Source organism: Flavobacterium sp. 9 (genome assembly GCF_002754195.1).
In the GTDB taxonomy this organism is placed as follows: domain Bacteria; phylum Bacteroidota; class Bacteroidia; order Flavobacteriales; family Flavobacteriaceae; genus Flavobacterium.
Map to the genome: position 1 here is coordinate 1,557,130 of NZ_PEEU01000001.1, position 57,671 is coordinate 1,614,800.

The following is a 57,671-nucleotide window of genomic DNA, read 5'->3' on the forward strand; positions in this document are numbered from 1 at the left end:
TTTTATTCTCAAAAATTGAAATCATTAATAAATACAAATATGGATCAAACAACAAAAAAACACATTGATTTGCTTCATCCTTCGGTCAGGGAAGAAGTTACCAAAATTATTGAGGAATGTGATCTTACCTTAACCGGAAAGGCTAAAGTGAGAATTACGCAAGGACTCAGGTCTTTTCAGGAACAGGAAGATCTTTATGCTTTTGGACGAACTAAACCCGGAAAAAAAGTGACGAATGCTAAGGGCGGACAATCTGTTCATAATTATGGTTTTGCTGTAGACATTTGTCTAATTATAGATGGCAAAACTGCTTCCTGGGATACTGCTAAAGATTGGGATAACGATAAAATTTCTGATTGGCAGGAATGTGTCAAAATTTTCGCCAAATACAACTGGAACTGGGGCGGAGACTGGAAAACGTTTAAAGATCTTCCGCATTTTGATAAAAAAGGATATAGCGACTGGAAAGTTCTAAGTAAGCTAAAACGCGACAGAAAAAACTATGTAATCTTATACAAATAAACAGATGAAGATTTCAAAATTAAACCTTGCATCATTTTTAATCATTCTTTCGTTTACAATTACTTCTTGTATTTCGACAAAAACCGCGCTTTACGATCATTACTCTTATCAAAAAACTACGGAACTAAAAGTAGAAACAATAAAATTGATGAATGCCGCAACTCAGCCTTATACTACTCATAAAGAAGAAGTTGAAAATTTATTACTTGATCTTGATAAATTGGCCGAATATGAAAAAAACAAACCAAATAACGAAATCACATTTGCGATGTGCAAGGTTTTGAGCGATAAAGAAAAAAATCTTTTGGCCGGTTTTTTCAAACGTTGGGAAGCAAAAGGAATTCTGTCTAAGGCTTTTCTGGAGGAATCCAAAAAACAGGTTTCAGATGCTTTGGATTTACTTATTCAATATGAAATTAAAAAAGACAAAGAATCAAAAGATGAACTTTTAAACTTAATCAACCTAAATGCATAATAACCAATGGATAACGATAAATTTATAGGTGAGTTAAAAAGCAAACTAAAAACGATTATAACAAATAGTTATAAAGATCTCAAACCTGAATTAGAAAAAGACTTAAATGCTTTTTTGGAAACATCAAGAGAAAAACTCGAACGCTGGTTTACGCTTTCGGCTTCTGGAGACATTACCGAAGAAGAATTAGAATGGCTCATAAAAAGTCAGCTTGATTTAGTGACTTTACAAACGCTTCAAACTGCCGGAATATCAAAAATCAGATTGAATACTCTTAAAAATAATATTGCAAAAATAATCTTCAAAGTTATTATTGAGCTAATTATTCCAGTGGTTTAAAAACATTGTTTTCATCTTCAAAAACAAGAGAAAAATACAGAATAAAACACTCATTACCAGTGAATTAAAAATTAATTTTCATTTACTGAAACTACTGATTTACAAGCTTCAAAATCTTGGTTAAAGAGTAAGCATGGCGTATTTTTACAGTATCAAATAAAACAACATCTTTTGGATATGGCGCGCAAATTCAAAGGAAAAATTAATTAATAAAACAACAAATAATAACGACATATGAAAGATTTTATCGTAGATGAAGACTTGTTAATTACAGGGGATGATTCTGGCAATGGAGACTTCGCTATTAAAGAAGCCGATCAGCAAAACATCGAACATTTACTGCTAAGTCAAAAAGGAAGTTATAAAGAGTTTCCGATACTTGGAGTAGGAATTAAAAAATACATTAACAGTCCGGATGCAACTTCCAGGCTAAGACTAGAAAACGAAATAGACAAACAATTATCGTATGACAAATTTTATGTAAAAACACTAGATGTCAACGATTTACAAAACATTAAAATCGATGGAAACTATTAAACCACAGGAAAACCAAAACATTTTTGATCTCTCTTTGCAAGAATATGGAAGCATAGAAAAAGTATTCGATCTTCTTGAAGACAATGATCAATTTAATATTACAGAGGATATTTCTGTATATCAGGATTTAAAAATTGGAAGAGAAGCTTTTAAAAAGGATATTGTCGAATATTACAATTCCAGAAACTTAAAGCCTGCAACGGCGCTTACTGAGGAAGAAGAGTTTTTACTGGACAATTTCTCCGGAATTGATTATATGATTATTGAAGATGATTTTATCATTTATTAATAAAAATTCCTTCACTGCAATTTCTTAAAATATCAGTTTTAAATTCTTAAAAAGACTGAAATTTTACTTTTAAAATCTGCTCTTTTAGAATTCTCTAAAAAGAAAACTACATCTCAGTAGTATTTACAAAAAAACATCAAACAATTATCTATAAGCATATTACACATGTCTTACAGGCTAATCTATATTAAAAAATTAAAATATGGCACGTACAATTGCTGAAATACAGAAGGAAATTCTGGACGAAAAGGGGAAACAACCTTCCTTGGAAAAGTTAAATAATGACTCTAAAACCGCCATTTGGAAACTTTGGATCAATATCGTAGCAACCGCTATTTGGGTTCACGAAAAAATAGTAGAAAAAAATGCCATGATTTCAAGACCTCACACCTTGAATTGGTACAGAGAACAGGCTTTGAATTTTCATTATGGAGTGTCTTTAGATCCGGATTCCAGCAACGAAATGTCTTTGGTCTGGAGAGATGGATCATATCAATTTGATACTACAGGACTTACAGACTCAGAAATTGAAGATTCTAAAATAATCAAACATTGCGCTGTAAGCGAAATCGACTTAGAAACGGTGCTTAATCCAGATTCTAAGCCAAAGGAAATCTTATCAGATTATTTTCATAATAAAGTTGGAGTTGTTTTTATAAAAGTTGCCACAGTAAAAGATGAAAAAATTTCGAGAATCGATGTTCCAAATCAGCTTTTTGCTTTCAAAGAATATATTGCAAAAATCAAAGATGCAGGAAATCAAGTTTATATAAGTTCTGATCAGGGTGATATTCTAAAATTGAGTCTGAATGTTTATGTCGATCCTTTGAGTATTTACATCAATCCAAAAGATCTTGAATATTATCAGTCAAAAATCTCAACTCCGGATTCTGTTTTAGGTTTAATTGAAGCGAATGAAAGTAATCCTAAAGATGATTTAGATCCATCAAACGGTTCATTGATTTCGGATAGCGATGTATTTCCTGTATTAGATGCTATCAAGGATCATTTGAAAAACATCGAATTTAATGGCGCTTTTGTCAAAACATATTTGGTTGATGCCGTTCAAAAAGCGCAAGGAATTAAGATTCCGATTTTGACAAAAGTTCAAACTGACGCTGCAACAAATCCAAGTGACGAGCCAAATACTTCACCGACAGATGTGACTAAAATAGAATATTTCATTCCAAGAGCAGGCTATTTTGATCTGGAAAATCTTGAGGTTGAGGTAAATTATATTCCGTATACATTTTACAGAGATAAACAATAGTCTAATACATAAACAATGAATAAATACACCATTTTAAAATGGGAAAAGCTATTATTATGGCTCATCCCTCCTATTCTTAGGAAAAAAACACATGCAGATTGGCTCAATGTTTTACTCTCGCCTATTCGTTCTATTTATGAAGAAACTCTTTATAAAATGCAGCATACGGGTCAGGTAATTTATCTGGAAAAAATTCTGAATGAAACTTTTAATCCAACCAAAACTTACGATCCAAATGCAAGTATAGATCAAAAACGAGTAGACGAGTTAATTTATATAGACGAATCTGTCAAGCCTACTTTGCAATATGTATATCTGCACAAAGAGTATTATGAGCCGGATTATTATTTAGAAGATGGTATCACAAGAGTAAAAGGCGAATTACTGATTCCGCAACTTAAAATATATAAGCACTCGGAATATAAATACAAAAAAAATAAACCTGTTTATCTCGCTCATCTCAAAGATTACACATCAGTCGCTTATGCCAATTTCAGAGTATTTATTCCTGAAATTTTAACTAAAAACGGAACATTCATTATTCAGCCAAATAATGACAATTCAACAGCGGCAGCTATTAAAATAGCAAATATTGAATTTCATAATCTTCTTAACTTCTATAAACTAGCCGGAAAAAGTTATGAAACCTATGCTTATTCGCCAGAAGTTTTAGAAAAATAATATATAAAATAACAGACATTTAAATCCATAAAAATGAAACAAGTAAATTTTACTCACGAAGGAGGATTTCCTCTCGAGCAAGAAACTTTAGAAAGACTTCAAACAGCTTACAGATCTGAGTTGTACGAAGCTTTAAAAAGACATTTTAGTATCGATCTCGAAACCGATTATATTGTAGCTCACGCAACAGACAACCAAAAAGGCTGGGCAATTATCCACCAGCAAGATCCGGCAAACCCAAATAATCCAGTGGGAATTTTATATCCTATTGCTATTGGAGCCCAAACACCTTATTTAAAAACCACAAGAACAGATAAAAACTTAATCTACGGAACGGGAGCATCTCAAACTGCTTACCATGATTATGAAGCAGAATATAGTCAGGCAAAATATAAGGATGAGGTTATTGTTTTAGAAAATAGCGATGTGCAAACGATTCGTTATTATGATGTAAGCAGTTTGACACTTATTACAGATATTAAAACAATCGATGAAATTCTGGCGGAGACAAAGACCAAAATTGATGCAATTCAAGCCAATATAAATGTAATCGAAGGAAACATAAATGCTATCGAGTCAAACATTGATGTAATCGAAGGAAACATTGGTACTATCCAAACCAATATCAGTACAATTCAAGGAAATATCAATGCTATCGAAGAAAACATTGATACAATTGAAGGCGATGTTACAAATATAAATGGTTATTTAGCAAAAGCTTTGGTTGACACCAGTATTCCTGGAACGACAAATCTTACTCTAAATTATCAGTCAAACTGGACAAACACTCATGTAGGTGGAAAAGTTTATTTAGACAATACCAATACAAGCACTGACGATTTTATCCTTGCTGAGACATCACCACATTCTTTATTGATAACTGATAGTGCAAATCAAGTCTTTAAAAGCAATAATCTGCTCGATTCATTACTTAAGCGAATTACTGCATTAGAAACACAATCTGCCTCGTCCATACCTGTTGGTATGATAGCTATTTGGGGAAAAACCGATCCTATCCCTAGAGGTTGGGAAGAATATATCCCGTTGAAAGGAAGAATGCCAGTAGGACAACAGACTTTTACTGCTGAAGAGAAAAGTGATGCAATAGATGGAGACGGAGGTAATGGTATTAGCTATTACAGAGATATTTATGGCTCTATAATTTTCCCTTTTGAATCATTAGAAAGTGCCGGAGGACGAATTGGTAAAACATTACGTATTGAAGAAATGCCAAGTCATAAACACGGAGTTGGACGTTTTTCTGGTACGGGTAATAGTGCCGAACTTATATCAGAACCTTGGGAAGGCAATTATGGAGCTGGAGATTTTACCGATTCTCAAGGTGGTAGTCAACCATTTTCAATATTAAACCCTTACAGAGTAGTTAGATTTATCGTATATATAGGACTTTCTGCTGATATAACAGCACCAACAAAACCAACCTTATCGTTTTCAAATGTTGGTAATTCGACTTTACGTTTAAACTGGACACCTGCAAGCGACGAGTTTGGTGTAACAAAATATTTGATTTATAAAAATGGTAATTATTTAGGAGAAACGGCAAGTAATGTTTTTACTTATTATGTAAGTTCTTTAACTGCCGGAACACAATATAATTTCTATGTGATTGCAAGAGATGCCGCAGGAAATCTATCACCTCGCAGTGATAATGGAGATATAACAACAACAGCAATAATCGCTCCTACAATACCACAAAATATACAAGCTAACTCAGAAGGTCAAGGTCAAATACTTGTAGAGTGGGATCCTTCGACAGATGATAGTGGTATTGTCCAGTATGAATTATATCGAAAAACGGCTGGCGGAACTTACACTGCTTTTCAGATGGATTCTAACACTTATCGTATGGATTCGGGTTTATCACCAAATACAACCTATTATTATAAAGTACAAGCTTTAGATGCTCAATTCAATCCATCTGGCTTTAATGGTGAAGCTCATGCAACTACAGATCCTGCAACCGGTGGCGGTGGTGGCGGTGGATGTTTTGATATAGAATCATTGGTAACAATGGCATCGGGACAATCCAAAAAATTGAAGAATATTGAAATTGGTGACAAACTTCAAGGATTTTCTTTCCCGAATGAAATCGATGAATCTGATGGAGATTACATGGTCTGGAACGGAAAACTAAATGAAGGTGTTAAAGCAGAAGTAACTGTAGTAGGCAAAAAAGCAAGTTTACAACCTAATTATTTCGAAATTAAAACGGCAGAAACAACTATTAAAGCTACTGGGCAGCACCCATTATTGGTAACTGAAGACGGTGAAAATGTTAAATGGGTTTGTGTAAAAAATGTGTCACAAAACATGTTTTTAATTGACAAAACAGGAAAAACAAAAGCTATCGAATCAATCGTCTTTAAAGAAGAACCTTTAGATGTAATACTTCTGGATGTTGAAGACGTAGATAATTATGTTATTTCCGGAATTGTTGCTCACAACAATAAACAACCAATAGAACCATAAATAACAATCTGTAATAATCTTTTGGGGTTTTATGCCCCAAAAGATTATTTATTCTTAAATCATTAATCATAAAAGACTATACATGAAAATTGTGAAATTTATTTTTACAGCTTTAGCATTGCTATGGCTTTCAATTACAATCTTGGCAATGATACCCTTAACTATTTTACTTCTACCAACTCTTTTTATTTCGAAAAAACATTATACAGAATGGACCCTTTTTTTGTTTGCATTGATTTGTTCTTTAGGCATCTACCCTATTTGCTTTGTATATTCCATTACAAAATGGAAAGGCTTTTTAAGCTATCTAAGAAAACTTAGTTTATCTATTGACATTACCGGAAATATTGTAGGCGGTGCATTATTAAATGACAATTTTATCATCGCTTCTTCTACAAATCAATTTGGAGTTATCCGGGAAACCATAAGCGACAACTTGGGTGAAAATGAAAGAGACGATACGTTATCCGATTTCGGAAAAAGATTTACCAATTTACTGGGAGTAATTGATTTTGATCATGCCAAAAAATCTATAATAGAAGACTAAACCCCAAAAAAACCTATGATGCATAAAATCTCAGAATATTCAAATGAACTAAAATTATTGCTTTATGGAGTCTTTATGTACTTAGAAATGGATGTAGAGATTGTCAAAGTTCTGTTTTACTTAATGGTAATGGATACTTTTCTGGGTATAATCAAAACCATTGTCTTAAATAATGCCTTTAGCTTTAAAAAGTTAGCCTTGGGATTTGTATCAAAATTAGCCGTATTGCTAATACCAACAGCTTTGGCATTGATGAGTAAAGGACTTAATTACAACTTTAAATGGTTCGTAACCATAGTAATGGATTTACTTATTGTTAGCGACGGAATTTCCATTATCAGCAATATAATTGCCATAAAAACAAAGAAAGAAGTCGAAAATTTCGACGCAATGACCTTGATTCTTAAATCAATAAGAGAACGTTTGATACAATTATTCAAACGCCTTTTGATTACAATTGACCCTAAATACCATATCGAAAAATAAACCAATAACTCAACACAAAATAATACCTGCAATAATCCATGCAAGTATAAAAAATATAAAACTACTTTCTTTTTCTTCCGAATCTAAATTCCTGCCTCTAAACTAACCAACCAATTTGAAAGTAGAAACTAAAAATGCGCCTTACCAATTAGAACGAATATTTAAGATTAGAAGAATAAAAAACACAATAGATCTCAGCGAATCCTTTTCTGTTGTGAACAAAAAAGCATCTGCATCATTCTTTGACGCAGAAATTTACAAAGTAACCTTTAGCGCCATAATACAAACAAAACTAAAAACCTATGATCTGTTCTTATCCGGCAATGAATTGATTTGTGACGAGGAAATAGAAAACTTAAAAAAATCCCTCGACATAATCATTGCCGGAGACGGATCACAATTTGAAATATTGGACTACAAAACAGATTTTACCATTCAGTTTGATCTCGAAAACAGTTCTTTTCTTGAATCTGATGAGGTTAGAAATGGTTTGGTCGTTTTTAAGAAATAAAACAACATCGACAGTTTCAATTGAAATACAAAAATATAAAAAACAAAATACAACATGACAAAAAACAATATTAACAAGGCTCCTGAAGAGGAAGAATCTTCACAGGTCCAGATTATTAGCAAGCCACTAAAATTAGAGACTGTTAATGAAGGAAATAACGAAGATGATGTACTTGTGCGAGGTGCTGATAACACTGTAAAATATGTTCCGCAAAGCTCTTTAGGTGGCTCAACTATTTCTGTGACTAAATCAGAATTAGATAATTTGATAAATAATAATTCTTTAATTCCTGGCGCTAATTATAAAATAAGTGGAGTTCATCCAAGTTTGTATGATGATGGAACTTCGAGTGGAACTACAATATTTTTACAAGCTTTAACAGAAAACACTTTATCTAAAGAAGGACATGGAGAATTTTGGAATCCTAAATATGATCAGAGTGTTGATGGTTTTGGAATTTGGAATAATAATCAGATAACTGTTGAAGGAAAATTTGAAAGAACAAATGTTTATGCTCAACCAGTATCTATAAATGGAAATATTATTCAAGACTCTAATACTAATAATATTTATACTTATGGATATAATCAAACAAATGCTCAATGGGAAATTAATGTCGTCTACCCAACATTACCTCAAGGAACAGTTGAAACTTATATATCTTCTATTGAATTTGCAGATGTAAGAGATATGTCAATAGATTCGCAAGGTAATTTATATTTAACTAAACCTGTCGATAAAACAATATTGAAAATTGAAAATACTACAAAAACAATGTCTGTTTTATGCACGTTAGATCAATCTTTTCATTCAATATATATAGATTCAAATGATAATATTTATATTTTTAATCCTTCTTCTTCAAATTTATTCGCAAAAGAAATTAGACATGTAAGTTTAGATGGATTAAACGTATCTAGTGTATTAGCTCATAATGTTATTAATGAAACAACTTATATACGAAAAAATTCATTAGGCGAATTATTAGTTTTTTCAGTTTTTTCTACTTCTATTAGGAAAGTGTATCAAGTTATTAATCCTTCAGCTGTGACTGAAGTATGTTCTATTAAAGTAGTTGGTGGTGCTACTACTTGGGATTTAGATAGTTTAAATAATATTTACATTGCGGATGTCGCAGGTGGTAAAGTTTTTAAATATGAAATTAGCACTTCTACGACATCAACGTTTTGGCAAAAACCCTCAGGCCCATTAGATTATAATCCTCGAGCAATCAAAATTGATTCTAATGATAATGTTTATATTTCAACAATATATCCTAATAGCTTAATAAAACTTAACTCTTCTTCTACTGAAGAAATGTTAACAATTATTAGTGATGAGCTTCGAGATTTTGGAAGTGAATTGATGTTCATTGATTTTGAAGATAATATATTTTTCAAATATTTCAATTATTTTTTAAAATTTTATCCGAATCAATTGTTTAATGAAAAGGAGAGAATTTATGATTATAATATCTCAAAAATTAGTGGAGATTTAATTTCTGATATGAACAATTATTCACCAAATTTAATAAGCTTTGAAACAAGAGGTAATGATTGGACAGGAGTTTTAGCTGTAAATGGAGACGTTTCTGGTTCATTTAGTCAGATTAAAAATATAACACTAGCATCTCCTTATTCTATTGGGGAAAAAGTTATTTGGGGAGGATATTCCTGGACAAACAATTCAGGAGCAAAAGGACAAAATTACGATCAATTCACATTGTCTTACGATTGGACAAAAGATCAATATAATGAAGATGATTATAATCAGGAATTAGACATTATTGAATATGATTATCCTAATGATTGGATCTCTCGCAGATACGAAATTGAATCAGGATGCGATGTAATTTATACTAAATCTGATTATGATAATTTTGGTAGAGAATCCGCAATAAAAGTATTTCAATTTGGTAATTCCTTTAATTCTAAGCTTTATAAAGGACTTTCAAATATTACAGTTTCTCACTCTTATTTTGAAAACATCAATTTTACCGGAAGTTATCAAAGATCGATAATTTTAGATTCTGCAGAGCAATCAAATTGCATATTCGGACCAAATAGTTATCAGGAATATTTAACTTTTTCCGCAGGATCTAGTCAACAAGGTGTTGAATTCAAAAATAATTCAGGACAAATTCAATGCACCTTTAAAGAAGGTTCTAGCTCAGGAGACTATCTAATACAATCAAATTATACAATGTCAAATTTAAGTTTGCTTAAAAATTCAAGCATTTATAATATTTCACCTAACGAGGATTCATTGCTTTTAAATCCCTCAATTTTAAAAGAAATATACAATAGACCTGATGGTACAACTAAAATCCGTTATTACGACAACGACGATAATTTAGTTATAAGCGACATTAATGACTAATTTAAAAACACAAGAAAATGACTAAGAAAAAATACGGAATTAGAACAGTAAACGGCAATGAACCTGATCCGGAAACAGGAAATGTTGAGGTATCAACTGGAGGTTCTCAGGATTTGCAATCTGTTCTAGATCAAGGAACTTCAGCTGTATTAACAAATACAGCACTAACTATTATCGATGGCAATACCTCTGAAAACATGTCATTATTTGGAAGCAGAATATTTGGAGTTGAGCCTGCTACCGGCAACTATATTCAACTAAACGTGAATGGCTTAACAATTGCTGATAATCAAACAAATCATCAATTATCATTAATAAAAAATGGATTACAATACAGTAATCCTGACGCTAATTATACGAAAGTTACTTTTAACGAACCTTTACCTAGTGGAAATACAACTATAAAATTTCCTTCAAAACCAACAGCAGGCGAATATACCTTAGCAACACTAGATGACATAACTACCAATTCTCCCGTATCAGGCACAACAGTCGGTATTGTAGATAACACACCATTACAAGAATTAGGCGGTGTAGATAAAACAATCAATGGAATAAGAATAGGTAAAGGTAACGGGACTACTACTGAAAATATATTACTTGGTAGTGCAAATACATTTGGTTTAAATACTACAGGAGACTATAATACAGCTGTTGGCTATGATTCTATGATAGCCAATACAACAGGCGAAAACAATTCAGCTTTTGGAGAATGGGCATTACGAAGTAATACAACAGGAAGTAGTAATACGGCTATTGGAGTTAATGCATTGAATGCAAATACAACTGGAACTTGGAATGTCTCTATTGGTGTAAACTCCATGAATTCGAGCGTAAATGGTTATAGTAATGTAGCTGTAGGTGGTGAAGCATTAAAAAAAAATGTTGGAGGAACAAATAATGTCGCTGTTGGTATTTCTTCTTTAAGAGACAATGTTGGAATTGCTGCCAGTAGTACCAACGGATGTCACAATACAGCTTTAGGCAATTCAACTTTAATCTATAATGTATCTGGTGCTGCAAATACAGCCATAGGATCAGCTGCATTAGCAAGAGTGATGAGTGGTGAGCATAATATTGGTATTGGGTATCAAGGAGGTTCTGGCATAACAGGAAGCCGAAATGTTGTAATAGCCACAAGTGGTTGGGTAGTTGGAGGCGGCGGTATCACAACTGGTAATAACAATATGGTACTCGCGCCTAATAATGGAGACAATACCGGAATAACTACAGGAAGTGGCAACGTAGTTTTAGGAAAAGTTACTGGTTTAAGCGCTTCAGCATCAAATACTATTACAATATCTGATGGAGTTGGTAATATAGCTATAACAAAAAGCACAACAGGTGAATTAAAAACACCTAATCTAACACAAGCTCTTATCATTTCTGGCGGAGCTACTTCTTTAGTCACGAAAGGTTATATAGACAATACTGGTGCCGTAGATAACGTAACAACTACAGCATTGTCAAGTACTACTCTAACAACGACATATCCAAATGCATTATCAGGTTTTAGAGTTAGATGTTTAAATATTACAAACGGAGCTTTAACCTATGAAAAAACTGTCTCAGGTTGGATTCAATATGCTATCACGATAACCCAATAAACCAGCGTAATTGACAAAAATCAATCTTTTGCAAAATACCGAAAAAAGAAAACACAACATGATAAAAGATAATATTAACAAGACTCTTGAAAAAGAATCTTCACAAGTACATATTATTAGCAAACCTCTAAAATTAGAAACTGTTAATGAAGGTACTAAAGAAGATGATATATTGGTAAGAGGCAGCGACAATACAGTAAAATTTGTTCCACAAAGTTCTTTAGGCGGTGGCTCAACTATTTCTGTGACTAAATCAGAATTGGATAATTTAATAAATAATAATTCTTTGATTCCAGGCGCTTATTATAAAATAAGCGGGGTTCATTCCGCTTTGTATGATGATGGAACCTCAAGCGGAACAACGATTTATTTAAGAGCAGCAACAAATAACAAACTAGAAAAAAATGGTCATGGAGAATTTTGGAATCCTAGATATGATCAAAGTGTAGATGGTTTTGGAGTTTGGGGAACTAAGATTGAATCTTCACCTTCCTTTTCGAAGACACCAATATTTGCCAGAGGTTTACAAACGAATGGGATGTGGTGCCGATCTTTTGGAAAAGATTCTAATGGAGTTTATTATCAAACGGGGCAAGATGGAATTATTAAAAAAATAACTCCATCAGGAATTATTTCCAATTTTGTAAGTATTTCAGGCGCACAAATGAGTTTTGTCTTATTACCAAATGACGATATAATTGCTTTAGACCACGCCCATGCAGGCATAAAGCATATCTCGAGAGAAGGTAAAGTATCAAATTGGCATGGATACCCAAATCTTCGTGAAATGCTTGTAGATTCTGAGGGAGAAGTATGGGCATTTGGATATAGTTTTAGTTATATCTATAAGCTTAATCAACCAAATCAACTGTTCGATTTAATAGCACAGACGTCAGGTGGATGGTTTCCAATCGGATTAGGAATAAATCAAGATGATAAAACTTCTCTAGTTGTAATTAATGCACAAGGAGAAGTATTTCACATGGATAAAAAAACCGGCGTATTAACAAAAATTACACAAATGCCTCTAGGTTACTATGGATCCTTTGCTTTTGTTAGTAAATCTGGTAGTATTTATGTTAGCGCATATTTAAGCACTGGCGGCCGTGATACATTTGTTTGGAAATACAATGGAACGCAATGGACCTGTATATGGGCAAATTCAGCTCAACCTAATAGATTTAATGAAGATCCATTGGGAAATATTTGTATGACCACAAATAATCCTGACACATTGGTTAGTTTCGAACCTGTAAATAATTCATTTTTTACATATGAAAAACCAGTTGGAGGAACCTATAGAAATATAGAATTTGACGAAAATTGCAATATGTATATTGAAACTTCAGATGGACTTATCTTAAGGAAATTCTATAAGACACAAATGTTTAACACACCTGAATTAGTAACGGCAAACAATGGAGCAACAGGTACAGTTACAGACAATTTAAGCAATCCAACTTTACCAACTTATCAACTCATCCCCATATCTGGAAACTGGAGTGAAGCCACTAATATAACCGGAAATGAAACAGGAGCTATAACTGATATTGAAAATTATTCTGAAGTAAAATATAGTCAAGGAGATAAAACCATTTGGGGAGGATATTCCTGGACAAACAATTCAGGAACAAAGGGACAAAATTACGATCAATTCACATTGTCTTACGATTGGATAAAAGATCAATATAATGAAGATAATTATAACAAAGTTTTAGATATAATTGAATATGATTATCCTAATGATTGGATCTCTCGCAGATATGAAATTGAATCCGGATGTGATGTAATTTATACCAGAGCTAATTATGATAATTCTGGTAGAGAATCTGCAATAAAAGCATTTCAATTTGGCAATCCTTTTAGTTCAAACTTTTATAAAGGAGTTTCAAATATTACAGTTTCTCACTCTTATTTTGAAAACATCAATTTTACAGGAAGTTATCAAAGATCGATAATTTTGAATTCTGCCGAGCAATCCAATTGCATATTCGGACCAAATAGTTATCAGGAATATTTAACTTTTTCGGGAGGATCTAATCAACAAGGTGTTGAATTTAAAAATGATTCAGGACAAACTCAATGCACCTTTGAAGAAAACTCTAGTGCAGGAAACTATCTAATTCCGTCAGATTCCACAATGTCAAATTTAAGTTTGCTTAAAAATTCAGGCGTTTTTAATATTTCATCTAATGAAGATTCGTTGCTTTTTAATCCTTCTATTTTAAAAGAAATATACAATAGACCTGATGGTATAACTAAAATCCGTTACTACGACAACGACGATAATTTAGTTATAAGCGACATTAATGACTAATTTAAAAACACAAGAAAATGACTAAGAAAAAATACGGAATTAGAACAGTAAACGGTAATGAACCTGATCCGGAAACAGGAAATATTAATGTATCAGTTGGAGGTTCTCAGGATTTACAATCTGTTCTAGACACTGGCCATAATGCAACTAATGCTTTTATGACAATAGGAGATAAAAATGCATTGTATTCTCTTATTGCAAGTACAAATGTATCGACACTTGACGTTAATTTTGACAGAAGATCTGATTTACTTACTTATGGCTTAGCAGTAACTAACAATTCTGAAAATGATTATACTAACTACTATAAAGATGATGTTACACATTCGACACAAGACAACCTAAAATCTAATAAACTTGTATGGAAGAGACTTACAGATGGAAACAGTGAATATAAATTCCCTGAAAAACCTTCTGGCAGTTATATTTTAGCTACAAAAGACGAAATTCCAAATCCTCCAACTTTACAGGATGTGGTAAATAATAATAACAATTTAAGCACTCAAATTAATTTTATTGCCCCAGGAGTTACTTTCCCTAGCTTTATAAATAGTCATTTGTTAGAATTTAATGATTCTGATGGTAATCAGGTATTATTAAATTCAAAAGTATTACAGTTTGGTAGTTCTACAATAAATACTAAATTAAACGGAAGTGGGAATGGTGACTTTTATTTTCCAGATATTGGAGCGAGTACAAGTGCAACCCTAGCGACTACAGATGATTTAAAAGATGCTACTAATTCGATAAAAGGATTGGTCAGATTAAATGGTGATTTAGGTGGGACAGCTGATGGACCAACAGTTCCGGCATTATCAGGAAAACAAACTACATTAGTATCAGGTACTAATATTAAAACCATTAATGGAACCTCATTATTAGGCTCTGGAAATTTATCAGTGGGAAGTTCTCTCAAATCATTTTCAATATTTGATGATAATTTTGAAGACGGAACGGCATCACTAACATTAAGCACTGGCTGGTCTGTTGGTAATGATGGAATCGCGATTTCTACTGGTGGAGGTTGGGGAAATTCGGCTTTATTAAATAAATATACTACTATTGATCGAGTATCATCACGAGCATTAGTTCAAATAATAAACACCGCATCTATTTTTTCTTTAATTAGAAAACCAACAACTTTAAATCAATTTGGTACAGTCGCTCAAGTAGATTGTTCAACATCAATGCTAAAAATATATACATCATGGGATGGTTCCTCAACTATTCCTACTGTTGCAAAAAGTATTAGTATTCCTTTTTCAATTATAGCTAACCGAAAGTATTTGTTAGAATTGAAGAAAAACAAGGCCTTCACAACATTTACATTTACTGACACAACTAACCTAAACAATACTATTTCCTTGATGTATAATCAAGAAACTGAAATAATTTCAGGTATTGGTCGGCAATGGGGGGCTCCGGGAGTAATGTTTAATTCAGGAAGTATTAAACTTAAAAGGTTTACTTATGCAACTGAATTTCCAAACGCTCCGAAAGTTCTTGTAACTGGTCACTCATTTGTTGAAGGTTATGCACTGTATGCTGAAGGTGATTCAAGTAAGACATACTCAAATTTGCTTCTTGATTCATTAAATGGCGATGTTGCCATCGCCGGCAGAGGCGGTGAAGATATATCAACAATTAATACTAGAAACGATATTGATTTCTTCTCACCAACATATCATTTAGTTGACATAGGTTCTAACGATACTGTATATGCGACATGGTTAGCTGGAATTCAAACATATATTAGCAAAATACAAGCATCCGGAGCGATTCCTGTATTAGCTACAATAGCTCCAAGATCAGATCGCCAAACATTCATTAATCAAGCTAACGATTGGATTAGGTTAGGTACTTATAACTATGTAGATTTTGCAAAAGCATTAACGGTTAATAACGATGGTCTTACACAGGATGCTTCTTTGTTTTGGACTGATTATGTGCATCCAAATATTGCAGGAAATGCAAGAATGTTTCAACAATTAAAAATTGATGCACCTTATTTGTGGGATGGCAATACAAAGCCTCAAGCAGCGGTTGTTAATTTAGATATTTCAGAGGTTAGTAAAACTGCTAGCTTTACAGTTTCCTTAACTGATTCGACTAAGTTATATGTAATTAACTCCTCTAGTACAGTTGTTGTTACTTTTCCAACTGGAATGACATCGGGTAAATGGTGGGAATTTATAAGTATTGGTACTGGTACAGTTTCATTTGTTGCAGGATCAAGCGCAACATTGATTTCGCCAGATAATAGGTTAAAATTACGAGCACAATATTCACAAGCCAGAATTGTCGCTAGAGTATCAAATCAAGGGGCTTTGGGGGGAGATATAGTATTATGATGGGATATTATTCAATTTACCCAAATGTTATAGATTACTTATCTACAACTTATGCAAATCCAGTTGGTATTGCTTATGATGTGACTGGAAATAGAATCGCTATTGTTGAGTTTAAAACAAAAGTTAGTTTTATAGATGCCACAACATTTAAAGTGTTAAATACCATACTTGCTTCCAGTTTAGATCTTTTTATTGCTTCTATAGGTTTTGATTCTGTTAATAATAGATTTTTTGTTGGTTCAGATAATGTTAATGGAAAAGTGCATATAATATCAGGTATTGATTATTCAGTAACTTTAAATGCTATCTATGTACCAACAGAGTCAATTTATAGAGATTTTCGTTTTGATTACTCGACTGACAGAATGTTTATATCTTGTTATGGAGCTGCAAGTCAACCTATTTCTAAAATCTCAGTACATAAAATATCTGATCTAACTTTAATAACATCTTTTGATGCAGATAAAGCATCCGGAATTGAAATTGATACAACAGCTCGAAAGTTTTATGTCGCAGGACATACCAGTGCAAATATCAAGGTTTACGATCTTGATACTTATTCTTTATTGAATACAATTACAGGTAGTGGAGATTTTGCTTTATCATTAGTGTATGGAATAACTCAAGATCCTTCCAATTCTGATTATATGATTATTCAAGATTACAATCTAAACAAATTATGTCTACTACAAAAATCAACAAACACAATTATAAAGCAGATAAAAGGATTTACAAGCGCTAGGCTTTCAGTTTTTATCAATGACAAAATTTATGTTACTCTAGGCAACACAACCAACAGAGTGGCAGTAATAAAAAAATTCTATTAAAAATATTGAACATAAAAAAGGTGCTCAAATTGAGCACCTTTTTTATATAGATCTGGCAAAATAACAAAGCAATTGAAGCTTTTTATCGTTTTGATTATCAATAGAGTTTACTAGAATGCTTAAACACTTAACTTTTAACCAAATTTAAAAGTCCTTTTTCTGGTTCCTTTTTACATTCGCTTTAGTAATAAATTAGGCATAAATGAACAATTTGAATGTAACAAAATTCTAAAAAAACTTACTTACATAACAAATTAAAACAGCAATTTTCTGTCAATATTCTTGTTTTCCGCAAGGATAATGATAGTTTTGTGCTAGAATTAAAATCCCAAATTTAACCTACAAACCTTATGAGAAAAACCATTTCTTATTTTTTCTCTTTTGTATTATTCGCAGGAATCCTTGTTGGATGCAGCGACGATTCAAAAGACGAAAATTACAAAGCTGAGTATTTGTCGAGTATCGACGCAACCAATTTACCTGCAGGTAATAAACCTATGACCATGTTTGAGGACGCTGAAAATTCCTCTAAAATGTATGACAACAAAGACCGTTGGTTTCGGGTAAATCAGCCGATGCAAGTCATCCAAAAAGGAAAAGATTCTGTACAAATTTCCCTTTATTCCCCAGTTGGACTTACAGATGTAAAAGTCTACGCAAAATTACCCAACTACGACAAACGATTTGTAATCTTCGAATTTTCTAAAGTTCCGGCTTTTCACCGTTCTTTTCACCAAATTCCTTTAGTAGAAGGAAAACACGATTACAAACTAGAAGATGGGAAAACCGTAACAATCGACAAAATCGGTGGATTCTCATCTGGAGCAATCCAGTTTTCTGTAGAATCAAGTGATCCTTTATTCGAAAAATTCAAAAAGATAAAATCGAATCGATTAGTACAATTCAGCACGCAGTATCACCTTAATAATCCTGCTGATGATCCTAATAAATTTTTACCAATGAATCCTGTTTTGGCCAAAGAAGCCATTACAATGATTATCAATTATTCATACGCAATAAGTCATCCTTTGTATTATGATACATTCATCAATTTTGACCGATACAAAAGAGAACAAGCGGCTGCAGCGGGAACTGAAACCGTTAATGGCGCGCTCAACTGGCACGGAAATGCTGAAGATGTAGATGGCGTTTATGATTACCTGACCAAAGCTCAAATTGAAACTGCTTATAATACGTACATCGATAACCGTACTTTGAATATGGCAATGGTCGGAGGAGGTTCAGCCTGGGGCGGTGGCGCATTAGCTTCGCAATGGGAATCTGGCTATGTGACCGGACACTGGTTAGGCGAAATGTCAGTTTGGTCACACGAATATTCTCATCACAGCGGTTACAGCCATAGTAGTAATTTGGCCAATAGTGGTCAAGGTGGCGGTCAGCAGGAAATGCTAACCGATTTTTATAAATACCTGATTTCTTTAGATGATCTTCCATTTACAGATCCTGATATCTTAAAAGGATATACGAAAACAAAATATCTAACAGGAACTTACAAAAAACCAGTCTTTAAAATTAATCCTAAAAATCCGTTTTTAGTAAAATATAAAGGAGAAGGAAAATGGAAATAACCACTAAAACTATCATGAACAAAATACCTTTTTTTATAGCATTACTTTGCCTTTTTACCAATTGCAGCAAAGATGACAATCAAGATAATACTTCACCAACAACCAGTTATTATTACCCAACTGAAGAGACTTCGATTAGCGCTGCCCAAATTGGGGACGGAAAAGGAACCTTAGATCCACAAGGGATAACAATTGCCAACAATAAATTGTACGTTTGTAATGGAGACGTTTTTGAAATTTTTGACGCTCTGACCTTAAAACATCTAAAAACAATTTCGGCGTATACAAAAGGAACAACTACAATTCCGTTTACCAAACTTTCTTCCGTTAGCGTTGATAATGGCCGTATTTATATTGGAAGTATTGATTCAAGACTTTTTGTGATGGACGAAGCGACAACTGCAGGAATTAACACCGTTGGAAATGGTCAATGGTGGAATACTTTTGTACACGTGTTTGGCGTTATCGTAAAAGACGGATTAGTATTTGTGAAAGAAAAAAATACAACTATTAAAGTTTTCGAAACGACACAAATCACTGAAACCAGCAATTGGGATCTAAAACCAATCGCGCTTTTAAATACTTTAAACGGTTATGACCAGGTTTATTCTTTGGATGTTGAAAGCGGAAATTTAGTAGTAGCCGGAAGAGATGCCAAAAGCTACTTGTATTACAAAATTGCGGCTATTAAAGCTAATGCTGCAGCTTCGTTGAAAGAACCTTTAAAACCAACAAATACAGCTTTTGATGCTAAACCTATTGCGATCAATTTTAGTAAAGATTGGGCAATTACATCCGAAAATATTGGAAGTGTAAACTATTTACGTCTTTATCCTAAAGCTGAATTTTTAGACAAAAAATACACTGCAAGAGTGAATGCTTCTGACATTATGGGACAAAATCCTTTTGGAACAATTGTTAGTACAGCGCAACTTAACGATCGTCTTTTCTTGTCTGATAATACAAATAAAAAAATACGAATTATTAAACTTAATCAGTCTACAATTACAGAACACAAATAGGCTTAATTTTATAAGTATCAATACTCAAAAGGGAATAGTTTCAGAACTATTCCCTTTTTGTTTTAACTCAATTTAGGAAACGTTTCTGGTCAATACAAAACCTGTGGAGAAACATAAAATATTTTGTATTGAATAATCATTTTAAACGCAAAGTTCGCAAAGCTAGATCAACACAAAGCTTTGCGAACTTTGTGTTTTTATAAAATCCGATATGCATAAAAAAATTTGCGAACTTTGTGGTTAAATTCATCCTTAATTTTTATAGCTCCACGGGTTTTTCTATTGTACCAACATTTCTTTATAAACTTTGATTATTTTAAATGCCGAATTAAAAATAAATGGTAACTTTTCATGCTTTTTGTAGTCAAATATCTAAAAACCAATGACAACAGATATCATAGAATTAAATGACTTTATTGTTTTAATCGAACAATCGAATACTTCTAAAACTTTTGTTCAGAAGTGTGCAATTGATGGCGACGCCGTTGGATTTGCTTTTTACGGATCTGGAAATGTCGAATTAGAAATCAAACATAACAATCAAACCAAGTATTTGACGAATACAACAGGTTTGGCAATTTGTTTTTTCGGAAATCAAAAAGTAGAATTCTCACACAAGATCGAACCTGATAAACCGCTGCAATCGATCAGTATTTTTACCAAACCCAAAAAACTGCATTCTTTGCCTCAGGCAGAAAAAGAAATTTTTGAAAAACATCTTCCTGAATTACTAAATCCGAAAGAGCATTTTGTAAAAGGTCCTTCATTTTATATGACGCTGGATATGCAATTAGCAGTTCAGAAAATCTTTAATACCACTTATACCGGCAATACGCGATTATTGTTTTTGAAAAGTCAGATCAATGAATTATTAGCACATTTTTATGCACTTTTGACCACAGGAACCAAAATTGATTTTTCGGAAACAGATAAAAACAAGCTTTATAAAGCCAAAGAAATTGTAACCAATAGCTATTCGAAACCACCTTCGATTACGCAATTATCTCAAATGGTAGGTTTAAATAGTAACAAACTCAAAAAGAACTTTAAAGAACTATTTGGCATTCCGGTTTTTAAATATGTTCAGGAAGAACGACTTCACAAAGCTTATGAATTACTCCGCGAAAGCGAAAGAACTGTGCAAGAATCAGCTTGGGAAGTTGGTTACGAAAGTTTAAGTTCATTTTCGAATGCATTTCATAAGAAATTTGGGATGCGTCCAAATGAAGTTAAGCAACAATTCCTTTCAAACAAATTATAATTCTTTTCAAACAAATGATTTGTTTATAATGGGGGCAACTTTGTGTCAATAATCAATTAAAAAACTATTGACATGAACAAACAGAAAATTTTAGTCTTGGGTTCCAATGGGAAAACTGGACGCAGAGTAGCCGAAAGATTAGAACAAGTTGCCAATATCGAAATTCGTTTAGGTTCCCGAAATGAGAAAATTCCTTTTGATTGGGAAAAACCAGAAACTTGGGAAGCCGTTCTTCAGGATATTGATTCAGTTTATATTACTTTTCAGCCTGATTTGGCAATTCCAACAGCCGAAGATTCAATTGAGAATTTTACACGTCTTGCCACAAAATTAGGCGTTCAGAAAATCGTTTTACTTTCTGGAAGAGGCGAAAAAGAAGCGCAAATTTGCGAAGAAATTGTAAAGCAAAATGCAAAAAAATGGACGATTGTTCAGGCAAGTTGGTTCAACCAAAATTTTAGCGAAAGCTTTTTCCTAGATCCAATTTTAGCGGGAATCGTAGCATTACCAAGAGCAGAAACATTAGAACCTTTCATAGATGCCGATGATATTGCTGAGGTAGTTACAGCAGCACTTTTAGACGATAAACACAACGGTCAGACTTATGAATTAACCGGTCCGAGATTATTAACTTTTAAAGAAGTCGTTAATGAAATTGCTGAGGTTAGCGGTCGAAACATCACTTTTCAGCCTTTAGCTTTAGACGAATACACACAAATGCTGAAAGAATATCAAGTTCCCGAAGATCATATTTGGTTAATAAATTATCTTTTCGAACAAGTACTAGACGGACGAAATTCAAGCATAACTTCTGACATCGAAAAAGTCTTGGGCAGGAAAGCAAAAGATTTTTCCGCTTACGCGAAAGAAACAGCCCAAACCGGAATCTGGAATTCTTGAAGTTAATTGTATTTACACAATATTGTCATTTCGACGGAGGAGAAATCTCCGCAAGTAACTCGACAAAGATTGGATTTACAAACAATGATTATCATTTGAATCGCCGTTTCAACGGATTAAAATCCGTTGCTACAATATAAATCATTCCTCCGGAATTTTACATAGAGTTCCGGAGAAACGAGACATATTGTAGGGATGGATTTTAATCCATCATACAGTTTTACCATCTAACGAAAGTTTCAACAAAATCCTGCGTAAATCAGTTCAATCAGCATCATCCATGTGCCATTAAAAAGCAACTACAATAAAAAAAGCTTGTCGATAACCGACAAGCTTTTACATTATTCACCTAATAATAAACATTCAAAACTATACTAGTTTTAGAACCATCAATTATCTTCTCCAATCTTTTAAAGAATTTTTCACTTACCATTGGACATCCTTTGCTATTCGAAATATAATAATCCTGCTCTTCTTCCGGAACTGCTGAGTACGGATGTAAAACGATTGCCCGCATCATTGCATTGCTATTCGTTTCTTCCAAACCAAGCAATTTATACGATTTGCCAAACATTCCTTTATATGATTTTCCGATAACATATTTGCCTAGCGAAGTACTTTTTGAATTGGGTTCGTTACTAAATTTTAAATCTCCCCTAACATTAGTTTCAGAACCGGAACCGTTGGCGACAAGTCCCTGATCCAGGATTTTATCATTTTCTAAGTCATAAACAAAAAACCTGTTTTTGCCGGACTTAATTTTCATATCAACAAAAAAAGCAATTTTAGTATTGTAATTACTTTTAGCGTGAATCATTGCTTTTACTTCGGCTACACGACTATTAAACCTTTCTGGTTCAATATCTGTAGACAAACTATTTGTTTTATATTCTTTTATTCCTCCAGAAAAAGTTATTGCAAAAAATAAGATCAGGCTAAATGTTTTCATAAAAATACAGTTTAAAAAATTCCGAACAATTTTGATGTTTATGAAACAACTTGAATGGTTTTACAAAACAGGATATCAACTATTGTTTAGATTTTAATTTCAGTCTGCAAATTTACATCGTCATTAAAACTCAAGAAGACCTTAAACGACTATATAACAACACAATAAGACTTTTCAAAATAAATAAAACGTTCAAAACCAGTCTCTTTATTCCATAAAAAAACCCTGTAAAACAACTATTTTACAGGGTTTAACATATCCGAATTGATAATAAAAAATGCTATTCTTTAATATCGTGATCTTTTGATTTTACCAACTGATTTACTCTCCAAATCAAAAATACTGTCAAAAGTGTAATTACCGCAATTACATATCCTAGTATATCATAGTTTTCCAATGGAGAAGTTTTAGTTTTTTGATGTATAATAAATCCGGCACAAACAGCGGCGATTCCACCGGCAATTTGCTGTAAAGACGAAGATATTGACATATAAGCGCCACGATCTTCCAATCCCGGAATTGCTGTATTAAGCGTTGTTGCAGGAATCATACGACTCATGATTCCCATAAATAAGATCATATTGATTACTACAATTTCCCATAGTGGAATTGGCGTTAAGTTCGTATAAATCAAAATCATAATGATCGAAAGTATAGAACCTGCTGCAAACAATTTAAACTTGCTTACTTTATCACTTAATTTTCCAACCAAAGGCATTATAAATAGTACCGAAAGTCCGGTGAAGAAAAATACCATTGGTAATTCGAGTTGGCTAATATGAATATTATTCACTAGAAATGCGCTTCCGAAAGGCTGTAACATAAAACCTCCCACAGAAAGAAATGCAATCGATGCAAAACCAACCTGATAACGTTTATTGCTCAAAGTATGCCAAAGATGCAAAAACGGACTCTTGTCTGATTGCACTTCTAAATGCTTTGTGATTGGCTCCATTTGTGTGATAATTGCAATAAGAATCAAGGCTCCTAAAACGGCAATCATAATAAATGCTGAATGCCATCCCCAATTATTAGCAAAATATAAACCAACCGGAATTCCTAAAATCTGACTTGTAGCAAAAGCCATTTGTATGAATCCCATAACGCGTCCTCTTTGGTGAATAACGAATAAATCTGTTACAATTGCCAAAGACACAGAACCTATTACACCACCAAAAAGTCCGGTAACGATTCTTGCCGCAAGCAACGTCATGTAACTTGTTGAAAGCGCGCAGAAAACGGTACCAATGATGAATCCTGTATAGAAGAAGATTAAAAGTTTTTTTCTGTCAAATTTATCAGCAAAACCCGCTGCCATTAATCCCGAAATTCCGGCACTAAAAGCATAAGCAGAAACGGCAAAACCAAAGTTTGCGGTCGTCATATTCAGGGTTTTCATTAAGATATCTCCAAGCGGAGAAATGACCATAAAATCAAAGTATAACTGTAAATTGCAAAAGGGCTAATATGGCTATAATGATTTTTTGGTGTGAAGTAAAAGCGGGGCTGTCCCCAGAAGTTTTTTCCATATAAATTGGTTATTTTTTTTGATTAAGATAATTCCTGACATTCATGACCAAATTCGTTGATCATACCAATAATGGCGTCAGGTTTTAATACATTCGATACGACGCGAAGCACGCAATCAACATCTTCATGATCGATGCTCCATTGTTCTATATCCGAATGATTATCCAGCGTTCTGTGCATATCACAATCTGGATTGATTTGTTTAATATTTGTTTTGAAAATGTGTATTGTATTCAAATTCGTTTCCATAATTTTTCATGGTTTTAGTCCTTTAATTGTACTCTTAAAAGCTTCTTTCATAATCTCTTTGGTAAGTTTAAATGGTCTTCCTCCCATACTCTTACCCTCAGTATGCATATTCAACAATGTGTATAAAGGTCCGTAAGCCACTGACCAAAAAGCCTCAAATGTCATTGGGACAATTTCTTTTTTACGAAGTCCATTGTCAATAAACTCACTCATAATCTTTCTAAAATCTGCAAACTCTTTAATAGAATCCAGAATAGCTTCTGAATGAGGAGAATGTTTTATGATCTCAAAAAATGCAACTTCTTTCGGATATTTCATGGTAAAGTTGGCGCGGTTTTCCCACTGTCTCCATAAACCTTCCTCAAATGACATTTCGGGCGCAAAATCTTTTACTGTACTTGTAAAAAATTTCAGCGCGATAATGGCACCTATTTTTTGAATCAAATCATCCTTGTCTTTGTAATAAATGTAGAGCGTGCCAACAGAAATAGAACACGCCTTCGCGAGCTTGTTCATACTGAAACCTTGAAATCCGTCACGCACAATTTGGTCAATTGCCATTTCGATTACCAATTTTTCTTTGTCGACATCTCTTACTCTCATACTGATTATTTTTGACAAAGATAAAATAATAAATGAATGAACATTCTTTTATTTATTATTTTTTTCAAAAGATAATATCCATAATATATGCTTAACATTATCCAACACATTCAACCATAGATTCATGTGTTCTAATTCAAAAACTGCAGATTTGATGAAGAGATTAAAAATCCGAATAAAAACGTAACCAACGGTTTAAACCGTTGGGATAAAATATAGCATCGTGTATTATTTCGATTCGTTTCCCATGGTTGAAACCACGGGCTATGCCTGAAACAGGATACGATTATTTACGAAAATATTGTTATGAAAATGAGTGCCCTAGCCCCGATAGTCCCGAAGTGTCGGGAGAAAATTCTTTTATGGCAGTCCCGAGGCTTCGGGAGCCATAAAAGATTGGAACGGAAAGCGGGATTAGCTCCTAAAAAAAATTACCACAACATTTTAGTGCATAAAAAAACTCCTGCTCAGATGAACAGGAGTTGCAAAAAAACAAATCAATTCTATTTTTTTAATTACAATTATTTTTAGACTAAACCACGTGTCAACCAGCCTCTTTTATTGGCGGTAACAATGGCATAAGGTGTTATCCAGAATAAGCTGAAGGTGTAGAAAACGCTATAAGAATATGCCCAAAGCGAATCTGCAAGATTGTATCTTTTAGCATAAAACAAGACCGGAAAACTCGATACAATTAAGATTCCTAATAATGTTGAGCTTAAAAATAATAACGGATGCATGGCGATAAACACGAACATAAAAATCATGAACGGATACGCCATAACGATTTTCAGCGCTTGGTTGAACCATAAAAGACGGGCTCCAAATTTAGATTCTTTTCTAAAATCGGTGAAAACATATTTAGCCATTGCAATATTCTCACGCACATTACTTCTACTCCATCTAATGAACATTTTGTATAATCCGGTGTATTCTTCAGGAACGTTTGTCAATACATAAGCATTTCTTTGAAATACAACATGTTGACCTTGTTTCAAAATCATATTTGTCATCGCACGGTCTTCGCCAATATCAGATGGTTGTCCCATAAAAGTTTGGTTGATCCATTCGTCAAGACAAGCAAAAACCGAAGTTTTTCTATAAGCCGCCGCTGCTCCAGGAGTACAAAGTACAGAACCTAATTTACTTTCGGCAGAACGCATGAATTCAAAACTCATTACGAAACTTACGTTAAGCATTTTTGGCAAGATTGCTTTTTTACTGTTCAATACATGAACGTTTCCTGCAACAGCTCCACATTTTTCGTCTACTACAAACGGACTTACTAAATTTCTTAGCGTATCTTTTTTCACGATTGAATCACTATCAACCGTTACAAAAATTTCTCCCATTCCTAGTTCAAATCCACGGTGAAGAGCATGACGTTTTCCTTTGTTTTCAGGTTGTTGAAAAATAGTTAAACGATCGCCTAATTTTATTTTGGCTTGTTGCATCCAGTACCAAGTATCATCTTTACTTCCGTCGTCAACTGCTAAAATTTCTAGTTTATGCGCCGGAAAATCACTGTCTGCCAAACTCAATAAAGTATCCCAAACCAGTTTTCCTTCGTTATATGCAGGAACGATTACGGTACAAGTTGGCAACATTTCGTCCGAAACTGATTCGATTGGTTTGTAGTTAAAATACAAGTATAAATTATACAGAAATACTCCGGTTTGAAAAACAAATAATATTCCTGCAACGACCAAAAACGGAAATCCCCAAGAAGAATTCATTCGGTCGATCTGAAACTGATCAAAGTCGGATTGTAAATGATATACGGAGTACGCTCCAACAAACAATAAGGCAAATGTGCTTACCAACACAAATAATCCGAATTTACTTTTGGTGCGCTCGCTTACTTTTTTTGCTGCTACATTGTCATTACTAATTCGAAAAATGGAACTTTTTAAGGCTCGTTCGTTACTAAGATCTGGATTTGAAGTATAAAATTGTTCTGATGTTAAGGTTTCACTTTTCATATGACACTACTTTTGATTGCTTTCTATGGGCTTTTATTTAATTTGCTTTCCCTCCGATTTCGTTATTCTCATTTATCGGAAAGGATTTTACATTATCCCATTTTGCAAGCCTTGTGCCATTATTATTTTTTACTGGTTTCTAGCAGTTTAAGTATTTCAAGTGATTTTTGAGTGTGTAATTATTATACGTTTTGGTATACAGGATACAGTTTTTATTGGGGTTTTGGAGGTTTTTGAGTTGAGGTTTTTGGAGCTATTTCCAGCCATCCACTATATCTTTTCCCGCTTAAAGAAAGCAGTAAAAGGATGCCGCTTCTGTCTGGGCTAAGGCAATTAGATTCCCGAGAAACTTATTAACGTATAAATATGCATTTGTATTGTTTTCATTCATTAATATTCTTGTAGAATAATTGATTTGGTTTCAAATTATATAAAAAGAAACAAGATATTATGAAAATTGCGCTAGTTATAATAGATCCTTCAAAACCAAAATCGCCTCCACTTAAAAAGAATGGTTTTTCAGGAACATATCCTAAGATGCTTATTACTTTAATCCCACTAACATTACTTCCTAATAAACACCCAATGGAAAAATTCCAAAATGCATGTATGAAGCTTGTCAATAGAATTGAATTACTTTTTAAATAAATCAAGCTAAAAAAACACCTGCGATCGCAACATTAACCAATCCTATTACATTAACATTTGGATTGAATAAATGAAACAGACTAAAAAATAAAGAAACCAAGATTATATCTTTTATGGAAACATCAGTAACCACAACTTTGTACGGAATAAATCTAAAAAGAATTTCCTCTACTGACGCTGAAAGAAATATTAAAAGAAAATAAACAATAATTTCACTATCCCAATTACTATAATTGTAGACTTTGATTAATTTAAAACCAACGAGCAAAGAATATATAATAAACGGAAGTAAACAAGTTAGTAAAATTGCCTTATTACTGAAACCTTTAGCTAAAAAGCTGTTTTTAAAATTATCATATAAATTTTCTTTCCAGAACACATATACAATATAAATAAGTTGAGGACAAAACGTAGCTATCCATATTTTATAACTGAATGTTTTTGCATACAGATCTTCAAAAGCAATAAAAATAAAAGGTATGGATATAAAAGATATAGTTAAAAAGGCTTTTAGGTAAAAGCTAATTATTTTTTTCATATTGTAATTTAAAATAGTATTGCCCTTAAAATTTTACCTAAAGGATAATACACAAACCTACAAAAAGCACTATAACAAAAACTGAGGGAAACCGTAAACCAAAGAAAATAATTTATATATGAAATTTTAAGTGAACACCGATAATCAATTTACAAGCTAAATGGATTGTTTTCTAATACAGTACTTACTAAATTATCAATTTTTTTCTCATACCAATTCAAACATAACCTACGATGAGTTCCTCTTCGAACTTTTCCTAAAGGCACTTCTAAAATATAATCTTTCGTATTATCTACTTCCATAACAGTAAAAAAATGCTGCCTGACATCAAATACATCTCTTATACTACTTATAGTGATATCAACCGGAAGATTAGCATCATGAAAATCTTTACAATCCTGAATAATTTGTTTTGTATCTGTAGCTGAGTTTATATAAATTCTAATTAAATTTCCGTTATCATCAAAGCGTTCCAAAATCACTCTAAAATCACGATGTGTAGCACTTGGTGGATAATTCCAATTTGCTTTAACCGTAAATCTTTTTGTAGTAATAAGCCACAATTCCAGCCTTGTTATGGCACCTGTTTTTCCCGTTTCGGGAGCTCCTCCAAATAATAAATATTTCATATTAATTTCTTGCTTATAAATTGATTAAATACAAATCTTTATGCCATCATTCCTTTTACAAAAACCTCTATGAACTCCTTCATTCTAGCAATAATTCGATCGCCAATTACTCTTGCCTGAAGAATACTTGGTCTATTGTCTAAACATTGAAAAACTTCGTCTTTTATTGGTTCTCTGCCACTATAAATATAAGCATCGATCAATGCTTTGAATTGGGCTTTATCCAGATGTTCTTCTTCGCATAGTTTGCCTAATGCTAATACTTTTTGATCTTGCCAGAATTTTTCAAACTCATCTTCAATCGAATCACCATCTTTAATGTGAGGCATATTTTCATCAATGAATTTCTGAATTAATTCTCTTTTACTTCTCAATTGAATATCACCACCTAATAAATCTATAATTATTTTTCTTTGAGTAGCGGCCGTACTAGGAATTTTAGCTCCTTTTAATTGTGCTAATAATTTCAGAATATAAGCGACATTAATTTGATCCCTATGAATTAATTCTAATTCAAAATCAATATCATCAAGTATAGACGTTTTTTGTTTTTTATTGTCTTGCTTTACTTTTTCGTATAAATCCAGATACTTGCTTTTGTAGTCTTCAAATTCCTGCTCATCAATTGGTAAATCTTCCCAATCAAAATCAGTGTAGGATTGTAACACATTCATTGCTCGCATCAATTTTCTAAAAGCTTGCACAAATTGCGCTTCGTCTTCTTCGCTTTCTAAATTATCTACACTCTGATAAGTTGGCGTTATTTCTCTCAATAATTTTAATGCTTCATCAAACTTCTCCGCTATTGTTTCATAATCAGGCATATTGACAACTTCTATTGCCTCTTTATTCGAAAATAAAGTAATTGCATCATCAGTTGCTTTTTTAAGATTCCTGAACGATAAAATGTTTCCTTGCGACTTCTGTTCTCCTAAAATTCTATTTGTTCTCGAATAAGCTTGTATTAAACCATGTTGCTTCAGGTTTTTATCTACATAAAGAGTATTTACTTTTTTGGCATCAAAACCAGTAAGCATCATATTTACAACAATTACAATATCCAACCGATCTTGTTCATTATTGAAATTTTCTTTTTCACGATTTTTTAATCGTTTACTTATATTTTGGAAATATTTTTCAAATGATGAACTGTCTTTGTTTGTAAAACTCGCGCCAAACATTACATTATAATGACCAATATATTTTTCGAGTTTATCTCTTGTATGACTGGATTCATAAAGAGTTCTTGGTTCTGCCAAAACATCAAAATCTACTTCATCAGCAGGAAGAAAATCCTGAGCTTCGTCTGAATCTTCATTAGTGCCATAGGTAAAAATAGTAGCAATACGCAAATCATGTTCACCAGCTTCTTTCTTTTGCTGAAAAAGATCATAGTATTTAATTACATTGTCAATACTACTAACTGCCAACAATGCAGAATACTCTCTATTAAAGGTTTTTTGATTGTGATAAGCAATAATATAATCAACGATTTTATTGATTCTTTTGTGAGAGTCCAGAACTTCTTGCTTATCGATATCTTCAACTTCAATATCAATAAATGTATTACTTTTATTTTTGTATTTCCCCACATATTCAATTCCAAAACGCAGTACATTTTGATCTCGAATAGCATCTGTAATCACATATTTATGCAAACAGTTTCCAAATAAATCTTTGGTGGTTCTTTTTCCTAAATCATTTTTAGAAGCATTTTCAGCAAATATCGGCGTTCCCGTAAAGCCGATTAACTGACTTTTTTCAAAGAATTTTGTAATGCGTTCATGTGTTTCTCCAAATTGAGAACGATGGCATTCATCAAAAATAAAAACGATTTTCTTATGTCGCAAAGGCTCAATATTCCCTTTAAAACGTTCTGAAACGGCATTATTTAATTTTTGAATGGTTGTTAAAACCAATTTAGTATTATCCGTTAATTGCCTAATCAAAGATTGTGTATTATCAGTAACATCAACGCTATCTTTTTTGAAAGCATTAAACTCATTCATTGTTTGATAATCCAGATCTTTTCTATCTACTACAAAAACAACTTTGTAAACATGTGGCAATTCCATTAAGATTTGACTTGCTTTAAACGATGTTAAAGTTTTACCAGAACCTGTCGTGTGCCAGATATAAGCATTATCATTTGAGTTTTTGACCTGATGAATAATGGCTTCTGTCGCAAAATATTGATAAGGTCGTAAGACCATCATTACCTTATGGGTTTCGTTTATTACGATATAATGAGATATCATTTTACCCAAATGATTTGGATTCAGAAAAGCGGCTGTAAAATCAGGTAACTCTCTAATATTTTTATTATTTGCATCTGCCCAAAAGAAAGTTTGCTTAACAGATTGCAATTTGTTGTTTGCTAAATATTTGGTGTTAACTCCATTGCTTATTACAAACAATTGTACATATTGAAACAAACCATGATTGCTCCAAAAAGAATGCATTTGGTAACGATTGATTTGATTGAAAGCTTCTTTGATTTCAATACCTGAACGCTTCAATTCTATTTGAACCAAAGGTAAACCGTTGACCAAAAGTGTTACGTCAAACCGATTTCTATAGCTTCCTTCCAGACTTATCTGATTGGTAACCTGAAATAAATTTTGGCTATTATCTTCAGTATTAAAAAAACGAACATAAAATGAAGTTCCGTCTTCTTTGGTTAAATTATAATAGTCCCTTAGTGTTTTGGCTTTTTCAAAAACATTGCCTTTGGCTAAATGATTTAAAATAGCATCGAATTCCTTAGCAGTAAAAGTAGTTTCATTAAAAAGTTCAAGTTGCTTTTTAAGGTTAAAAACCAAAGATTCTCCATCCTGAATTTTTACAGATAAAAACCCTAAACTAATCAATTGCTTGATTAAGTTATTTTCTAATACAGCTTCAGATTGATGTCCCATATTTTACGATTTAATCCTCATATTGATAAATTTGTCCTTTATTGTATTTGAAAATAGCAAGTACTTTTTCCAATTTATGAACTTTGCAAAATTCATGAACTTTTGCCCAGGAAAGAAAATGAATGTCAAAATCTGTCTTACGCTCAAATTTATCTATATCTGCTTGATTACTCGGAATAAGACCTATATAGTAAGCTTTCTTGCAGTCAAGTAATAGTTTAACAGCTTCGAGTACGACCTCATTCTCTCCTATTTTTCTAATCTCTTTATATCTAGGTTCTTCAATACCATTTTTCAAAACATTTAAAGTATGATTGTCAAATAATAATTTTTTCAAATAAAGTCACTTATCTTAAAAACAAATAACATTCTTAAAATCAAAGTTTATTTATGGAAAACCATAATTTGGAGAAAAATATCCTACTCCTCATAAATCCACAACCTCATCTCTCCAAATTCAACTCCTTTTTTAATCCTCCTAACATCTCTACATTTAGAATACAAACCATTTCTACAAATTCTTTTTTTATCATTTTCCAACTCCAAAATTTCTAATCAACAAACATTAACTAAATTATTTATAAGAAAAATACTATTTTAACATTTGGATTGCGTAATATTGGAATTACAAAATTATTATTTCTTTTCTATTTATGTAAAGTGCACGTTACAGAAGGACAAATTGATATTGATGATTTTAAAATGTTTTTTTTATTAATTAAAAAATTAGAAATTATGAATTTGGAAAGTTTAAAATTAGACAAGTTTAAAGACTGTACTTTAAAAAGAGAACAATTATTCGAACTGAATGGTGGTGGTATGTATTCAACTGGATCAAATATCTGTGCTCCTCATGGAGCTTCGCAGCGAGTGATGAATTTTGATTATGGCTATGACTCTTATAGAGGTGGAGAAGTGACATTTCATGACAGAAGTAATATTAAAGATATTTGTGACAATGGTTTTATTACTGCAGATAAAATGGATACTCCTCTTAGACCAGTTTTATAGATGATTTTTTAAGTCTGAATTATTGAAATATAATTCAGACTTGTTTCTACATCTCTCCAAAGTGATTTAATCTTTTCTTTTAACTTTAACAGCTTTTATTTTGAAATTTATATATATAATATCTTTTACAATTTTAGTAAATATTCTATTTAGCAGTAATGCTTCAGGGCAAAATCAGTTAAAACAGAAAAGCTATAATCAAAGCAATTTTGAAAAAAATAAAATATTTGAGGAAATGTACCATTTGCGTTGGTCCAAATACAGTAACTGGTCTCCGAATACTAAAGATACCTTAGCTTATTTTGTTGACGATCGAAATTATAAGGGAGTAGTAAACTATGGAGTGACTTTTCGAAGAAGAGATAATAAAAGCTTTCATTTTTTAGAGAGTAATTCCATATATTTTTTAAATGTAGAAATCATAAAGTGTAATTATAATTCTAAAGATAGTCTCATTAGTATAGAAGGATTTGTAAGTGGTGGATGGTGGAATGAACTGGGCAGAAATAAGAACATAGAAAATGATATTAATATATTTCTAGGAGAAAAAACAGATACCATAAATACTTGTTATCTTGGTAATGCTTGTTATGATAAAATTATAGATAAGAAAAGTATAGAATCAAAATTGAATGGACAAGAAATAGATGAATACAGTTTTTTAGATACATTTCCGGCCTTTTACTTTAAAAAATATTCTTATTATAAAACAGCACCTAAAGGCAGACGTGCTTTTAAAATAAGTGGAAAAGTTACTCAAAAAACACTACTTGCTTTTGGAGCAAGGGGGTGTTATTCTGAGATTTTTGATATAGGTTCAATGATTTATAATCCACATAAAAATCAACGGAAAGAAAACACAAAAAGACAAGAAGGTACATACAAAACGTTAATGATCAATAACAAGCTAATTGCGGATATTGAAAAAGAAAAGGCGCAAAAACAAGAAATCACTTATTACACTTATACACAAAAAGCAGAGAATTATATCCTAGGCAGGCAATATGCCAAAGCTAAAGAAGAGTATAATTTACTTAGCCAAAATTATCCCACCTTGTTTGCAAGAGATATTCATAACGCTGTTCGTTGTGCCATTTTATCGAGAGATTTTAAAACGGCTTTTGAGTGGAGCGAAAAACTGGCTTTAAAAGGTATTAATCTGCCATACTTTAATTCCAAAATTTTCAATGGCTTGCGAAAAAATCCGGAATGGAAAAATTTTAGTAGCAAATACGATTCAATATGCAAAAAAGCACAAAGCAAATGGAATTTAAATCTAAAAAAAGAATTAACAGATTTAGTCAACGAAGATCAGACAGATTATGGATTGGAAAACCGAAAAAGCCCAAAAGTATTATATGAAACTACCGAAAAAGTCACTGGTAAACTGATCGATTTACTAAAGAAAGAAGGTTACCCATCTGAAGAGAAAATAGGCGCTCATGTAATAAGAGATACTACTTTGATATCCTTTCCTGATTTTAATATTTTGATTACACATGCCCTACAACAAAAGCCTGAAAATTTAGCTATTTTAAACGAACTTCTAGATAAAAGCATTACTGCTTTTGAATATGACAGCAAAAGAAATATCAATAATGGTAAAGAATTTGGTTCTTGTTTTCATATTTATAAAGGCAATCTATATGGTTCAAAATCATGCGGAAGAAATGATGTAGAAATTAGAAAAATAAGTTTCAAATTCAGTAACCCTAATGACTTTATTATGGATAATGGAAATTTTATAATTGAAGCATACAACCCTAAAAATCCAAAAGTGGCGGATGATTATTATGCAGAAAACTACAACTTAATCATGAAACTCACGGATGACTGGGAGTTCTATGACAAATAAACATAGATTATGATTTTAATTTACAGTAAAGACGTAGATGATTTTGTAAATAATGTTATTGATTGTCTAGACGAAGATTTCATAAGAATTGGTGAAGCCGATAAAGTTAGCATTGAAGCAATGAATATTAGCAATGAGAAAAGTTCTTATCTATTAAAAACCGGTTATTTAGAAAATATAGAATTAGAAAAAATTCAAAGTATCTGGTTCAATGGCGGATGTATTAATTCAGGAGAAACTGATTATGAAAACAAATGTTATGAAGTTCTAAACGATGCTTTCATTCTGCAAAAATCAATTAAAAAAATAGGAAAAAGAATTGCTGATTTTGAAACGAACCGTCTTGATATTATGTTGGAAGCAAAAGAACAAGGATTAAAAATCCCCCATACTTTAATTACCGGCAGTAAAGAAACGTTGAAAGCTTTCTATGATACTTTTGATCAAAAAAAGGGGATTATCTCTAAAAGAATATTAGATACGCTCTTTTATCAGGATGATGAATATCGCTATAATTTTAATCTAACATTTCAGATCACTTCTGATATTCTTGATAAAACACCTGACGAATTTGCCCTTTCATTTTTTCAGGAACGAATTATAGCCGATTTTGAAATTAGGGTAATCTATATCGATGGCTCTTTTTATTCAATCGCAATTCATGTTTTTGATGATATTATTGATTATAGAACAAAACTTATTGAAATGGATAACTTAAGAATAGTTCCTTTCAAATTGCCTTCAGTAATTGAAGAAAAACTTGAAAGGGTTTTTAAAAAATTTAATCTCAATTATGGTTCGGCTGATCTTATGTATTGTGATGATGATTATTATTTTCTTGAAATAAATCCAACTGGACAAATAAGTTTTATGAACAATACATGCAATTATTATTTAGAAAATAAACTAGCTAAAATTCTACAAGATGGAAAACAAAAAACCAATTAATATTTTTAATGGTTTAAAATCGAAAGTATATAAAAGATCTCTAAATCAAGATAAACCAAAAAACAATTTGATTGCAATTCAATCGTATCAAAATTCTAAGAATATCTCTAAACCTTTTGTCAAACCTATTTCTAAAATAATCTGATTTGAAACAATCTAATTTTATTCTTTTTGCTGACTGTATTCCTGTCAAAGGATCTAACAGAAGTATTATCTGCGATATGAAGAATAACAATTTCTATTTTACTCCCAACGGATTATATGATATTCTGGAAACATATAATGGTAAAACCATTCAAGAAATTAAAAGTCATTTTGAGCATAAATATGATGAAATAATTGATGAATATTTTGACTATTTAATCCATCATAAACTCATCTTTTTCAATTCAAATCCAGATTTATTTCCTAGAATGTCTACAGAATGGAATTCTCCTTCCTTAATTACAAACATCATTATTGATTATGAAGAAATCATTCATAATTTTAATGATTTAATTCCTCAATTTGAAACATTGAAATGTTCTTATATTCAGCTAAGATTTTATAAAAACATAGCTATTGATTATATCAGAAGTATTGCTGAATTATTAAAAAAAGAAAAATCAAGAGTTGTTTCTGTTGACTTCATAATTCCTTATTCTGAAGAATTTAATTTGGATGAACTAAATATAATATTATCAGAAAATAGCAGAATACATTCGATTGTCATTTTTAATTCGCCTTATGATAAAAGTTTTAAATCGTTAAGACAAAATATGGGTTATTTAATGCTTGTAACAAGAAACATCGTTAACGAGAAAGCTTGCGGAATAATAAATGAAGAATATTTCTATTCAAATATTAAACTTTTCAGCGAGTCTCTTCATCACAATACTTGTCTAAATAGAAAAATATCAATTGACAAAGATGGCAACATAAAAAACTGTCCTTCAATGACAACAAGTTTTGGTAATATAAAAGATACCACTTTAGAGGAAGCTTTAAATAAACCTAACTTTAAAAAGTACTGGAACATTACAAAAGAACAAATAGAAACTTGTAAAGATTGTGAGTTTAGGCATATTTGTACAGATTGCCGTGCTTATATCGAAGAACCTGAAAACCTGTTTTCAAAACCTTTAAAATGTGGTTATAATCCATACACTAATGAATGGTCAGAATGGAGTACAAATCGTTTAAAACAAAAAGGAATTGAATTTTACGGAATAAACCCTACTCCTCATACATCTCCATCCACAATCTAGTCTCTTCCAAATCCAATTCCTTCTCAATCTTCCTGAAAATCTCTTCATTGACAGAACCCGATTTGTGCATTGATTCTAGTTTACCGCGTTCTACATTTAAGAGATCAATTTGAAGTTTGGTAAAGTCGTTGAAAATCTCCCCGCCCATAAGATTTCCTTTTCCGAAGAAATTGGCTGGGAGTTCGGTTTTTTGAAGGCGGTTAAATTTTACTTCGTATTTGCTTTTTATGTTGTGAAGCAAGTCGTCGTTGAGTAACGAGAAATTATCTTCGATGTGGGTAATAGTTTGTGAAACAATCACATTTCTTATTTCGTATTCTTCGGCTAGGATTGAATATTTTTCAATTTTTAGTTTTTTGATTAACCACGGTAATGTCAATCCCTGAATAACCAAAGTCGAAAGGATCACGCAAAATACCAGATAAATGATGAGGTTTCGGAGCGGAAAAGCTTCCGTTTCGTTCATCATTAGCGGAAGCGCCAAAGCAGCAGCCATAGAAACTACGCCACGCATTCCGGACCAGCCAAAAACAATCATATTTCGGAAATCAAATTCTTCCTGCAAACGGATTTTTTTACTGATATATCTTGGAAGCAATGTTGCCGGAATTACCCATAAAAAACGTACTAAAATCACGACCAAACTTACTGAAGCACCCCAAACAAACAATGACCAACCGGAATAATCCCCAATTCCTTCGATAATTTGACGCAATTGCAATCCGATTAAGATAAAGATTAATCCGTTTAGAATATTCGTTAAAACGCTCCAAATTGTTCCTGTCATGATTCGGCTTTCGTGTGTGAAAATCGTTCCTGATCTTGCTGAAAGAAAAAGTCCCGTTGCGACTACAGCCAAAACTCCCGAAGCTTCGAAATGTTCGGCAATTAAATAAGAAGCAAAAGGCGTTAATAAAGTTAAAGTTGCTTCGATAACTTCGTCGCAAACAAATCTTTTATGAATAAAACTCATAATATATCCTACACCTAAGCCAATCCCGATTCCTATAACTGACATCACAACAAAATTCAATCCGGCTTGCCAGAGTACAAAATTCCCCGCTGTAATAGCAGTCAAAGCATATTTATAAGCGACCAAACCACTGGCATCATTTACCAGACTTTCGCCTTCGAGAATGGCAATTAATCTCGGGTGTAAACCCAGACCTTTTGTTATAGAAGTAGCCGAAACAGCATCAGGCGGCGAAACGATTGCGCCTAATAAAAAAGCTAACGGCCAGGAAATATCATCTATCAGCATATGTGCAGCAAATGCTACGGCAACAGTTGTAAAAAGCACCAAACCTACAGCCGCCAAAGTAATCGGCCTAATAGTTTGTTTAAAATCAGACCAACTCGTGTACCACGCTGCGTGATATAAAAGTGGCGGTAAAAAGACGATAAAAACAACTTCGGGACTTAATGCAATCACCGGAAGTCCGGGAATAATGCTAATCACAACGCCGCAAAGCACCAACACAATTGGAATTGGGAAATTATATTTTTTACTAACAAGACTCAGGAAAGCGACGCCAAATAGTAACATGATAATTACGGTAATATTCTCCATTTTCTAGGTGTTTTGGTATTTTTGGTATGAGAGTACGAATATAATATTTTTAAAGGTTTACCGAAATTATCTTTTTTCTGGTCTTTGATTAAAATGATTTTTTCTTTTGATTGTGGTTAGTTTTTGCACGCAGATTTGGCAGATTGAACAGATTTTATTTTCTACTTTCTGTGAGTTTCTTTGTGTTTTTCTCACGACCGATTAAATGGATTAAAAAATTAATACTTGTAGACTTTATTCTACATGAATTCATGTTAAGTAAATCTCCAAAAGTAACTCCGAAACGAGAATCCAATCTTTATCGAGCTTCTCACGAGGATTTCTCCTCCGTCGAAATGACAATATTGTACATAAACTTCGCGACTCTGCGACTTTGCGAGATTAATCACAAAATCTCTTTTAACCAAATTTTATCATACTCTTCATCATAAATACTTTAAAAAAAATTACATTTGAACCTTAAATTTATGCCCTAAATTATGATTCAGAAAAGATATTCTATTTGTTTACTTGCCTTATTAGCAGTCTTATTTTTCACGCCACTCGCCTATTCGCAAACAACTCCTCCAAAAACAGAAACCAAATCTTCACTATTTCAGGAAAGTACTACGGACAGCGACTATCTAATGGCTATCGAAAAAGCCGGAGAAGTATTGGAATCTGCTCATAATGACACCGAATTTGATGGAAATAGTCATCATTTATTTGGTGATATCAAAAGAACGCAAAGTAAACTTGATCTTATTCTGGAGAGTTTAAAAGGTGCAAATCCTAATGTTCGCAATCAGCAAATGTATCGTATCGTGCTGAAAGAAATTCAGCAGGAACTTGAAGAACAAAATACAGCAATCAATTCGCGTAATCTGGCTCTTGAAAAAATCAAAAGCAGAGTAATTGATTTGCGCAAAGACAAAACTTTAATGGGTCTTTTGAAAGACACAATTCGTCGCAAACAGTTTAAAAAAGAATTCGCCAATCTTAAAAACAGATACCTGAGCACGGACAGTTTAATGACCAAAAATCAAGGTATTTTAAACAAAAATAAAAGACTTACAGTCGAAAGAAAAATTGCTGTTTCGAATGCTTTAATCACCGTTGACAGCAAACTTGAACAATCAGGAATCGGGATGCTGAAAGAAGATTATCCTACTTTATGGAGTAAAACCGATTCGACAGCTAAAAAAATAGTTAGTCAAAACATAAAAGCCAAGATCATTATCGAAGAAAATGTCGCCGCTTATTACCTAAGTTACAGAGCCGGCGGTTTGATTACATTGGTTTTATTAATGGGATTATTGGGTTGGTACATTTCGCGTAATTTAAAATATTTAAACAGTAATGCACATGCCGATAATCTGGCTCAGTTTAACTTTAAATATTTAAATCGAGGCGTTATAATTCCGGTTTCAGTGATTGGTCTTAATATTGCCGTTGTAAGTAATTTATATGCTCCGGCATTATTTATAGAATTAATTCAGTTGGTTCTTTTGGGACTTCTTACGGTTCTTTTTAAAAATAGATGGCCTGCAGTTGCCATGAAAAACTGGATATTCCTATTAGTTCTATTCTTTGTTTTGTGTTTCCTTGACTTATTTATTGCAGTAGGATTTATTCAGCGTTGCGCTTTTATTGTGATCAATATTTTAGGAATCCGTTACGGTTTAGTTCAGATTAAAACTTTAAAAGAACAGCTTTATATTAAAGGATTTTTTAAATGGGCAACCATAATTTTTATTGGTCTGAATGCTTTATCCCTTTTGAATAACCTTTTCGGAAGAGTTTCATTGGCAAACATGTTAAGTCTTACGGCATTTATTTCGCTAACGCAAATTGTGGCTTTGAGTGTTCTTTTGAAAATTGTTTTAGAAGTTATTCTTTTACAGATTTACACCACGAGAATTAAACGTGGCATCGAAAAAATCTTCGATCACGAAACTCTGTCCGACACACTCAAAAAACCTTTCATTATCATAATTAGTTATATGTGGATTGTTGTAATCGCAGCTAATTTAAATGCATGGGAATCTCTTCGTTCCGGATTAGTAAAATTATTAAGCCATCCAAATACCATTGGAAGCATCACTTTTACTTTAGGAAACATCGTTTTATTCTTCATCATTATTTGGGTAGCACATTTATTGCAAAATTATGTTGCTTACTTTTTTGGCGAAATTGACGATGAAAACGAAGAAAACGTCAATAAAAGACAACATTCTAAACTATTGATTACAAGACTTGTGGTTTTAATAGTCGGCTACCTTTTGGCGGTTGCAGCTTCGGGAATGCCTTTAGACAAACTAAGCATTTTATTAGGAGCTTTAGGTGTCGGTGTTGGACTTGGACTTCAGAATGTGGTTAACAATTTTGTTTCGGGTATTATTTTAATCTTCGATAAACCAATACAAATTGGTGATGTAATCGATATTAGTAATGAATCCGGTCGTGTAAAATCTATGGGATTGCGTACCACCAAAATCAACGCTCCAAACGGTGCCGAAATCATTATTCCGAATGGTAATTTACTTTCTCAAAACATTACAAACTGGACTTACACAGACAATTTTAAACTGGTAGAAATCACATTAGAAGTTTCGGGAGACGTTATGCCTGAGGATATTAATGCGCTTATACTAGAATCTCTTGAAAGCATGCAAATGGTAAATAATACGAAAACACCTCAGATTTATTACAGCGCAATTTCTGAAGGAAAATTCAAATTACAAGTAAAATTCTGGTGCAGTATTTACCGTACCGAAGAAACAATAAGTAGTGCAAGACAAGTACTTTTTGGTAATTTTAAAGCTAAAGGTTTAACTTTATCTACCTAAGAAAATATTCAAAATTTTAATTTCAAAAGCCGTCTTATTGCTACAATTTGACGGCTTTTTTGAATGATTAATCGCCTTAAAATTTGCCGTAAATAAAGACCATTATATTTTCTGTGATTTTTTGCGAGCGATACTACTTTTAATTACTTTTATATCTTAGAATTTCATTTTTTCCAAATGATAATAAAGAAAAAGAATACCTGGTTTAAAATGCTCTTTGAGTGGAGAGGTTCCGTTTTGCCGCAACTCCTTCCGAGACTTCTGTTATTGCTTTTATTTTCGCTTTTGGTCGTTTATTTCAAGCCTTATCTTCTTAAATATAATTTACATATTAATCCCGCAATTTTCACTTTATTCGGGATTGCATTGGCTATTTTTCTTGGCTTTAGAAACAGTGTAAGTTATGATCGTTTTTGGGAAGGCAGAAAACTTTGGGGCGCATTATTAAACGATACAAGATCTCTTGCCAGACAAAGCATTACGCTGGTTAACGATGCAGAATATGAAGCCAAACGAGAGAATTTCACCAACTTACTTATTGCATTTGTCTACAGTTTAAAACATCAGCTTAGAGAAACAAATTCTGATAATGATATGAATCGGCTTCTGCCAAAAGAACTTGCAGAACAACTTAAAGAAGTCAAATTCAAACCTATAATTATTTTAAGAGAATTAGGAATTTGGGTAAAAAATGCTAAATCCGAAAACAAGATTGACAGCGTTACACAACTTGCGTTTGAAGAAAATCTGAACAAACTTTCTGACATTGTTGGCGGATGCGAACGAATTGCAGGAACGCCAATTCCTTATACTTACAGCGTTTTATTACACAGAACCGTTTACATTTATTGCTTTTTATTGTCTTTTGGTTTTGTTGAAACAATGGGCTGGATTACGCCTTTTATCATCGTTTTTATAGCTTATACTTTTGTCGCTCTTGAAGCAATTGCCGATGAATTAGAAAATCCTTTTGGACTTCAGCCAAATGATCTCGCATTGGACGCGATGTCGCAAATGATAGAAAATACATTATTAGAATTAAACGATAAAAAAGTAACTCCAATAAGTCCTCAAAATACTTATTATATTACTTAAATAATATTGCACACCCCAATTATATTCGGTTATGAATAGAGTTTTATTAGTTGAAGACGATCCCAGAGTTGCTTCCTTTATTTCGAGAGGACTTGAAGAAAATCTCTATCAGGTTAAGTCGGTATCGAAAGGTTATGACGCCATAAATGAAGTCATGGAAAATGATTACGATATCATTATTCTCGATATCATGCTTCCGGATATTACAGGATTTGAGGTTTGTGAAGTCTTAAGAAACAGAAAAATACTTCTTCCTATTCTTATTTTAAGTGCATTAGATACTCCGCACGAAAAAGTTAAAGGATTACAATCCGGTGCCGATGATTATTTGGCAAAACCCTTTTTGTTTGAAGAACTTCTGGCGAGAATAAACGCTCAGCTTCGTCGTGCCGAATTTAGTACCGGAATATTAGACTTTCAATCTTATGCCGGAATTGAGATCAATATGAAGGAACAAAGCGCCACGAGAGACGGAAAAGAACTTAATTTATCTTCAAGGGAACTTAAACTTCTGATTTTTTTCATGAAAAACAGAGAAACCGCTTTGTCGAGAATTGCAATTGCTCAGGCAGTTTGGAGCATTGATCTTGACATGAATTCTAATACTGTGGACGTTTATATTAATTATCTGCGAAATAAGGTCGATAAAAACTTTACCACGCCACTTATTCACACCATAAAAGGAACAGGATATATGCTCAAACAAAAGAGTCATGAATCTTAAAAACAAACTTGCGGTTAATTCCAGTTTGCTTTTTGCCTTTACGGTTGGACTTGTAATGGCGGGTTCTTTCTTGTTGTTTAGAACTCACATGAAAGATCTTTATTATGATAATCTCGAAGATCATGCGATGACAACGGCTCTTTTTTACTTCGAAAAAGACGAAATCAAAGAGATTAGCAGCGAGCGTTATCGTCAAATCGAAATACAATACAATCGGATAAACAACGAATCGATACGAGTTTATGATGCCAAAACCAAGAAACTTTTTGTAAACGATAATGTTGATGTTCAGCTAAGTGATCAATATCTTGATTTGATCAAAAAAGAGAAAATTTTACATTTTAAAATCAGCGACAGACAATTTGTTGGTTTATTTTATAAAGACAATCAGGGAGATTTTATCATTGTAGTTTCGGGAATTGATCGTGCAGGAAATAGACAATTGGAGATTTTGGGTATTATGTTTATTCTTTTTTATCTCGCCGGAATTCCGATAAATTATCTTTTGGGAACCTTTTTAGCCAAACAAACTTTTCTGCCTTTTGAGCAAGTTATAGCCAAAGTAAATACCATTACGACCGAAAATCTTCATTCGAGACTGGAAATCCCGCAAACAAGCGGAAAAGACGAAATTAAAGAGCTTATTACCACTTTTAATTATCTTCTGGAAAGATTAGAAAGCGGAATAATGATCCAGAATAACTTTCTGAAAAATGCTTCGCACGAATTAAAAACGCCGCTAACCATTATTATTGGAGACATTGATGTTTCGCTGCAACAGCCAAGAACTAACGAGCAATATGAGCAAATTTTAAAATCACTCAAAAAAGACACTTTACATCTCAAATCTACTCTCGAAGGACTTTTGGTATTATCAGGGCTTGAACTTTCTGAACCGCAGCAAATGGAATCGGTTAGGATTGATGAAATATTGTGGAATGTTCTGGAAAAGAAAGCGATCGAATATCCGGAATCTAAAGTTTCGGTTAATTTTGATGCCATTTCTGATGATGAAGATTTGCTTTCCATTCATGGAAATAAACACATGATTTTCATTGCCTTATACAATATTCTTGACAATGCAATAAAGTTTTCTTCGCCTGAACAAGTCAACGTATTTGCTTTTTCGAACGAAGGAAAGCTTCTGATAAAAATTAAAGATCAAGGTCCTGGAATTTCAGAAACTGATAGAGAATCTATTTTTGATCTCTTTTTCAGAAGCGATCGAACGCGTCATATTCAAGGACAAGGATTGGGACTTTTTATCACCATGCAAATTCTAAAACTTCATAATATTAATCTAATAGTAGATTCTGAGTTAGAAAAAGGCACTACATTTTCTTTGGTATTTCCTTAAAAGGATTAATTCTTAGATATTTTCCACAAAATAACCACAATGATTGTCATCCTGAGCGAAGTCGAAGGACACACAAGAAACTCCTCAAACAAAATCGCCAATCTTTGTCGAGCTACTTGCGAAGATTTCTCCTTCGTCGAAATGACAAACTAGATGGAAATGTTGTTATGAAAATGATTGCACTAGCCCCGATAGAAGTGGAAATCCTTTTGTGTCCGCCGCGGCGGACACAAAAGATTGAAACGGATTGCTTCGCCAGTTCGCACTTTCAGGCTCGGGTGCGGGATTAGCTCCTAAACAAAATTGGTTTTATCATAGAAATCGGGATGACAAAAATGCGCAAACTAGCTTTTAAAAACATGTTTTTCAGCAAGAATATTACAATTCGAGAACGCTTATTTTTACAATCCGTAACATTAATTTAACACTCTAATGTTTCTCTAATCTACTTCAAATACAAACCTAATCTACTTATTTTTAGCATTTTGTTTAAACTATTGATTTTAAAGGTATAATTAATTAAAACAGAAATAACACGTTCATAATTTTGGGTTAACAATGAATATTTTTATCATTTTAAGTTAACAAAAGCGTTAAATCTGATCGAAACAAACTGGGTTTCTTTGTCAAATAAAAACTAAAAACAACATGACAAAACTAAAACTCTTTTTTTCGGCATTTATGCTTCTTGTTATGGGAAACATTTTTGCTCAAATTACAACCTCGTCATTATCTGCAAAGGTTAATGATGGAACCAGCGCACTTATTGACGCTGAGGTTACATTAACACATTTACCTACTAACGCTGTTTACAGAGCTACAACGGATAAACAAGGTAGATTTAGTTTCGAAAATTTAAATGCCGGTGGTCCTTACGAACTGGAAATTAAAAGTTCAGGTACCAAAGATTATTCTAATGCACAAATATTTTTAGCGCTTGGTGATAATGATTTGCCAACAATTGTGGTTAGTAAAGCAGATAACAATGTATTGGAAGAAGTTGTAATTACGAGTTCTAAACCGTCATCAAAAAACAACGGAACCAATATTGGTGAAAAACAAGTAAATGGACTTCCGTTAATAAACAGAGGAATTCAGGATGTTACAAAACTGGTTCCGCAAAGTTCAAATAACTCATTTGCCGGAACTAACTTTAGATACAATAACGTAACAATCGACGGTTCTATAAACAATGATGCGATAGGTTTTAGTCCATCTTTGGGAGGTCAATCCGGAACTTCAGGAATGCCGGGAAGTAGTACAAGATCAAATTCTATAAGTTTAGATGCGATTCAGGATATTCAGGTTTATATCGCTCCTTATGATATTAAATTAGGAAACTTTTTAGGAGGAAGCGTAAATGCCGTTACTAGAAGCGGTACAAACGAAGTAAGCGGTTCTATTTATAGCTATGGTAGAAGTGCTGCGATTACAGGTCCAAATAATGCTGGCGACGGTTCAAAAATGCCAAGTTCTTTTGGTGATTATCAAGTAGGTTTTAGATTAGGATTGCCAATTGTTAAGGATAAACTTTTCTTCTTTACCAATATGGAATATGCAGAAAGAACTGACCCTTTATTTTACAATGCTGGACAAACTGATTCTAACGGAAAATTGACTTCATTAGTTGATAATGCAACAGCAGATCAGATTTCGAATTTCGTTAAAACAAACTACGGATTTGATGTAGGAAGTTCTGGAGCATACAACAACTTTGCAAAAAGCCAAAAATTCTTCAATAAATTAGATTGGAAAATTAATGACAAACACTCTCTTTCGTTAAGAAACAATACAGTAATTTCTCAAGCTTCGAACTTAGAGCGCGATGCAGCAAACTTTAGATTTTCAAGCATGGATTTTACGCAGAAAAACCAATCTATTAGTACGGTTTTAGAACTTAAAAGTCATTTCAATAGCCAATGGTCAAATTCATTTATTGCAAGTTATTCTGCAATTAAAGATTATCGTGATCCAAAATCAAGCAATATCATGTTTCCCCAAACAGAAATTGGTTATAAAGGAGGAACAATTTTCTTAGGAAATGACCGTGAGGCTACAGTATTTAATATGAAACAAAATACTGCCGAAATCACAGATAACCTTACGTATAAAACAAGAAATCACACGTTCTTATTTGGTACTCACAACGAGTTTTACGACATCAATTACGGATTTGTAAATTCGCTAAACGGAAGAGTTTCATACAAATCTTTGGATGATTTCCTTAACAAACTTCCTACTCGTGTTCGTGGAACTTACCCATTTGATGGTTCTACAAGAGACGAAATCTTCAATAATCCGTATGCTAAATTCAAAGTAAATTTATATAGTGTTTATGCACAAGACGAGATCAGAATTGGTAATAAATTGAAAGTTACTCCAGGTGTGAGAGTTGATTATACAGACTTGCCAAATAAACCAAAATTAAGTCCACAAGTTCAAAATTCTCCAGCAGATCCTAATTATGGTAATACATACACATACACGCCATTAAGCCAAATAAACAACAACTTTTTTAGCACTGCATTAGTTTCTCCAAGAATAGGATTTACATATAATGTTGACGAAGATAAAACGCTTGTTTTAAGAGGTGGATCTGGAGTATTTACAGGACGTATTCCTTTTGCATGGTTAGGTTATGCGTATTATAATGATGGTGTAGGTTACGGAAGTTATGATAAAAATAACCTTACTCCTGCTCAGGTTGCAGCAGCTGGAGATCCATTGGCAAACAACGGATTAAACGGATATCACGATGCAACTCCAAAAGTTCAGGCAGATTTAGTGGATAACAAATTCAAAATGCCAGCTGTTTTAAGAAACTCATTGGCAATCGATAAAATCATCGACGGATATAAATTTACAACTGAAGGTATTTATACAAAAGTGATTCGTGATCTGGAATTTCAACAAGTAAATAAACTGGATAATCCAACTTATTTCTCTTACGATACAAATCACCAAATGCCAATTTATGCAGCTAATATTAATCCTGCTTTTTCAAATGCATACTTGCTTTCAAATACAAGCAAAGGTTACAGATACAGCATTACTGAGATGATCTCAAAAACGTATGATTTTGGTCTTAATTTTATGGTTGCTTATACTTACGGAGATTCTCGTGACGTTACAAACGGAATTCGTAACTCTATGGAAAGTAACTTCCAAATGAACCAATCATTGACACCAAATGATCCGCAATTGGCAACTTCTAACTTTAATATCAAACACAGAATCGTTTCGAATGTTGGATATGCAGTAAAATTGGCTGATAACAATACTTTCTCTGCTAATGTATATTTTAATGCACAATCAGGAAATCCGTTCTCTTGGGGATTTGTAAACTCAACAATTGCAGGAACAGGACAAGCAGCAGGATTGGCTTACATCTTTAAAGATGCAACAGAAGCAGCGAAATATATTGGAGTAAGTTCAACAGGAGTTCCTTCAGCGACAGCAGCACAACAAGTTGCAGATTATGAAGCTTTTGTTAACGGAAACGATTATTTAAAAAGCAGAAGAGGAACTTTCACACAAAGAAATGGAGATACAACTCCATGGAATATTCAGGCAGATTTGAAATTAATGGATGAAATCAAAGTTACAAAAGTTGGCACATTCCAAATTTCATTCAGCATGGCAAACGTTGGTAACCTTATCAACAAAGATTGGGGAAGAAGTTACTTTGTTCCAAATACATACAATTCAACAGCGAGCCTTGGTTTAACAAAATCAGGAAACCTTGGAGGTGTTGCCACTGGTGATCCAACATATACTTTCCAAAGACCTTCATCAGCGCCTTATACTGTAGATCAGTTAGCGTCAAGATTCCAGGGACAATTTGGGGTTAGATATTCGTTCTAACAAAGACAGTGTTTATTTTTTATTTTTTTAGTCCGCCAGTTTCAATTTTGGAACTGGCGGACTTGTTTTTATTAGAATCTGCATAAATCAGCTTAACACATAATTGTTCCATCGGAACAACTCATTGGTAGCCAAATAAATTGGCGTTTTTTTTACGTTCTGTAGGAACGGTTGATTTTACGATCATAATAATGATAAAAACATATTCAGATGGCAGACATAATATGCCAAATCCTACGGGCAATGTGTTAAAAATAATTGTAAAAACACAAAGATTAAACGTAATCTTGTCATTTCGACGGAGGAGAAATCTCCATAAGAAGCTCGACAAAGATTGGATTCTCGTTGCGGAGTTACTTACGAAGATTTCTCCTCCGTCGAAATGACAAACAGTTACGGCTTTGCGCGAAATTTTTAAAATAACTACTCAATAACAAAATAATTTCAAAAAAACATTTATAATTATACCGATTGGTATATATTTGCAGTGTCATAATTTAATCGTCATGAGTAAAGCCGAAAGAACCAAGCAATTTATTATCGAACAAACTGCTCCAATCTTTAATATGAAAGGATATAGCGGCACGTCTATGAGCGATATTACAGAAGCGACCGGACTTACAAAAGGTAGTATTTACGGAAATTTCGAAAATAAAGATGAGGTTGCTCTTGCTGCTTTTCAATACAATGTAAAAAGATTGCAAGATGCTTTTTCACAAGAAATCGAAAAACAAAATACCTTCAAAGACAAACTTCTTGTTTATCCCCGACTCTATTCTAACTACTTGGATTTAAGAGTCACAAAAGGCGGATGTCCAATTCTAAATACTGCCATAGAAGCTGATGATACACATCCGGTTCTTAAGAAAAATGTAGAACGCATTATTCTTTTCTGGAAACGAAAACTGATTCAATTGATAGAACAAGGAATTCTTGCCGGCGAATTTAAAGCAAAAGAAATACAACCGGAAAGAACCGCTTTAACCATAATTGCACTTATCGAAGGCGCAGTAATGATCTCAAAAATTACTGGAAATTTAAACGATTTATCGACAGTAATGCTTTCGCTGAATAAAATCATCGAAGACCTGGAATAAAGCAACAACTATTTTTTTATTATAAAAAATACCAATTGGTATATTAAATTAAAATCAAAACTAAAATGGAAACAATTTCAAGATTACAAGAACTCCAAAACCACATTGATAAAGAATTTACTGCATCGCCATCGCCTTTTATGCTTTGGATGAGACCAGTTGTAATCGCTGCCGAAGAAGGAAGTGTAACTTTTAAATATCTTATTAGAGAAGAAATGTCAAACCCGATTAAAACCCTTCATGGCGGAGTTACAGCCGCAATTGCAGACGATTGTATTGGCGCAACAATGTTTTCTTATAATGAAAATAGCTTTTATGTTACTATAAATCTTGTCGTTGATTATTTCGCTCCAGCGAAAATTGGAGACACTATTTTTGCCAAAACATCAGTAATAAAAAAAGCAAAACAACTGGTAAATGCACAATGCGAAATATGGAATGAAGATCACACCAGATTAATCGCAAGAGCTACTTCTAATATGCTTAAAACGGACCTTTCTAAAAGAAATTCCTAACGAACTACAAATCAAATTTGAACACGAATTACACGAATTCACACAAATTCTAATACGTTAATCTTGTTAATGAAATTATTTTCAAAGACAAATTAGTGATAATTAGTGCAATTCGTGTTATTTTTTAATCTAAAAATATACCGATTGGTATAATTTAATATTATGACACCTTTCCAACGAAAACTACTCATCTTCACCGTAATCCTCGCCGCGATTATGGAACTAATTGATATTTCAATTGTCAATGTAGCTTTATATCATATGAGCGGAAATCTGGGTGCAACTCTCGAAGATACTTCCTGGGTAATTACCGCTTATGCAATCGCCAATGTAATCATTATTCCGATTACGAGTTTTTTGAGTGCCAATCTCGGAAGGCGAAATTACTATATTGGTTCCGTTATACTTTTCACGTTTTGTTCCTTCATGTGCGGACATTCTTCCTCAATTTGGATGTTGGTATTTTTTAGGTTTTTTCAGGGAATTGGCGGAGGCGCACTTTTGTCAATATCGCAAGTTGTCGTATTTGAACTTTTTCCAAAAGAAAAACAATCAACAGCCGGAGCTTTATTTGGTGCAGGAATTTTTATAGGTCCAACTATTGGTCCAACTCTTGGCGGTTACATTACAGAAAACTATGATTGGCCATGGATCTTTTTAATCAATATTCCAATAGGAATTTTGGTTGCTATTTCGTGTTACTTTTTATTGCAAGAACCTCCTGTAAAACCCGAAAAAGCAAAAGTAGACTGGACGGGAATTGCGTTATTAGCCATTGGAGTTGGTTCTTTGCAAACGGTTCTCGAAAGAGGCGAAGTCGAAGATTGGTTCGAAACCAGATACATTATTGTTCTAACCGTTATCGCCGTAACCACCTTATGCCTTTTTATTTATTGGGAATTAAAAGTCGATAAACCCGTAGTAAATCTTCGGGTTCTGAAAAGTAAGTCGCTAATTATAGCCGCAATTCTGACTTTTGTAACCGGTTTTGGAATGTTTATTTCTATATATCTAAGTCCGGTTGTTGTTCAGCGTCTTTTAAATTTCTCGCCTTATCAAACCGGTTTACTTTTACTTCCAGGCGCTTTAATGGCATTATTAGCCTTAAAAATATGCGGAACCTTATTGCAAAAAGGCGTTTCACCCGTTACAATTATTGCCTTAGGATTTGTACTCTTTATTTATTTTAACTGGAGAATGTCAGGCATAACATTAAACACCAGCGCATCTGAAGTTTCTACAGCACTTATTTTTAGAGCGCTTGGACTTGCTTTGCTTACGGTTCCGTTAACGATGTTGGCGGTTTCTTCACTCAAAGACAAAGATGTTGGGCAAGGCGCAGCTTTAAATAATATGATGCGTCAATTGGGCGGTTCTTTTGGCGTTTCGATTATAAACACCTATATCGCGCATCGTTTTGCGGATCATCGAAACGTATTAATTTCAAACGTTACACCGGATAATGTAAAAGCGATGGACAGAATTAATGCGTACATCAATTATTTTCAGCACAAAGGTTTTGCTTATAATGAAGCCAAAATAAAAGCCCTGAAACTCATGGAAAATGTCATCCTCAGACAATCGTCTTTGTTGAGTTATAGAGATGCGTTTGTCATCGTTGGATTATTCTTTGTGATCACTTTACCACTTTTATTATTCGTAATGAACAAATCAAATAAGGTAAAACCTGGCGTTATAATTTCTGATCATTAAAGATCTAAGCATATTTCAAATCAATTTTTCAAAAATTAGAAGCTCCAGGGGAGCAATATATTTATAGTAAATAAATAATCGTTCTCTAAATCAAGCCCCCGGGCGGGCGATATAACATTTGCATTATAAAAGAGAACATTTCACTCTGATGGGGTTCTACTACTGTATGACCTTTAAAATTCTATAAATATATCGTCTCTATGAGACTTGTCATTAATCAATCTGACTTATCACAAAATACAAAACCAACTTATTGTTCGATTTCAAACATTATGTTAATTAAGATTAGAAATAAGGTCTAACTCTAAAAGTTGGTGTAATTTTGTAATTCATCAAAAATTTAAAAAATGATTATTAGAAAAGCCACTCAAACCGATTCCCAATTTATTGCACCTTGTTTGTTATTGGCAATGGAAGATATCATTTATAAATTTATTGGAAAGAAAGATTACGATAGCGCAAGAGACTTTTTACTGTATTTTGTAGAAAGAGAAAACAATCAATACTCGTATCAGAATTGTTTTGTAGCCGAAGAAAACAACGAAATTATTGGCGTTGTAAATGTCTACAACGGAGCTGATTTAATCGAGTTGAGGTTGCCAATTATTGAATATGTTCACGCAAACTTTAATCCTGATTTTAATCCCGAAAACGAAACCCAAAGCGGAGAATTTTACATTGATTCTCTAGGCGTAAATCCCAATCATCAGGGAAAAGGAATTGGATCTAAATTACTGCAATTTTTGATTGAAGAATTTGTAACCAAAAACAATCAAACTTTAGGTTTATTGGTTGACGAAGATAATCCGAATGCTAAAAAATTATACTTAAAATTAGGTTTCAAATCTGTTGGAATTAAAACTTTGGTTGGAAAAACTTTAGAACATCTTCAGATTTCTTAATTTTTTTGTTTCAGGTTTCAATGAATGCTGCTGTTTTTTTTTACCGCAAAGAACGCTAAGATCTTAATTAGCAAGGTTTAAAAAAATACTAAGTTCGCAAAGCTTTGTGTTGAACCAGCTTTGCGAACTTTGTGTTTGCTAAACGCGATACAGGATAAAAAACCTTTGCGCCCTTTGCGGTAAAATGACATAGAAATTCTATTCTCATTTCAAACTTCAGACCTGAAACCTTAAACATAAAAAACTATTCTTCTTTAATTTGGCTCTTATGATTTGAATCATAAAACGGAGCTTTATCGCGGGTTTAAATTTGTAAATATAAATTCTGAATGGGTTTATATACTTTAAAATTTAATTCCAAATTCAAATTATTCAAAGATGAATCAATATCAAAAAGACCTGATCAAAGCTACAATTCCAATTTTGAGATCGAGCGGTGAAGACCTTACCTCCTATTTCTACACCCGAATGTTTAAAAATCATCCCGAATTAAAAAACATTTTCAATATGGGAAATCAAGCTAACGGAAAACAAAAATCGGCGTTGGCAAATGCTGTTTTGGCTTATGCCGAAAATATAGAAAATCCAGGCGTATTAATTAATGCATTAAAGGGAATTGGAACCAAACACAGAAGTTTGAATATCCAGCCTGAGCAATATAAAATCGTAGGAACACAATTGATAGCTTCTATTGCAGAAGTTGTTGGTGAAGCTGCGACTCCGGAAATTCTGGAAGCGTGGACAATTGCCTACAATCAGCTTGCGGAAATTATGATTGATCTTGAAAAAGAACTTTACAAAGAAAACGCTGCAAAATCCGGAAGTTGGAACGGATGGAGAAATTTTGCAATTAAAAAAATCACCGACGAATCCAGCGAAATCAAATCGTTTTATCTTTATCCTGAAGACGGACAAAAAATCACTGATTTCCATTCGGGTCAATATATAAGTGTTCACGTTTTTGTTCCGGAATTAGGTTTCATGCAACCAAGACAATATAGTTTATCAAGTGGTTTTAATCCGGAATATTATAGAATTTCGGTAAAGAAAGAAATTGGAATGGATTCGAATCCATCCGGATTAGTTTCTAATACACTTCATTTAAAAACAGAAGGCGATGTAATTTCGATTTCGGCTCCGGCGGGATTATTTCACTTAGAAAAAGATTCCGAAAATCCATTAGTTTTAATTAGCGGTGGTGTTGGCTTAACACCGATGTTGAGTATGCTGGAAACAAATGCAAATTCAATTCAGAATAAAAAAACGGTTTGGGTTCATGGTTGCCGAAATGAATCTGTTCACGCTTTCAAAGATCAGATTGCTTCTTTGAAAGAAGAAGTAAAATGGCTTGAAACTTTCACTTTTTATGATTCATTAGAAAGTTCGGAAAATCATTCGAACCAAATCATTGAAGGTCGCGTCGATCTCAATAAATGTAAAGACGCAATTTTACTGGATGATGCAAAATTCTATATCTGCGGACCTGAAGTTTTTATCAAGAAACAATACCAAACATTAATCGATTTTAATGTAAATCACGAAAACATTTTCTACGAAGAATTTGGACCGCAGATTATTAATTTGAACTAATTTTTTTGTTTCAGGTTTCAAGTTTCAGGTTTGAAATACTACACTTTATATCTAACCGCAAAGCTCGCAAAGGTTTACGCTAAGTTCGCAAAGTTTAAAAATATAGCTTTGCGAACTTTGCGTTTTTACAAAAACATCCTTAGAAAAAAAACTTTGCGAACTTTGCGGTAAAAATCTACACAAGCCTTAAACTCATTTCAAACCTGAAACCTGAAACAATTTCAAACTACATTTCCCCTTAACAAGATTTTTACTAAACGGATCGTCGAAAATACTGTTAACTTTTTATAACTAAATCTGTATCAGTCAAAAAATTATATATTTGCGCACGAAAAAAAATAATACCACATTGCTATAAGGACAAAAAGATGTCTTTATATTTTAAAATACACCTTTGAAATTTAATTTTAGAAATACTTTTTCCGGCAGGAACTTTTTCATTTTAGGAATCATCCTCATTGTTCTTACACTTCTTTCTATTTATATATTAAGTGGTTTGATGACTCAAATCACTGAAAAAACTACTACAGAAACTCAAAATCGCAGCGCCCAGAAAAAACAGGAGGTTATGGCGAAGGAATTATCTCGTTTTCTTGAAACTCAAAACGAGCTAAAACGTATTGTTGAAATGAGCAATACCAAAAACTTATCTGATAATTTAAAAGTTTTAAGTGCAATCCATGCCAATGACAGTCTTGTTAAAAACAATTGGTTTCAGATTAATAATCAAAAAATAGAATTTACTACTTCTAAAAATAGTGCCAATTTAGAAACTTCAATAAAAGATTTCATCTCCAAAAACCAAACCTTAAAAGAGTCCAATAGTATTGTCAATGATCAACAAGGTTTTTTCTGGCGTATCTATTATAAATATGTCGCAACAAATGGTACTGTAATTCGATATGGATATGATATTGATTTTCGATCACTACAAACTTATTTCGCAACGGTAGATCAAAAGGTACCCAATTATGTTTTTGTATTTGATAAAAAAGGAACGATCATTTATCATCCTGAAATAAAATTACTAAAAAAGAATATTTTTAAAATAACAAATATATCGGCTCGCGATACTACTTTTTCAGATGCGAATGGTTTTAGCAGAAGAATTGCACTTTCAGAATATTTGGGACTGGACATTGTACGATATACCAAGCGATTGAATATAAAAGGAACGAGTTGGTATTTATGTGTCAATTTTCCGAAAAAGGTTTCATCAGAAGATGTTGATGCCGTAAAAAATTATGCTTCCTTAATTTACGTTATTACGACTGCAATTCTAATTGTGTTCTTTTATTTGTTTATGATTTTTACACGTAGAAATTTTCATGAAAAAGAAATCTTGTCGCAGGAAAAAAATAAGCTTTTATTAGAAAATGAAAAAATCAATAAAGAGAAAGCGTTAATCCAACTGCAACAATTAAAGGAGCAAATTAATCCGCACTTTTTATTTAATTCTTTGAACTCGCTTTATATGCTTATCGAAAGTAATACTGGCGTTGCGCGAAAATTTACTTTGAATCTTTCGAAGATTTACAGATACCTTATTAATCCGCCTATCAATAATATTGTTACGGTGCAGGAAGAATTGCTTTTTATCGAAAAATATATTTTTCTGCAGCAAACTCGCTTTACAGAAGAATTTGTTTTTACGATTACGATCGAAGACGAAAGCATTCTGGCTAAGAAAGTACCTTACTTGGCTTTTCAGATTGCAGTAGAAAATGCGATCAAACATAATATCGCTTCTGATGAAAATCCGTTGAAAATAACGATAGATATTAAAGAAAATGTCGCAATCATTACCAATAACTTAAACGAAAAGCAAAACTTCGGGAAAGAATCCAAGTTTGGTCACAAATATTTAGAAAGTATATACAATTTCTACTCTAAAAAAGACTTTAAAACCTTCAAAAAAGACGGAGATTTTACTTGCATTTTACCCTTAATTGGATAGAAAAAAAACATTCACTCCCAAAAAAAAGCCACTCACTCCTTTTTGTTTTTTTTAACAAATCTGGCATTATATTTTTATCATAAAATTAACCTAAAATTAACTTTAAATGGGGAAAAATGCAATGTTGAGAACCCTAAAAATCATCTTAGTTCTGGCACTATTATTTAGTACGGGCACGATGGTTTCTCAAAAAAAGGATAAAAAGAACAAAGAGGATAAAACTGAAGCTGCTAAAGACACGGTTAAATCTTCGAAAGGAAAAAAATATAATGATCTTATAAAACAAGGAACTTTCAAAAAAGGATTGTTCAATACCATTCAGGTTAAAACGGATCTTTATTTAGAAATAAATGATTCCCTTTTTCAGAGAGAGTTTTTAGTGGTTAATAAAATTTCAAATGTTCCTCTACCTGTTAATGATGCAGGACTTAATAAAGGAATGAATTACGAAAATAAAATCATCACTTTTCATAAAGATCTTGTTGCTAAAAAAGTTTGGGTAAAATCTTCAGAACCTAAAGTTTCTTCTCCGGTTGGCGACGCAATTACAGCTTCTGTAAACAGTAATTTTTCTGAGTCTATTATAGAGGTATTTGATATCGAAACAAAAAATAACGATTCGACATCGGTTATTATCAAAGCAAATAAGGTTTTTGACGGAAAACAAAAAAGTTTCAATGATGTATTAAGCAATATTGGCTTTGGCGGATCTGTAAAATCGGACTTGTCGTATATAGAAAGTGTGAAAACATTTCCTAAAAATATCGTTGTTAAATCGCAGCTTACGACTTCTGTAAGTGAAGGTGGTCCTGCATTGTCTGTTACAATTGGTGTTACTTCTAATATTATATTATTGGACAAAGTACCTATGCAACCTCGTTTTGCAGACAATCGTATTGGATATTTCTCTGATAAACACTGGTACTTTAATGACAGTCAACACGCTGTTCTT

Annotated in this window: 47 protein-coding genes (1 of these 47 running past the window's edge); 37 read left to right on the forward strand and 10 right to left on the reverse strand. The window is 32.9% G+C overall.

From position 1 onward, the window contains the following. Positions 1-39 precede the first annotated feature (39 nt). The 20 genes from CLU81_RS05690 (at position 40) to CLU81_RS05785 (ending at position 22,400) form a co-directional block, all read left to right on the forward strand. Entirely contained in the window at positions 40-522 is a 483-nt protein-coding gene (locus CLU81_RS05690) for a M15 family metallopeptidase (RefSeq protein WP_099712681.1), read from the forward strand. 4 nt (positions 523-526) lie between these two features. Then, a complete protein-coding gene (locus CLU81_RS05695) occupies positions 527-997 on the forward strand; it encodes a hypothetical protein (protein ID WP_099708937.1) in 471 nt (156 codons plus the stop codon). A 6-nt stretch (positions 998-1,003) separates the two neighbouring features. Next, positions 1,004-1,336 (forward strand): hypothetical protein, encoded by a 333-nt coding sequence (locus CLU81_RS05700; RefSeq protein WP_099708938.1) that lies wholly within the window; start codon positions 1,004-1,006, stop codon positions 1,334-1,336. 234 nt (positions 1,337-1,570) lie between these two features. Further along, positions 1,571-1,873 carry a hypothetical protein gene (locus tag CLU81_RS05705; protein WP_099708939.1) on the forward strand — a complete coding sequence of 101 codons (303 nt, stop codon included), beginning with the start codon at positions 1,571-1,573 and terminating at the stop codon, positions 1,871-1,873. After that, the gene (locus CLU81_RS05710) at positions 1,860-2,162 is read left to right on the forward strand and encodes a hypothetical protein (protein WP_099708940.1); all 303 of its coding nucleotides are present in this window, start codon (positions 1,860-1,862) and stop codon (positions 2,160-2,162) included. The genes CLU81_RS05705 and CLU81_RS05710 overlap by 14 nt, the downstream gene beginning before the upstream one ends. Positions 2,163-2,364: 202 nt before the next feature. Continuing rightward, positions 2,365-3,432, forward strand: a complete 1,068-nt coding sequence (locus CLU81_RS05715) for a hypothetical protein (RefSeq protein WP_099708941.1) — start codon at positions 2,365-2,367, stop codon at positions 3,430-3,432. Between the two features lie 15 nt (positions 3,433-3,447). Then, a complete protein-coding gene (locus CLU81_RS05720; protein ID WP_099708942.1) occupies positions 3,448-4,113 on the forward strand; it encodes a hypothetical protein in 666 nt (221 codons plus the stop codon). 33 nt (positions 4,114-4,146) lie between these two features. Then, on the forward strand, positions 4,147-6,603 hold the full coding sequence (locus tag CLU81_RS05725) for a fibronectin type III domain-containing protein (protein WP_099708943.1): 2,457 nt from the start codon (positions 4,147-4,149) through the stop codon (positions 6,601-6,603). An 82-nt stretch (positions 6,604-6,685) separates the two neighbouring features. After that, a complete protein-coding gene (locus CLU81_RS05730; protein ID WP_099708944.1) occupies positions 6,686-7,150 on the forward strand; it encodes a hypothetical protein in 465 nt (154 codons plus the stop codon). A gap of 15 nt (positions 7,151-7,165) precedes the next feature. Continuing rightward, complete coding sequence (locus CLU81_RS05735; RefSeq protein ID WP_099708945.1) at positions 7,166-7,636, forward strand: phage holin family protein; 471 nt, start codon at positions 7,166-7,168, stop codon at positions 7,634-7,636. Between the two features lie 115 nt (positions 7,637-7,751). After that, positions 7,752-8,147 (forward strand): hypothetical protein, encoded by a 396-nt coding sequence (locus tag CLU81_RS05740; RefSeq protein WP_099708946.1) that lies wholly within the window; start codon positions 7,752-7,754, stop codon positions 8,145-8,147. A gap of 54 nt (positions 8,148-8,201) precedes the next feature. Continuing rightward, complete coding sequence (locus tag CLU81_RS05745) at positions 8,202-10,526, forward strand: hypothetical protein (protein WP_099708947.1); 2,325 nt, start codon at positions 8,202-8,204, stop codon at positions 10,524-10,526. A 17-nt stretch (positions 10,527-10,543) separates the two neighbouring features. After that, positions 10,544-12,133, forward strand: a complete 1,590-nt coding sequence (locus CLU81_RS05750) for a hypothetical protein (protein WP_099708948.1) — start codon at positions 10,544-10,546, stop codon at positions 12,131-12,133. Between the two features lie 58 nt (positions 12,134-12,191). Continuing rightward, positions 12,192-14,450 (forward strand): hypothetical protein, encoded by a 2,259-nt coding sequence (locus tag CLU81_RS05755; protein ID WP_099708949.1) that lies wholly within the window; start codon positions 12,192-12,194, stop codon positions 14,448-14,450. Between the two features lie 17 nt (positions 14,451-14,467). Next, on the forward strand, positions 14,468-16,801 hold the full coding sequence (locus tag CLU81_RS05760; RefSeq protein WP_099708950.1) for an SGNH/GDSL hydrolase family protein: 2,334 nt from the start codon (positions 14,468-14,470) through the stop codon (positions 16,799-16,801). After that, entirely contained in the window at positions 16,798-17,628 is an 831-nt protein-coding gene (locus CLU81_RS05765; protein WP_144444474.1) for a hypothetical protein, read from the forward strand. The genes CLU81_RS05760 and CLU81_RS05765 overlap by 4 nt, the downstream gene beginning before the upstream one ends. A 350-nt stretch (positions 17,629-17,978) precedes the next feature. Then, positions 17,979-19,217 carry a hypothetical protein gene (locus CLU81_RS05770; protein ID WP_099708952.1) on the forward strand — a complete coding sequence of 413 codons (1,239 nt, stop codon included), beginning with the start codon at positions 17,979-17,981 and terminating at the stop codon, positions 19,215-19,217. Positions 19,218-19,231: 14 nt separating this feature from the next. Further along, positions 19,232-20,239: a hypothetical protein gene (locus CLU81_RS05775; protein WP_233209665.1), complete on the forward strand. Its 1,008-nt coding sequence runs from the start codon at positions 19,232-19,234 to the stop codon at positions 20,237-20,239. Positions 20,240-20,621: 382 nt separating this feature from the next. Continuing rightward, positions 20,622-21,500 carry an AraC family transcriptional regulator gene (locus tag CLU81_RS05780; protein WP_099708954.1) on the forward strand — a complete coding sequence of 293 codons (879 nt, stop codon included), beginning with the start codon at positions 20,622-20,624 and terminating at the stop codon, positions 21,498-21,500. Positions 21,501-21,572: 72 nt separating this feature from the next. After that, positions 21,573-22,400 (forward strand): NmrA family transcriptional regulator, encoded by an 828-nt coding sequence (locus CLU81_RS05785; RefSeq protein WP_099708955.1) that lies wholly within the window; start codon positions 21,573-21,575, stop codon positions 22,398-22,400. A gap of 349 nt (positions 22,401-22,749) precedes the next feature. Here the strand turns inward: CLU81_RS05785 and CLU81_RS05790 are convergent, their stop codons facing one another. The 5 genes from CLU81_RS05790 to CLU81_RS05815 form a co-directional block, all read right to left on the reverse strand. Beyond that, positions 22,750-23,349, reverse strand: a complete 600-nt coding sequence (locus tag CLU81_RS05790) for a murein L,D-transpeptidase catalytic domain-containing protein (RefSeq protein ID WP_099708956.1) — start codon at positions 23,347-23,349, stop codon at positions 22,750-22,752. 280 nt (positions 23,350-23,629) lie between these two features. Then, positions 23,630-24,778, reverse strand: a complete 1,149-nt coding sequence (locus CLU81_RS05795; RefSeq protein ID WP_233209666.1) for an MFS transporter — start codon at positions 24,776-24,778, stop codon at positions 23,630-23,632. Between the two features lie 122 nt (positions 24,779-24,900). Continuing rightward, positions 24,901-25,128, reverse strand: coding sequence for a hypothetical protein (locus tag CLU81_RS05800; RefSeq protein ID WP_099708957.1), 228 nt, complete (start codon positions 25,126-25,128; stop codon positions 24,901-24,903). Positions 25,129-25,134: 6 nt separating this feature from the next. After that, complete coding sequence (locus CLU81_RS05805) at positions 25,135-25,731, reverse strand: TetR/AcrR family transcriptional regulator (RefSeq protein ID WP_099708958.1); 597 nt, start codon at positions 25,729-25,731, stop codon at positions 25,135-25,137. Between the two features lie 527 nt (positions 25,732-26,258). Continuing rightward, positions 26,259-27,713: a glycosyltransferase family 2 protein gene (locus CLU81_RS05815; RefSeq protein WP_099708960.1), complete on the reverse strand. Its 1,455-nt coding sequence runs from the start codon at positions 27,711-27,713 to the stop codon at positions 26,259-26,261. Between the two features lie 450 nt (positions 27,714-28,163). Between CLU81_RS05815 and CLU81_RS05820 the strand changes: the two genes are divergently transcribed. Then, positions 28,164-28,361 carry a hypothetical protein gene (locus CLU81_RS05820; protein ID WP_099708961.1) on the forward strand — a complete coding sequence of 66 codons (198 nt, stop codon included), beginning with the start codon at positions 28,164-28,166 and terminating at the stop codon, positions 28,359-28,361. A gap of 1 nt (position 28,362) precedes the next feature. Here the strand turns inward: CLU81_RS05820 and CLU81_RS05825 are convergent, their stop codons facing one another. The 4 genes from CLU81_RS05825 to CLU81_RS05840 form a co-directional block, all read right to left on the reverse strand. Further along, the gene (locus CLU81_RS05825; RefSeq protein WP_099708962.1) at positions 28,363-28,899 is read right to left on the reverse strand and encodes a type II CAAX prenyl endopeptidase Rce1 family protein; all 537 of its coding nucleotides are present in this window, start codon (positions 28,897-28,899) and stop codon (positions 28,363-28,365) included. 149 nt (positions 28,900-29,048) lie between these two features. Next, a complete protein-coding gene (locus CLU81_RS05830) occupies positions 29,049-29,528 on the reverse strand; it encodes a hypothetical protein (RefSeq protein WP_099708963.1) in 480 nt (159 codons plus the stop codon). A 38-nt stretch (positions 29,529-29,566) separates the two neighbouring features. Then, entirely contained in the window at positions 29,567-32,446 is a 2,880-nt protein-coding gene (locus CLU81_RS05835; RefSeq protein ID WP_099708964.1) for a type I restriction endonuclease subunit R, read from the reverse strand. Positions 32,447-32,456: 10 nt separating this feature from the next. Then, on the reverse strand, positions 32,457-32,783 hold the full coding sequence (locus CLU81_RS05840; protein ID WP_099708965.1) for a hypothetical protein: 327 nt from the start codon (positions 32,781-32,783) through the stop codon (positions 32,457-32,459). A 272-nt stretch (positions 32,784-33,055) separates the two neighbouring features. Here CLU81_RS05840 and CLU81_RS05845 point away from each other — a divergent pair, with 272 nt between their 5' ends. The 4 genes from CLU81_RS05845 to gwsS all read left to right on the forward strand — a co-directional run bounded on the left by CLU81_RS05845 (position 33,056) and on the right by gwsS (position 37,507). Then, positions 33,056-33,457, forward strand: a complete 402-nt coding sequence (locus CLU81_RS05845; RefSeq protein WP_233209667.1) for a hypothetical protein — start codon at positions 33,056-33,058, stop codon at positions 33,455-33,457. A 100-nt stretch (positions 33,458-33,557) separates the two neighbouring features. Then, the gene (locus tag CLU81_RS05850; RefSeq protein WP_099708966.1) at positions 33,558-35,312 is read left to right on the forward strand and encodes a hypothetical protein; all 1,755 of its coding nucleotides are present in this window, start codon (positions 33,558-33,560) and stop codon (positions 35,310-35,312) included. Positions 35,313-35,321: 9 nt separating this feature from the next. Continuing rightward, positions 35,322-36,260, forward strand: coding sequence for a hypothetical protein (locus tag CLU81_RS05855; protein ID WP_099708967.1), 939 nt, complete (start codon positions 35,322-35,324; stop codon positions 36,258-36,260). A 146-nt stretch (positions 36,261-36,406) separates the two neighbouring features. Further along, positions 36,407-37,507 carry a grasp-with-spasm system SPASM domain peptide maturase gene (gwsS, locus tag CLU81_RS05860; RefSeq protein ID WP_099708968.1) on the forward strand — a complete coding sequence of 367 codons (1,101 nt, stop codon included), beginning with the start codon at positions 36,407-36,409 and terminating at the stop codon, positions 37,505-37,507. On the opposite strand, the gene CLU81_RS05865 is transcribed toward gwsS, so the two are convergent. Then, positions 37,476-39,077: a Na+/H+ antiporter gene (locus CLU81_RS05865; protein WP_099708969.1), complete on the reverse strand. Its 1,602-nt coding sequence runs from the start codon at positions 39,075-39,077 to the stop codon at positions 37,476-37,478. The genes gwsS and CLU81_RS05865 overlap by 32 nt on opposite strands. 479 nt (positions 39,078-39,556) lie before the next feature. On the opposite strand from CLU81_RS05865, the gene CLU81_RS05870 reads away from it, so the two are divergent. The 12 genes from CLU81_RS05870 to CLU81_RS05925 form a co-directional block, all read left to right on the forward strand. Continuing rightward, on the forward strand, positions 39,557-41,905 hold the full coding sequence (locus CLU81_RS05870; protein WP_099708970.1) for a mechanosensitive ion channel family protein: 2,349 nt from the start codon (positions 39,557-39,559) through the stop codon (positions 41,903-41,905). A 177-nt stretch (positions 41,906-42,082) separates the two neighbouring features. After that, positions 42,083-43,000, forward strand: coding sequence for a bestrophin family protein (locus tag CLU81_RS05875; protein WP_099708971.1), 918 nt, complete (start codon positions 42,083-42,085; stop codon positions 42,998-43,000). Between the two features lie 31 nt (positions 43,001-43,031). Beyond that, positions 43,032-43,724, forward strand: coding sequence for a response regulator transcription factor (locus tag CLU81_RS05880; protein WP_099708972.1), 693 nt, complete (start codon positions 43,032-43,034; stop codon positions 43,722-43,724). After that, positions 43,714-45,081 (forward strand): HAMP domain-containing sensor histidine kinase, encoded by a 1,368-nt coding sequence (locus CLU81_RS05885; protein ID WP_233209668.1) that lies wholly within the window; start codon positions 43,714-43,716, stop codon positions 45,079-45,081. The genes CLU81_RS05880 and CLU81_RS05885 overlap by 11 nt, the downstream gene beginning before the upstream one ends. Positions 45,082-45,729: 648 nt before the next feature. Next, on the forward strand, positions 45,730-48,945 hold the full coding sequence (locus CLU81_RS05890) for a TonB-dependent receptor (protein ID WP_099708973.1): 3,216 nt from the start codon (positions 45,730-45,732) through the stop codon (positions 48,943-48,945). Between the two features lie 506 nt (positions 48,946-49,451). Further along, positions 49,452-50,042 (forward strand): TetR/AcrR family transcriptional regulator, encoded by a 591-nt coding sequence (locus tag CLU81_RS05895; protein WP_099708974.1) that lies wholly within the window; start codon positions 49,452-49,454, stop codon positions 50,040-50,042. Between the two features lie 65 nt (positions 50,043-50,107). Then, complete coding sequence (locus CLU81_RS05900; protein WP_233209669.1) at positions 50,108-50,557, forward strand: PaaI family thioesterase; 450 nt, start codon at positions 50,108-50,110, stop codon at positions 50,555-50,557. Positions 50,558-50,719: 162 nt separating this feature from the next. After that, the gene (locus tag CLU81_RS05905; RefSeq protein ID WP_099708975.1) at positions 50,720-52,270 is read left to right on the forward strand and encodes a DHA2 family efflux MFS transporter permease subunit; all 1,551 of its coding nucleotides are present in this window, start codon (positions 50,720-50,722) and stop codon (positions 52,268-52,270) included. 347 nt (positions 52,271-52,617) lie between these two features. After that, positions 52,618-53,172 (forward strand): GNAT family N-acetyltransferase, encoded by a 555-nt coding sequence (locus CLU81_RS05910; RefSeq protein ID WP_099708976.1) that lies wholly within the window; start codon positions 52,618-52,620, stop codon positions 53,170-53,172. Between the two features lie 378 nt (positions 53,173-53,550). Continuing rightward, positions 53,551-54,762: an NO-inducible flavohemoprotein gene (gene hmpA / locus CLU81_RS05915; RefSeq protein ID WP_099708977.1), complete on the forward strand. Its 1,212-nt coding sequence runs from the start codon at positions 53,551-53,553 to the stop codon at positions 54,760-54,762. Positions 54,763-55,156: 394 nt separating this feature from the next. After that, positions 55,157-56,719, forward strand: coding sequence for a histidine kinase (locus CLU81_RS05920; RefSeq protein ID WP_099708978.1), 1,563 nt, complete (start codon positions 55,157-55,159; stop codon positions 56,717-56,719). Positions 56,720-56,825: 106 nt separating this feature from the next. Continuing rightward, positions 56,826-57,671 carry the 5' portion of a zinc-dependent metalloprotease gene (locus CLU81_RS05925; protein ID WP_099708979.1) on the forward strand. Its footprint extends 1,755 nt past the window's final position, so only the first 846 of its 2,601 coding nucleotides appear in the window; the start codon lies at positions 56,826-56,828; its stop codon lies off the right edge, out of view.

What these genes read in the sequence shown, in the direction of transcription:
- CLU81_RS05870 (WP_099708970.1), top strand. Translation starts at nt 39,557, where the DNA reads ATGATTCAGAAAAGATATTCTATTTGTTTACTTGCCTTATTAGCAGTC.
- CLU81_RS05775 (WP_233209665.1), top strand. Translation starts at nt 19,232, where the DNA reads ATGAACAAAATACCTTTTTTTATAGCATTACTTTGCCTTTTTACCAAT.
- CLU81_RS05825 (WP_099708962.1), bottom strand. Translation starts at nt 28,899, where the DNA reads ATGAAAAAAATAATTAGCTTTTACCTAAAAGCCTTTTTAACTATATCT.
- CLU81_RS05705 (WP_099708939.1), top strand. Translation starts at nt 1,571, where the DNA reads ATGAAAGATTTTATCGTAGATGAAGACTTGTTAATTACAGGGGATGAT.
- CLU81_RS05780 (WP_099708954.1), top strand. Translation starts at nt 20,622, where the DNA reads ATGACAACAGATATCATAGAATTAAATGACTTTATTGTTTTAATCGAA.
- CLU81_RS05895 (WP_099708974.1), top strand. Translation starts at nt 49,452, where the DNA reads ATGAGTAAAGCCGAAAGAACCAAGCAATTTATTATCGAACAAACTGCT.
- CLU81_RS05865 (WP_099708969.1), bottom strand. Translation starts at nt 39,077, where the DNA reads ATGGAGAATATTACCGTAATTATCATGTTACTATTTGGCGTCGCTTTC.
- CLU81_RS05715 (WP_099708941.1), top strand. Translation starts at nt 2,365, where the DNA reads ATGGCACGTACAATTGCTGAAATACAGAAGGAAATTCTGGACGAAAAG.
- CLU81_RS05815 (WP_099708960.1), bottom strand. Translation starts at nt 27,713, where the DNA reads ATGAAAAGTGAAACCTTAACATCAGAACAATTTTATACTTCAAATCCA.
- CLU81_RS05700 (WP_099708938.1), top strand. Translation starts at nt 1,004, where the DNA reads ATGGATAACGATAAATTTATAGGTGAGTTAAAAAGCAAACTAAAAACG.
- CLU81_RS05790 (WP_099708956.1), bottom strand. Translation starts at nt 23,349, where the DNA reads ATGAAAACATTTAGCCTGATCTTATTTTTTGCAATAACTTTTTCTGGA.
- CLU81_RS05805 (WP_099708958.1), bottom strand. Translation starts at nt 25,731, where the DNA reads ATGAGAGTAAGAGATGTCGACAAAGAAAAATTGGTAATCGAAATGGCA.
- CLU81_RS05905 (WP_099708975.1), top strand. Translation starts at nt 50,720, where the DNA reads ATGACACCTTTCCAACGAAAACTACTCATCTTCACCGTAATCCTCGCC.
- CLU81_RS05900 (WP_233209669.1), top strand. Translation starts at nt 50,108, where the DNA reads ATGGAAACAATTTCAAGATTACAAGAACTCCAAAACCACATTGATAAA.
- CLU81_RS05855 (WP_099708967.1), top strand. Translation starts at nt 35,322, where the DNA reads ATGATTTTAATTTACAGTAAAGACGTAGATGATTTTGTAAATAATGTT.
- CLU81_RS05835 (WP_099708964.1), bottom strand. Translation starts at nt 32,446, where the DNA reads ATGGGACATCAATCTGAAGCTGTATTAGAAAATAACTTAATCAAGCAA.
- CLU81_RS05890 (WP_099708973.1), top strand. Translation starts at nt 45,730, where the DNA reads ATGACAAAACTAAAACTCTTTTTTTCGGCATTTATGCTTCTTGTTATG.
- CLU81_RS05910 (WP_099708976.1), top strand. Translation starts at nt 52,618, where the DNA reads ATGATTATTAGAAAAGCCACTCAAACCGATTCCCAATTTATTGCACCT.
- CLU81_RS05770 (WP_099708952.1), top strand. Translation starts at nt 17,979, where the DNA reads ATGAGAAAAACCATTTCTTATTTTTTCTCTTTTGTATTATTCGCAGGA.
- CLU81_RS05690 (WP_099712681.1), top strand. Translation starts at nt 40, where the DNA reads ATGGATCAAACAACAAAAAAACACATTGATTTGCTTCATCCTTCGGTC.
- CLU81_RS05885 (WP_233209668.1), top strand. Translation starts at nt 43,714, where the DNA reads ATGAATCTTAAAAACAAACTTGCGGTTAATTCCAGTTTGCTTTTTGCC.
- CLU81_RS05760 (WP_099708950.1), top strand. Translation starts at nt 14,468, where the DNA reads ATGACTAAGAAAAAATACGGAATTAGAACAGTAAACGGTAATGAACCT.
- CLU81_RS05735 (WP_099708945.1), top strand. Translation starts at nt 7,166, where the DNA reads ATGATGCATAAAATCTCAGAATATTCAAATGAACTAAAATTATTGCTT.
- CLU81_RS05800 (WP_099708957.1), bottom strand. Translation starts at nt 25,128, where the DNA reads ATGGAAACGAATTTGAATACAATACACATTTTCAAAACAAATATTAAA.
- CLU81_RS05755 (WP_099708949.1), top strand. Translation starts at nt 12,192, where the DNA reads ATGATAAAAGATAATATTAACAAGACTCTTGAAAAAGAATCTTCACAA.
- CLU81_RS05725 (WP_099708943.1), top strand. Translation starts at nt 4,147, where the DNA reads ATGAAACAAGTAAATTTTACTCACGAAGGAGGATTTCCTCTCGAGCAA.
- CLU81_RS05710 (WP_099708940.1), top strand. Translation starts at nt 1,860, where the DNA reads ATGGAAACTATTAAACCACAGGAAAACCAAAACATTTTTGATCTCTCT.
- CLU81_RS05795 (WP_233209666.1), bottom strand. Translation starts at nt 24,778, where the DNA reads ATGGTCATTTCTCCGCTTGGAGATATCTTAATGAAAACCCTGAATATG.
- CLU81_RS05750 (WP_099708948.1), top strand. Translation starts at nt 10,544, where the DNA reads ATGACTAAGAAAAAATACGGAATTAGAACAGTAAACGGCAATGAACCT.
- CLU81_RS05875 (WP_099708971.1), top strand. Translation starts at nt 42,083, where the DNA reads ATGATAATAAAGAAAAAGAATACCTGGTTTAAAATGCTCTTTGAGTGG.
- CLU81_RS05745 (WP_099708947.1), top strand. Translation starts at nt 8,202, where the DNA reads ATGACAAAAAACAATATTAACAAGGCTCCTGAAGAGGAAGAATCTTCA.
- hmpA (WP_099708977.1), top strand. Translation starts at nt 53,551, where the DNA reads ATGAATCAATATCAAAAAGACCTGATCAAAGCTACAATTCCAATTTTG.
- CLU81_RS05765 (WP_144444474.1), top strand. Translation starts at nt 16,798, where the DNA reads ATGATGGGATATTATTCAATTTACCCAAATGTTATAGATTACTTATCT.
- CLU81_RS05820 (WP_099708961.1), top strand. Translation starts at nt 28,164, where the DNA reads ATGAAAATTGCGCTAGTTATAATAGATCCTTCAAAACCAAAATCGCCT.
- CLU81_RS05880 (WP_099708972.1), top strand. Translation starts at nt 43,032, where the DNA reads ATGAATAGAGTTTTATTAGTTGAAGACGATCCCAGAGTTGCTTCCTTT.
- CLU81_RS05720 (WP_099708942.1), top strand. Translation starts at nt 3,448, where the DNA reads ATGAATAAATACACCATTTTAAAATGGGAAAAGCTATTATTATGGCTC.
- CLU81_RS05785 (WP_099708955.1), top strand. Translation starts at nt 21,573, where the DNA reads ATGAACAAACAGAAAATTTTAGTCTTGGGTTCCAATGGGAAAACTGGA.
- CLU81_RS05830 (WP_099708963.1), bottom strand. Translation starts at nt 29,528, where the DNA reads ATGAAATATTTATTATTTGGAGGAGCTCCCGAAACGGGAAAAACAGGT.
- CLU81_RS05730 (WP_099708944.1), top strand. Translation starts at nt 6,686, where the DNA reads ATGAAAATTGTGAAATTTATTTTTACAGCTTTAGCATTGCTATGGCTT.
- CLU81_RS05695 (WP_099708937.1), top strand. Translation starts at nt 527, where the DNA reads ATGAAGATTTCAAAATTAAACCTTGCATCATTTTTAATCATTCTTTCG.